The organism is Rothia sp. HMSC065G12 (genome assembly GCF_001811455.1).
Classification (GTDB): Bacteria; Actinomycetota; Actinomycetes; order Actinomycetales; family Micrococcaceae; genus Rothia; species Rothia dentocariosa.
On record NZ_KV804815.1, the window covers coordinates 342,709 to 400,379 of the forward strand.

General features: G+C 49.3%; 50 protein-coding genes and 1 tRNA gene (1 of these 51 running past the window's edge). 22 read left to right on the top strand and 29 right to left on the bottom strand.

The features are described from left to right. Window positions 1-137: 137 nt before the first annotated feature. A complete protein-coding gene (locus HMPREF2804_RS11320; protein WP_080972538.1) occupies window positions 138-371 on the bottom strand; it encodes an acetone carboxylase in 234 nt (77 codons plus the stop codon). Between the two features lie 50 nt (window positions 372-421). After that, complete coding sequence (locus tag HMPREF2804_RS06745; RefSeq protein WP_050749203.1) at window positions 422-913, bottom strand: DUF3099 domain-containing protein; 492 nt, start codon at window positions 911-913, stop codon at window positions 422-424. A gap of 208 nt (window positions 914-1,121) precedes the next feature. On the opposite strand from HMPREF2804_RS06745, the gene HMPREF2804_RS06750 reads away from it, so the two are divergent. The 6 genes from HMPREF2804_RS06750 to HMPREF2804_RS06775 all read left to right on the top strand — a co-directional run bounded on the left by HMPREF2804_RS06750 (window position 1,122) and on the right by HMPREF2804_RS06775 (window position 6,176). Continuing rightward, entirely contained in the window at window positions 1,122-1,838 is a 717-nt protein-coding gene (locus tag HMPREF2804_RS06750; RefSeq protein WP_070627800.1) for a beta-ketoacyl-ACP reductase, read from the top strand. A 66-nt stretch (window positions 1,839-1,904) separates the two neighbouring features. After that, window positions 1,905-2,648: an SDR family oxidoreductase gene (locus HMPREF2804_RS06755; protein WP_070627802.1), complete on the top strand. Its 744-nt coding sequence runs from the start codon at window positions 1,905-1,907 to the stop codon at window positions 2,646-2,648. 86 nt (window positions 2,649-2,734) lie between these two features. Beyond that, complete coding sequence (locus tag HMPREF2804_RS06760) at window positions 2,735-3,520, top strand: ABC transporter ATP-binding protein (RefSeq protein WP_070450200.1); 786 nt, start codon at window positions 2,735-2,737, stop codon at window positions 3,518-3,520. Between the two features lie 64 nt (window positions 3,521-3,584). Beyond that, window positions 3,585-4,457, top strand: coding sequence for a TrmH family RNA methyltransferase (locus HMPREF2804_RS06765; RefSeq protein WP_083297374.1), 873 nt, complete (start codon window positions 3,585-3,587; stop codon window positions 4,455-4,457). A 166-nt stretch (window positions 4,458-4,623) separates the two neighbouring features. Beyond that, on the top strand, window positions 4,624-4,881 hold the full coding sequence (locus HMPREF2804_RS06770; protein ID WP_004004643.1) for a type B 50S ribosomal protein L31: 258 nt from the start codon (window positions 4,624-4,626) through the stop codon (window positions 4,879-4,881). Window positions 4,882-5,042: 161 nt separating this feature from the next. Then, on the top strand, window positions 5,043-6,176 hold the full coding sequence (locus tag HMPREF2804_RS06775; protein ID WP_004004644.1) for an LCP family protein: 1,134 nt from the start codon (window positions 5,043-5,045) through the stop codon (window positions 6,174-6,176). Window positions 6,177-6,277: 101 nt separating this feature from the next. Here HMPREF2804_RS06775 and HMPREF2804_RS06780 read toward each other — a convergent pair whose 3' ends face one another. Both HMPREF2804_RS06780 and pepN read right to left on the bottom strand, forming a co-directional pair. Continuing rightward, entirely contained in the window at window positions 6,278-7,507 is a 1,230-nt protein-coding gene (locus HMPREF2804_RS06780; protein ID WP_070450205.1) for an HIRAN domain-containing protein, read from the bottom strand. 218 nt (window positions 7,508-7,725) lie between these two features. Further along, on the bottom strand, window positions 7,726-10,398 hold the full coding sequence (pepN, locus tag HMPREF2804_RS06785) for an aminopeptidase N (RefSeq protein WP_070450208.1): 2,673 nt from the start codon (window positions 10,396-10,398) through the stop codon (window positions 7,726-7,728). Window positions 10,399-10,601: 203 nt separating this feature from the next. Between pepN and HMPREF2804_RS06790 the strand changes: the two genes are divergently transcribed. After that, a tRNA-Leu gene (locus tag HMPREF2804_RS06790) sits at window positions 10,602-10,687 on the top strand. 135 nt (window positions 10,688-10,822) lie between these two features. Here HMPREF2804_RS06790 and HMPREF2804_RS06795 read toward each other — a convergent pair. Further along, window positions 10,823-11,905 carry a 2,3-butanediol dehydrogenase gene (locus HMPREF2804_RS06795; protein ID WP_070450211.1) on the bottom strand — a complete coding sequence of 361 codons (1,083 nt, stop codon included), beginning with the start codon at window positions 11,903-11,905 and terminating at the stop codon, window positions 10,823-10,825. Window positions 11,906-12,494: 589 nt separating this feature from the next. On the opposite strand from HMPREF2804_RS06795, the gene HMPREF2804_RS06800 reads away from it, so the two are divergent. From HMPREF2804_RS06800 to HMPREF2804_RS06820, 5 genes are all read left to right on the top strand, one after another. Then, window positions 12,495-13,454, top strand: a complete 960-nt coding sequence (locus HMPREF2804_RS06800; RefSeq protein WP_070450213.1) for an L-lactate dehydrogenase — start codon at window positions 12,495-12,497, stop codon at window positions 13,452-13,454. 121 nt (window positions 13,455-13,575) lie between these two features. Next, a complete protein-coding gene (locus tag HMPREF2804_RS06805; RefSeq protein WP_070450216.1) occupies window positions 13,576-13,851 on the top strand; it encodes a hypothetical protein in 276 nt (91 codons plus the stop codon). 84 nt (window positions 13,852-13,935) lie between these two features. Further along, on the top strand, window positions 13,936-14,703 hold the full coding sequence (recO, locus tag HMPREF2804_RS06810) for a DNA repair protein RecO (protein ID WP_070450219.1): 768 nt from the start codon (window positions 13,936-13,938) through the stop codon (window positions 14,701-14,703). A 61-nt stretch (window positions 14,704-14,764) separates the two neighbouring features. Next, a complete protein-coding gene (locus HMPREF2804_RS06815) occupies window positions 14,765-15,547 on the top strand; it encodes an isoprenyl transferase (protein ID WP_048752181.1) in 783 nt (260 codons plus the stop codon). A gap of 23 nt (window positions 15,548-15,570) precedes the next feature. Next, window positions 15,571-16,662 carry a quinone-dependent dihydroorotate dehydrogenase gene (locus HMPREF2804_RS06820; protein ID WP_070450221.1) on the top strand — a complete coding sequence of 364 codons (1,092 nt, stop codon included), beginning with the start codon at window positions 15,571-15,573 and terminating at the stop codon, window positions 16,660-16,662. Between the two features lie 66 nt (window positions 16,663-16,728). On the opposite strand, the gene HMPREF2804_RS06825 is transcribed toward HMPREF2804_RS06820, so the two are convergent. Beyond that, the gene (locus tag HMPREF2804_RS06825; RefSeq protein WP_004004653.1) at window positions 16,729-17,352 is read right to left on the bottom strand and encodes a DUF3043 domain-containing protein; all 624 of its coding nucleotides are present in this window, start codon (window positions 17,350-17,352) and stop codon (window positions 16,729-16,731) included. A 98-nt stretch (window positions 17,353-17,450) separates the two neighbouring features. Between HMPREF2804_RS06825 and HMPREF2804_RS06830 the strand changes: the two genes are divergently transcribed. The 5 genes from HMPREF2804_RS06830 to HMPREF2804_RS06850 all read left to right on the top strand — a co-directional run bounded on the left by HMPREF2804_RS06830 (window position 17,451) and on the right by HMPREF2804_RS06850 (window position 22,627). After that, window positions 17,451-18,857, top strand: a complete 1,407-nt coding sequence (locus HMPREF2804_RS06830) for a M20/M25/M40 family metallo-hydrolase (RefSeq protein ID WP_048752177.1) — start codon at window positions 17,451-17,453, stop codon at window positions 18,855-18,857. Between the two features lie 186 nt (window positions 18,858-19,043). Next, entirely contained in the window at window positions 19,044-19,397 is a 354-nt protein-coding gene (locus HMPREF2804_RS06835; protein WP_004004655.1) for a HesB/IscA family protein, read from the top strand. Window positions 19,398-19,615: 218 nt separating this feature from the next. Beyond that, on the top strand, window positions 19,616-20,503 hold the full coding sequence (gene coxB, locus HMPREF2804_RS06840; protein WP_004004656.1) for an aa3-type cytochrome oxidase subunit II: 888 nt from the start codon (window positions 19,616-19,618) through the stop codon (window positions 20,501-20,503). Between the two features lie 15 nt (window positions 20,504-20,518). Further along, the gene (gene ctaD, locus HMPREF2804_RS06845) at window positions 20,519-22,222 is read left to right on the top strand and encodes an aa3-type cytochrome oxidase subunit I (protein WP_048752175.1); all 1,704 of its coding nucleotides are present in this window, start codon (window positions 20,519-20,521) and stop codon (window positions 22,220-22,222) included. Window positions 22,223-22,225: 3 nt separating this feature from the next. Further along, on the top strand, window positions 22,226-22,627 hold the full coding sequence (locus tag HMPREF2804_RS06850; RefSeq protein ID WP_048752174.1) for a cytochrome c oxidase subunit 4: 402 nt from the start codon (window positions 22,226-22,228) through the stop codon (window positions 22,625-22,627). Window positions 22,628-23,316: 689 nt separating this feature from the next. On the opposite strand, the gene HMPREF2804_RS06855 is transcribed toward HMPREF2804_RS06850, so the two are convergent. The 4 genes from HMPREF2804_RS06855 to HMPREF2804_RS06870 all read right to left on the bottom strand — a co-directional run bounded on the left by HMPREF2804_RS06855 (window position 23,317) and on the right by HMPREF2804_RS06870 (window position 27,630). Then, window positions 23,317-24,981, bottom strand: a complete 1,665-nt coding sequence (locus HMPREF2804_RS06855; RefSeq protein WP_070450224.1) for a cytochrome bc1 complex cytochrome b subunit — start codon at window positions 24,979-24,981, stop codon at window positions 23,317-23,319. 3 nt (window positions 24,982-24,984) lie between these two features. Beyond that, window positions 24,985-26,091, bottom strand: a complete 1,107-nt coding sequence (locus HMPREF2804_RS06860; protein WP_004004660.1) for a cytochrome bc1 complex Rieske iron-sulfur subunit — start codon at window positions 26,089-26,091, stop codon at window positions 24,985-24,987. Window positions 26,092-26,134: 43 nt separating this feature from the next. After that, window positions 26,135-26,929, bottom strand: a complete 795-nt coding sequence (locus HMPREF2804_RS06865; RefSeq protein WP_070450227.1) for a cytochrome bc1 complex diheme cytochrome c subunit — start codon at window positions 26,927-26,929, stop codon at window positions 26,135-26,137. Window positions 26,930-26,991: 62 nt separating this feature from the next. Beyond that, the gene (locus HMPREF2804_RS06870; RefSeq protein ID WP_004004662.1) at window positions 26,992-27,630 is read right to left on the bottom strand and encodes an aa3-type cytochrome oxidase subunit III; all 639 of its coding nucleotides are present in this window, start codon (window positions 27,628-27,630) and stop codon (window positions 26,992-26,994) included. A 232-nt stretch (window positions 27,631-27,862) separates the two neighbouring features. Here HMPREF2804_RS06870 and trpD point away from each other — a divergent pair, with 232 nt between their 5' ends. The 4 genes from trpD to HMPREF2804_RS06890 all read left to right on the top strand — a co-directional run bounded on the left by trpD (window position 27,863) and on the right by HMPREF2804_RS06890 (window position 31,318). Continuing rightward, complete coding sequence (gene trpD, locus HMPREF2804_RS06875) at window positions 27,863-28,954, top strand: anthranilate phosphoribosyltransferase (protein ID WP_192831430.1); 1,092 nt, start codon at window positions 27,863-27,865, stop codon at window positions 28,952-28,954. Window positions 28,955-29,270: 316 nt separating this feature from the next. Further along, a complete protein-coding gene (locus tag HMPREF2804_RS06880) occupies window positions 29,271-29,756 on the top strand; it encodes an NfeD family protein (protein WP_070450231.1) in 486 nt (161 codons plus the stop codon). Between the two features lie 64 nt (window positions 29,757-29,820). Then, entirely contained in the window at window positions 29,821-30,813 is a 993-nt protein-coding gene (locus HMPREF2804_RS06885) for an SPFH domain-containing protein (RefSeq protein ID WP_013399065.1), read from the top strand. 166 nt (window positions 30,814-30,979) lie between these two features. Beyond that, window positions 30,980-31,318, top strand: a complete 339-nt coding sequence (locus HMPREF2804_RS06890) for an RNA polymerase-binding protein RbpA (RefSeq protein WP_004004666.1) — start codon at window positions 30,980-30,982, stop codon at window positions 31,316-31,318. Between the two features lie 75 nt (window positions 31,319-31,393). Here HMPREF2804_RS06890 and HMPREF2804_RS06895 read toward each other — a convergent pair whose 3' ends face one another. The 6 genes from HMPREF2804_RS06895 to HMPREF2804_RS06920 form a co-directional block, all read right to left on the bottom strand. Further along, window positions 31,394-32,980 carry an APC family permease gene (locus HMPREF2804_RS06895; RefSeq protein ID WP_070450234.1) on the bottom strand — a complete coding sequence of 529 codons (1,587 nt, stop codon included), beginning with the start codon at window positions 32,978-32,980 and terminating at the stop codon, window positions 31,394-31,396. Window positions 32,981-33,221: 241 nt separating this feature from the next. Continuing rightward, on the bottom strand, window positions 33,222-34,592 hold the full coding sequence (gene gabT, locus HMPREF2804_RS06900) for a 4-aminobutyrate--2-oxoglutarate transaminase (RefSeq protein ID WP_013399068.1): 1,371 nt from the start codon (window positions 34,590-34,592) through the stop codon (window positions 33,222-33,224). 140 nt (window positions 34,593-34,732) lie between these two features. After that, on the bottom strand, window positions 34,733-36,160 hold the full coding sequence (locus HMPREF2804_RS06905) for a gamma-aminobutyraldehyde dehydrogenase (RefSeq protein WP_070450238.1): 1,428 nt from the start codon (window positions 36,158-36,160) through the stop codon (window positions 34,733-34,735). 132 nt (window positions 36,161-36,292) lie between these two features. Then, window positions 36,293-37,765, bottom strand: a complete 1,473-nt coding sequence (locus HMPREF2804_RS06910; protein WP_048752165.1) for an NAD-dependent succinate-semialdehyde dehydrogenase — start codon at window positions 37,763-37,765, stop codon at window positions 36,293-36,295. 56 nt (window positions 37,766-37,821) lie between these two features. Continuing rightward, complete coding sequence (locus HMPREF2804_RS06915; RefSeq protein ID WP_239661850.1) at window positions 37,822-38,715, bottom strand: universal stress protein; 894 nt, start codon at window positions 38,713-38,715, stop codon at window positions 37,822-37,824. Window positions 38,716-38,810: 95 nt separating this feature from the next. After that, window positions 38,811-40,253: a flavin monoamine oxidase family protein gene (locus HMPREF2804_RS06920; protein ID WP_070450242.1), complete on the bottom strand. Its 1,443-nt coding sequence runs from the start codon at window positions 40,251-40,253 to the stop codon at window positions 38,811-38,813. Between the two features lie 296 nt (window positions 40,254-40,549). Here HMPREF2804_RS06920 and HMPREF2804_RS06925 point away from each other — a divergent pair, with 296 nt between their 5' ends. Continuing rightward, window positions 40,550-41,152 carry a TetR/AcrR family transcriptional regulator gene (locus tag HMPREF2804_RS06925; protein ID WP_239661851.1) on the top strand — a complete coding sequence of 201 codons (603 nt, stop codon included), beginning with the start codon at window positions 40,550-40,552 and terminating at the stop codon, window positions 41,150-41,152. 63 nt (window positions 41,153-41,215) lie between these two features. Here HMPREF2804_RS06925 and HMPREF2804_RS06930 read toward each other — a convergent pair whose 3' ends face one another. The 13 genes from HMPREF2804_RS06930 to HMPREF2804_RS06990 form a co-directional block, all read right to left on the bottom strand. Further along, window positions 41,216-41,950 carry a polyprenol monophosphomannose synthase gene (locus HMPREF2804_RS06930; protein WP_048752288.1) on the bottom strand — a complete coding sequence of 245 codons (735 nt, stop codon included), beginning with the start codon at window positions 41,948-41,950 and terminating at the stop codon, window positions 41,216-41,218. A 138-nt stretch (window positions 41,951-42,088) separates the two neighbouring features. Beyond that, entirely contained in the window at window positions 42,089-43,192 is a 1,104-nt protein-coding gene (locus tag HMPREF2804_RS06935; RefSeq protein ID WP_048754046.1) for a hypothetical protein, read from the bottom strand. A gap of 16 nt (window positions 43,193-43,208) precedes the next feature. Continuing rightward, entirely contained in the window at window positions 43,209-46,130 is a 2,922-nt protein-coding gene (locus HMPREF2804_RS06940; protein WP_070450247.1) for a DEAD/DEAH box helicase, read from the bottom strand. A gap of 61 nt (window positions 46,131-46,191) precedes the next feature. Then, window positions 46,192-47,076 carry a twin-arginine translocase subunit TatC gene (locus HMPREF2804_RS06945; RefSeq protein ID WP_070450251.1) on the bottom strand — a complete coding sequence of 295 codons (885 nt, stop codon included), beginning with the start codon at window positions 47,074-47,076 and terminating at the stop codon, window positions 46,192-46,194. Window positions 47,077-47,208: 132 nt separating this feature from the next. After that, complete coding sequence (gene tatA, locus HMPREF2804_RS06950; RefSeq protein ID WP_004004679.1) at window positions 47,209-47,445, bottom strand: Sec-independent protein translocase subunit TatA; 237 nt, start codon at window positions 47,443-47,445, stop codon at window positions 47,209-47,211. 423 nt (window positions 47,446-47,868) lie between these two features. Then, window positions 47,869-49,965: a WYL domain-containing transcriptional regulator gene (locus HMPREF2804_RS06955; RefSeq protein WP_070450255.1), complete on the bottom strand. Its 2,097-nt coding sequence runs from the start codon at window positions 49,963-49,965 to the stop codon at window positions 47,869-47,871. 98 nt (window positions 49,966-50,063) lie between these two features. Further along, a complete protein-coding gene (locus HMPREF2804_RS06960) occupies window positions 50,064-50,459 on the bottom strand; it encodes an FKBP-type peptidyl-prolyl cis-trans isomerase (RefSeq protein ID WP_070450258.1) in 396 nt (131 codons plus the stop codon). Between the two features lie 73 nt (window positions 50,460-50,532). Next, complete coding sequence (locus tag HMPREF2804_RS06965; RefSeq protein ID WP_239664648.1) at window positions 50,533-51,534, bottom strand: FKBP-type peptidyl-prolyl cis-trans isomerase; 1,002 nt, start codon at window positions 51,532-51,534, stop codon at window positions 50,533-50,535. Window positions 51,535-51,858: 324 nt separating this feature from the next. Next, entirely contained in the window at window positions 51,859-53,319 is a 1,461-nt protein-coding gene (pafA, locus tag HMPREF2804_RS06970) for a Pup--protein ligase (protein ID WP_070450261.1), read from the bottom strand. A gap of 48 nt (window positions 53,320-53,367) precedes the next feature. Next, window positions 53,368-53,568: a ubiquitin-like protein Pup gene (locus HMPREF2804_RS06975; RefSeq protein WP_004004684.1), complete on the bottom strand. Its 201-nt coding sequence runs from the start codon at window positions 53,566-53,568 to the stop codon at window positions 53,368-53,370. An 8-nt stretch (window positions 53,569-53,576) separates the two neighbouring features. Continuing rightward, window positions 53,577-55,295 (bottom strand): depupylase/deamidase Dop, encoded by a 1,719-nt coding sequence (dop, locus tag HMPREF2804_RS06980; RefSeq protein ID WP_070450264.1) that lies wholly within the window; start codon window positions 55,293-55,295, stop codon window positions 53,577-53,579. Window positions 55,296-55,316: 21 nt separating this feature from the next. Further along, window positions 55,317-56,975 (bottom strand): proteasome ATPase, encoded by a 1,659-nt coding sequence (gene arc, locus HMPREF2804_RS06985; protein WP_141744123.1) that lies wholly within the window; start codon window positions 56,973-56,975, stop codon window positions 55,317-55,319. A 273-nt stretch (window positions 56,976-57,248) separates the two neighbouring features. After that, window positions 57,249-57,671: the final stretch of a tRNA (adenine-N1)-methyltransferase gene (locus HMPREF2804_RS06990; protein ID WP_070450267.1), read on the bottom strand. It continues 633 nt past the right edge of the window; the window shows 423 of its 1,056 coding nt (coding positions 634-1,056); the start codon falls outside the window, past its right edge — the gene reads right to left on this strand; the stop codon is at window positions 57,249-57,251.

Genomic DNA, 57,671 nt, shown 5'->3' on the forward strand with positions numbered 1-57,671 from the left:
AGCCTATAAAAATAGATGTGTATATAGAGACGGTGGTGTACCTGTATTACTTATGGTAGGGGAGAACGCTCGGACAATACAGTGATATGGCGCTTACGTCCCTATCTCTAACTATGGCTGAAATAGAGTTTATGAAGCTAGGACTTTTGGGGAAACGGTAGGGTCTGTTTCCAAAGCTCCCTCTCCCGTAAATAATTCTCAAGCCAATGAACGTGCTCATGACAAGCCAACCAGATCTTGCGGCGCTCAGGAGTGTGGACCTTCGGGTTATTCCAGAGAATCTGGTATGTTGCCTCGTTGTGGCAGCCTTTACGTGAACAAATATCCAAGCTAGGGGAGGAGCTCCCCGCTAAAGAGCCCAGAAGATCCACTGACACCTCCATCTTTATATTGCGCGTAACGGTATTTATACCTGTTGAAACTATATTTCAGAAATATCTATGACATCAGTCCGATTATAAGGCGATGAAGAATCCGCATCTTGTGCGTAGCAATGAGAGTTCTCAGAGGCGTCGGACTCATTATCTGCAGTAGATGTATTCGACGCTGCTCCTGTTTCTAAAGCTCGCCGATGATGCTCAGGCAAATAGGCAGTAAATCCACTCGATTCCTGTTTTGACTCACCATTCGCAAGTACTACGGCCACCCAAGGCAACAGTACTGCACCTGCGACGCATATCCAGCGCAGGGTACCATCTGTAAATACAGCGCCTACAATACAAACTACACGAATCGCCATTTTGAGGATGTAGTCTCGAGCACGTTTATCTACACGCTCCGATAACGGAGCAGAAGCATTACTGATTTCGTATGTCACTAAAGAGTCTTCAAATCGTTCTGCGACATCAACTGTAGATAAGTAGTAACCATGGGCCGCGAGGTCTTCGGCTGTCCAGTGCTTTTCAGCAGTCATTGACACACCTCCCTCAGAATTACAGTAACGAACTCTCTATGATAGACGTTTTAGCTTCGATTCACATGGTGGTAATTACCTGTACTGATTAGTCTAAACCTTCTATTCCTTATGGTGTTAAGTGTTGCAAGAACAGATGCTCACCACATCATATAGATAACGGGCTAGAATAGGTATGACCAGTAACCCCAAATTTATAGGGAAAATAATGAGTGATAACACCCCCAAGACCGTTCTTGTTACCGGTGGTAATCGTGGTATCGGCTACAAGATCGCGCAGGAGTTTAAAGCATCAGGGCACAATGTTTGTGTGACCTACCGTAGCGGGGAAGCGCCCACAGAGTTCTTTGCCGTTAAAGCTGACGTCCGAGACGCAGACAGCATTAATGAAGCTTTTAAAACTATTGAAGCGGAATACGGTCCTGTAGAAATCCTTGTGGCGAATGCAGGTATTACTCGTGACATGCTGCTTATGCGCATGAAGGAAACGGATTTCATGGATGTTATCGATACCAACCTCACTGGCTCTTTTCGTGTAGCACAGCGTGCGATCAAAGGTATGATCAAACTCAAACGAGGCCGTATTATCCTCGTCTCCTCTGTTGTAGGGCTATATGGTTCTCCAGGACAGGTTAACTACTCATCGTCTAAAGCGGCTCTTGTTGGTATGGCTCGTTCCATCACCCGTGAGCTCGGAGGTCGAAATATTACGGCAAATGTTGTAGCACCGGGATTTATTAACACCGATATGACCGATAGCCTGCCTGAGGAAACCAAAGAGAATTACCTGAAAACTATCCCGGCAGGACGTTTTGCCGACCCTGCTGAGGTAGCACGGGTTATTCGCTGGTTAGCTTCGTCAGAGGCAGATTACATCTCAGGCGCCGTTATCCCTGTAGACGGCGGTCTAGGTATGGGACACTAGGTTTTTCCTATCACATGCTATAAACGTCCTACTTTCAGAAAGCACAGAACCAACAAAGGAAAATGTATGTCACAGCTCGCCGGTAAAACCGTTATTATCACAGGGTCTTCACGAGGTGTAGGTGCAGATACTGCCCAAATCCTAGCGGCTCAAGGGGCAAACATCATAGTTAACTATCGCTCCAAAGCCCCTCGAGCCAATAAGGTCGTCAAAGCTATCGAAGAAGCTGGCGGACACGCGACCGCCATACAAGCAGACGTAACTAAGTCTGAAGACCTCACAAACCTTGTGAATGTTGCTATCGAAACCTACGGCTCCTTGGATTATCTCATCTTGAATGCATCGGGCGGTATGGAAACTGGTATGGGTGAAGACTACGCAATGCGTCTCAACCGAGATGCACAGCTTAACCTTGCACGACTTGCAGCCGAAAAAATGCCCAACGGAGGACGCATCGTCTTCGTCACCAGTCACCAGGCACACTTTATCCGCGAAGTTGAAACCCTGGCAGAATACCAGTCGGTTGCAGAGTCCAAACGAGCAGGGGAAGATGCGCTCATCACCGAAATACCTGCGCTCACTGAGAAAGGAATTTCACTTGTCGTCGTATCAGCTGACATGATTGAAGGAACTGTGACTGCAACTTTGCTTAACCGCCTGCATCCTGGGGCTCTCGAATATCGTCGAGAGACAGCAGGTAGGCTCTACACTGTCAACGAGTTTGCCCATGAGGTAGCTGCCATGGTTACCGCAGATGTTCAGACTGGACACGTTGAGCTGGTCGGTGGAGCCCGCGGGTTCATCGATTAGAAGTACGTATAGAGCGAAGAAGCAGGACCCCAAAGGGTTTGCTCCTTCCCACATAGGTAGAGATCATATCGTAGAAGAGAATAACCATGAGCACTGTACTTAATCTTCAAAACGTGAGCGTCATGCGCGGCGGTCGCAATATTCTCGATAACGTTTCCTGGATTGTCAATGAAGGCGAACGTTGGGTTGTCTTGGGTCCAAATGGTGCCGGAAAATCAACACTTTTATCGGTCGCAGCGGCGCGTTTGCACCCTACCGTCGGACAAGTAGAGATCTTAGACGAGACTCTCGGCTCCGTGGATGTTTTTGAGCTTCGCCCGCGTATCGGGCTGTCATCGGGAGCAACCGCCACACAGATCCCTGACCGAGAGAAAGTTTCTGATGCTGTCATGACGGCCGCGTATGCTGTTTCAGGACGTTGGAAAGAGGAGTACGATGCTCTTGACGATGACCGTGCCCAAGAACTTCTTCAAGACTGGGGCGTAGATGCTTTGGCAGAGCGTCAATTCGGTTCACTTTCTGATGGTGAGCGCAAACGCACTCTTATTGCACGTGCTCTCATGACCGACCCCGAGCTCTTATTACTTGATGAGCCTGGAGCTGGTATGGATATCGCCGGACGTGAGGACTTAGTAGAGAGGCTTACAACACTTGCAGTTGATCCTTACGCACCAGCTACAGTACTTATCACACACCACCTTGAAGAGATTCCTGCAGGATTCACACACGCGCTCATGCTCCGCGATGGTCGTGTGGTAGCGTCTGGACCTATTGCTCAGACCATCACAGAAAATAATCTCGCATTAACATATGCGATGGATCTAGCTTTAACAGCCACTCCTACAGGGCGCTACAGCGCTTTTAAACGCTAAGCTTTATCTTTCTCCCACCATATACGTACATGGTGGGAGAAAGTTTATGACCAGTAGTGTCTTTATGAAGAAGAAACAATTATCACCCCAAGAACTGCAAGCACGGGCAGAACGAGTGTACGCAGTATCGTCTGTGGTGCCATTAGCTCAAGCGCCTGAACAAACACTTCGTTACTATACCCACCTGACTGATGTGAAATTACGCTCTGCTCTCGAACCCGACTGGGGCATTTATATTGCAGAGTCATCAAAAGTGGTCCGGCGTGCTTTACATGCAGGACACCGCCCCCTCTCATTCCTTATGAGCGAGAAATGGGCAGATGATCTTTCTGACGTACTGACGAAGTATAATAACATTCCTGCCTTTGTGGGATCGGAAGAAGAACTTGAACGAATAACTGGCTTTCATCTGCATCGCGGAGCTTTAGCAGCAATGGCGCGCCCTGCTCCTCAAACCGTAGAAGATATTATTTACGGGGCTCACCGCGTCGCAATCTTAGAAGATATTGTGGACCACACGAATGTTGGGGCTATATTTCGTTCCGCAGCGGCGCTAGGCGTAGACGCTGTGCTAGTTACTCCACGATGCGCTGACCCGCTGTATAGGCGCTCTATCCGCGTTTCTATGGGAACTGTATTTCAAGTACCTTGGGCCAGAATTACCCGCTGGCCAAAAGACCTGGAAATTCTACACGAGCACGGATTTGAAAGTGCCGCACTTGCACTAGATGAGGACTCTCTTACCTTGGGGCAACTTTCAGCACGCCAGGATAAGAAGTTAGCTTTAATCCTAGGAACAGAAGGACACGGACTCTCACCGCATACATTGGCGCAGACAAAACACACGGTTATGATTCCCATGACCCACGGCGTCGATTCTTTGAACGTGGCAGCTGCGTCAGCTGTTGCGTTTTGGGAAACGAGGCTGCGTTCGTAACAACAAGCCCTCTAAGAACCTAGCGTTACCTCTTTAAAGGTGGTATCCTTGGTGGTTGGCTGTGCATTTTAAGCCGGTCTATGGTGCGCTCTGCGTGCATCGTAAAACCTACTCCATCTATTTAGGGTTACTGGCAAAATCCAGTGACAGAAGAAGGTAATTAAGCATGAAGGCAGATATCCACCCGGAGTACCGTCCGGTACTATTCCGTGACCTTGCATCCGGTAAAGTTTTCTTGACTCGTTCCACGATGACTTCGGATAAAACCGAGAAGTGGGAAGACGGTAACGAATACCCCATCGTTGAGGTCGAGATCTCCTCTGAGTCGCATCCGTTCTACACCGGTAAGCAGCGTATCATGGACTCCGCAGGTCGCGTCGAACGCTTCAACGCACGTTTTGCAAACTTTGGTAAGAAAGCGTAAAACGTAGAATGCAATAAAGAACACACCCCGTAATATAGATTAAAAATCTGATACGGGGTGTGTTTTTATTTTCTACCGTTACAATGTGAAGGTAACTCACTTTGTAGCGGTATTCTTATGCGGGTTATGCCGTTATCACATCACTCGAAGGAAACAAACCCATGAGCGAAGCGCTCGCTGAAAAACCCCGTCGAAAGACTCTTAAACGGGTGCTAATTATTCTTGCTATCCTTATTCTTACTCTTATCATCGGAGTGGGGATTTACCTGTGGAGCATTGGGCATACCTGGGACTCCAAGACTCAAAAATTTGATTCCATTACGAATTCACAAGGAGATTTAGACTCTTTAAGAAAAAACCTGGGAGACCCGAATAATGATCCAAATATTGTGGGTCCCGATGGTAAAACGGCAGATTCTCTTGCTAATGACCTTGACAAGAATGGTAACGGAATTCTTGACTCCTTAGAGGGTGGTAAGACGCGTCAGGTCGTAAAAGGCGAAGGAACTAATATTCTTCTTCTTGGTAGCGATCAACGTTCAGGGCAAGAAGCTGCAACAGTTAGTGGGGCTCGGGCAGATACTATTATGCTGATGCACATTCCTAAAAATGGGGAAGGCGTTTATTTAGTTTCTATCATGCGTGATTCGTGGGTAAGTATCCCCGGGTATGGAAACGCGAAGGTGAATGCAGCTCTCAACTATGGAGGCATTAGCTTACAAATTGAGACCATTGAACAACTAATTGGTGTCAAGATTGACCATGTAGCAGAAATAGACTTTGATGGGTTTAAAGGGCTTACTAACGCTCTAGGTGGCGTTGATGTTCAAGTTCCTTTTGCTTTCCAAACAGGCGTTTGGAACTTTACACCGGGTACCATGCATATGGATGGCAGCACTGCTTTAGCGTTTGTGCGTGAGCGGTATTCCTTTGCATCGGGTGATTATCAGCGTGTACGTAATCAACGTGCATATTTACGTGGACTCTATACGACCATCCAAAAACAGGGGTTTTTGGGTAACATCACTAATTTTAAGAATATGGTGGATGCCTTTAGCGGCTACGTCAAGGTTGATAGTGGTTTAGGCTCTGGTGAGATTCTTCGGATTGCGGCACCTGTCATTAATGGTGGTTCGGCTGCTTTACATATGACGACACTTCCTAACGCAGGCCCTGGCTGGTCTTATGATGGTCAATCAATCATTATTATTAATCAGCCTGCTGTTGATTCGTTGACGGAGGCTTTGAAAGCTGATCGTATGCAGGATTTTATGAATACTTATGGGTCTGACTAGGTATGTCTATATACGGGTCTATAGATCCTGCAGATAAAATTTGGGGTAGTCAGCACGTCAGATACTGTGCTGACTACCCCAAATTTATCCGTATAACGCTATTAATGTTGCACGTGTGTTCTAGCTGGTATAGGAGTTACGGTAACAGTCTGGGATGCATGTTCTTCAGCAGCCAGTCTGAGTAACCGACGACCAAAATACAGAGCAACCGAGTAGAGAGCTCCGCCCATAATTGCTATGAGGACTCCAAGAAGAACACGCCAAATTGCAATTGCCAAGCCAACTATAAGAAGGGTTATACCTATAATTTTGACGAGGGTAAGCAAGCGCGTGTGTTCTTCAGGAAGATCATCGAAAGATACGGGTTTAGCTGCTTTCTCTGGGATAACTTCGTGTGCCGTGATCGCCTCGCTGACTCCGTTTTTTCCTGCAACAGAGGTGATAAATCCGCGAATCTTCTGAGGAAGAATATGCTTCCCTTGAGTGTTTTCCGCTTCAGCTGGGACAAAAGCATCAGGAACCTCATACTTCTTGGCCTCAGGTAGGAGCTCAGGTACATCGTTGGGTAAATCTTTGTACCACTGTTCTGGGATATTCTCTGACCGCACCGCCTGAATAGTTAATGAAAGCTCGAGCCTGTTACCACGTATCGTGCCCCAGACATTGGTGAGTTTGTCATGTTTCGCAGCATGTTCAATGACAGGAATAAACTGTTCTGATATTTGGGAGCTTAAACGTCCTACATGGGTATCCTCATGGAAAACTTCTACCGAACTGACCATGTGCCCATCTGGGTTTTTAACCTGTTGTACTTCAAGTCTTAAAATTACCCGTCCTTCACCTGTCGGCGGCAAAATACTGTGAAGATATTCAGCGTGTCCACTCTCGTCAAGCACCTTGATTGAAGGACCTTGAGGAAGAATAGCTGCTCGCGCTGAGGCATGGTTGAGAGGAAACAGCAAGGTCGGTGACGACAGAAAGAGTTTTCCTACACTTTTAATGTGCGGTCCGCTATCAGCTCGTAGAGCAATAGCATTGAGTTGCAGCTGTGCTGTAGGAGAGAAACCGGAAGCAACAACGCGGGTAATCGCGTTCCAATAGTTTGCAGAATCGTCACGACTTAAACGTCCCACTTTATGATCCCCAACGTATACAGCAATGCTGTTTGCCTCGTAGGGGTTATCAGGTTCTGGAACAAGGCGAGCCTTGCCTTGCCAGGACTGTTCACGGTTGACATGGAGCTCTTGAAAGACTTGTAGAGTCTCAGCCTCATAGTAGTTGTCGGTGACAATTGTGAGGGTTCCACGGTCGCCGAGAGCATAATCGACCAAAGCAAACTCCTTAGGTGGTGATGAATATGTTCTAATTCTCTCACGTTTTTGGGAATAACTAGTACCCTACACGTAAAGTAACTTTTGGGTGACGTTTAAGGAATTGATGAATGTGGTCAAAATCTTGCTTCACGTTAATGAAACCTATAGATAGGCTACAGCCCAGTACAGCGGCGTGAAGAAGAGATACTGTACCAGGCTGTAATGCCTAGAAAGTGCTAGTCGGATAAAGAACTATTGAATTGCTGACCGATCATATTCCGATGCGCATTATCTTGTGCCTCCAAAATGAGCCGACGTAGTGCGGAGGGGGCTGATGGATTCTTGCGTAACCATTCTTGGGCTAGAGCAACTGAAGGATTATCGCTAACCCCGGTTCCTTCAGCGGATCCGTAATTGTAGAGCGAACGAGGGTATAAACCGCGAACTATACGAGTGGCCATACCAATGGAACGGGTGTCCCACATTGATAGGAGCGAATCGAAGAAAGGCTTATAGTAAGGAGTTCGCAGCCCAACATCCCCTCGCAAGAAACCATTTGCTGTTGAGGTCAAGGCGTCGTTGGATAATGAAGAATCTTCCATGATGCGTTTATAAGCGGCTGCTTTGTGGTCGGCATCAGGAATAGCCGCTATCGCATATGCGTAGCCATTCTTTGAGATTGATGACGGATTATACTGTGCAGCTCGGTCTAAATCAGCAACAGTAACAAGGTTACGCCCCGCCAGGGTACCCAAAGCACTCCACCCAAGATTCTGATCGTAGGGGATACCAGTCGCATCGGCAATATCTCCCACAGTATCTTCAAAAGCCCCTCGGGCGATATCGCGGCAGAGATCTTCACCTTGAGTTGAGTAGGAAGAAATAGAGATAAGCCCCCGAAGCAATATGAGCTGCGTATCGGAGCCAGGTTTGGCGGCAGCGAGCGCTTTCGAGAAAGACTCATAGAGAGCATCATACAAAGGCTGTCGAGACTTGGGGGCACCAAAATTAGTAATAGCGTTTTGGCTGTTCGACACCATACTTCCCAAAAGAGATGCACTGCTCTCACGGGATACGTTCCGTACTACCGCGTCTACGAAAGTGGCAACGGGAAGTCTGGAATCGCGCACGCTTTCCCAGAGAGACCCCCAGATAAGACCGCGAGAAAGAGATGATTCAAGAGTGGATACTCCTGCAATTGCCGCTTGAAGACCATCCTCATCGGTGAGCATGATTTTTGCGTAGGTGTGGTCTTCTGCATTGAGCATAAGTAAGTCAGCTTCACCTACAGTCTTCTTATGCTCTTGGGGCAAAGAGACACGATACTCTGCGATAGGATCGGCAGGGTATTCAAGGGAGAGAGTGCCTGTTGAGACAAGTTTTCCTTCTTGAAGGATAAAAGTTTCAAGCTTTACCACATGCGGGCGACCGATACCGGCTGGCTGAGTGTCGGGTAGCTGCTGAGTGAGGTACAAATCCTGGAGCTTACCATCTTCGCGGTAGACACGTCGAGTACCGAGGGTAGATAGACCAGAAGTCTGTAACCACGCTTGAGACCAGGTCTGCATATCGCGACCTGAAACCTCATTAAGTACATCAAGGAAGTCTTGAAGTGAGGTGTTCCCCCAAGCAAAACGTTTGAAATAGACGCGTGCCGCTTCGATAAAGGTATCAAAGCCTACATAGGAAACAAGCTGCTTCAAGGTGGAGGCACCCTTGGCGTAAGTTATGCCATCGAAATTTTGGGCTGCAGCTTCCAAATGAGGTATATCCGCGACAATGGGATGCGTCGTAGGAAGCTGATCTTGCAGATATGCCCAAGATTTACGGTGATTCGCGAATGTTACCCAAGCATCGTTAAAACCATTAGCTTCGATAGCACCTAGAGCACCCATGAAATCAGCAAATGACTCTTTAAGCCAGAGATCATCCCACCATTTCATAGTGACAAGATCTCCAAACCACATATGTGCCATCTCATGGCAGATAGTGTTTGCGCGACCTTCAAGATCATCTTCGGTAGCACCAGAGACAAAAATGAAATCCTCAGTGAATGTTACGAGACCGGGGTTCTCCATCGCGCCGATGTTATATTCGGGGACGAACGCCTGTTCGTACTTCGGGTAAGGGTAGGGATAGTCAAAGAGATCCTGGAAGAAATCTAAGCCGTTCTTAGTGACTCGGAAGATATTATCGTAGTCAAAATGGGGTTTTAGAGAATGGCGGCAGTACGCCACTAAAGGAATATCGCCGCTGTTAGTAATACTCTGGGGTTTATAGGTATCGGTGACTGTGAAGTATTCACCTGCTAACACTGCGGTAATGTAGGTAGAAATTCGCTCGGTAGGAGCAAAAACGCGCTTAACGATATTTGAGTCAGTCGGGTCGGACACCTCAGATTCTAGAACCCCGTTCGAGCTGACAACCCAGTCTCGTGGGGCTGTGATTCGGAAATTAAAAACAGCTTTCAGATCGGGTTGCTCAAAGTTGGGGAATACACGACGGCAATCGGCGGGCTCATATTGGGTGTAAAGATATACACGCCCATCCGAAGGATCAATATAGCGGTGCAGACCTTCTCCCGACCGTGAATAGTATGAACGCCCGTGAACAGTAAGTTCGTTTTCCTCGGCAAGCTCGGGCAGCATGATGCGTGAGCCATCAACAACCTTGTTGAGGTCAAGCTGCGCGCCATTAAGCCTAACAGAATCGATAGAGTGGTGAATATAATCAATGAAAGTCTGGGCACCAGGCTTATGGGATTTAAACTTAACGGTTGTAACTGTAGGGTATGTCTCGAAATTTTCATCCTTGGCATGGGTCAAATCAAGGTGAACATGATATGAGTCTACGGTAATGAGCGCTGACCGTTCTGCAGCTTCTTCGCGTGAGAGGTTCTCGTTATTCATAGTTTCTATTCTAAACTCTCACATGCAGTACTTCATGGACGTGACCCGAACACTGTACTGTATGTTACTAGAAAGGAACATGGGGAGTACTAAATGTTTAAAAGTGACGGATAACACGTTATATAGATTTGCCTGCTTGTACTTGCCAACCGTATAGTATTACTTGTTGCTTTGAGCAGGCAAAGCCCTCTCAAAGGTAACCTGCGCGGGTGGCGGAATAGGCAGACGCGCTAGCTTGAGGTGCTAGTCCTCGTATTAGAGGGTGGGGGTTCAAGTCCCCCCTCGCGCACATTATAAAGGGTCTCTGATAAACATCAGAGGCCCTTTTCTATTTCACTTTTCCGCAAATAATTGAGCGCCCTATACTCTGACAGACAGAATATAAGGCGCTCGCGACTTGCCTGTAAGGCTACAAGAAAGTTACCTAGGGCAAAAGCTGCGGATCGGTAGTGACGAGGATCTTTACGGCAGTCTCGTTGTGGTTAATCAACGTATCAAATCCCTTGTCAATGAGGTCTTCAAGAGGAATCCTGCCAGTAATGAACGGCTTGAGGTTAATCTTGCCTGACTCTACAAGCTTGATAGTTTCCGGGTGGCTGTTCACGTATGCAATGGTTCCTCGAATATCAAGCTCCTTAAGCACGACCTTCTGAACATCCAACGATGCTGGTTTACCCCAAATTGATACGATCACGGCTTTACCGGTAGGCTTGAGTGCATCCAGAATGAGGTCTAGTGCAGGCTGTACAGAGGTGCATTCAAAGGCTACGTCTACACCCTTATCATCGGTCAGCTTATGAATTTCTGCTAGGACGTCAACCTCAGCAGGGGAGAAGGCATAGTCTGCAACTCCAGAATCCAATGCTTTCTGACGGCGTAGCGAGGACAGCTCAGAGATAATGACCTTCGCCCCCTTAGCTTTAAGCACGGCGGAGGTAAGCAGGCCAATGGGACCAGCACCAGTCACTAGCGCAAAGTCACCGTCTTTGATTTCTCCGGCGCGCTCAACTGCATGATAACCGACGCTCAAAGGCTCAATCAGTGCAGCTTCATCTAACGGAAGGTCTTTAGAGATCTTGTGAACCCAACGGCGTTTTACAGATACCTTCTCTGATAGTCCGCCTCCACGGCCAGCAAGACCAATAAAGTTCATGTTCTTAGAAAGATGATAGGTCTTCGAATTTGGGCCGACATCTACAGAGTCTGCAATAATGTATGGCTCAACCACAACATGATCTCCGACTTCAAGATCGGAAATGCCTTCGCCTAAAGCTTCTACGATGCCTGAGAATTCGTGACCAAGGGTTACAGGAGAATCTTCTCCTGAGATTGGATGCGGATGCCCATGTTTAGGGCAGAAAATAGGTCCATCAAGATACTCGTGCAAATCAGTGCCACAGATACCACACCATGCTACTTTGACCAACACTTCACCGGGTTGTACTTCGGGGGTGGGTATGTCCTCAATGCGAATGTCATTACGGTCGTAAAAACGAGCTGCCTTCATGGGATAGACTCCTTTACCTTTGAGGCTCTATATGATGCGCCTAATGCTGAATACTCTGTTGTTATCACGCAAACCGACCTGTTACAGCACTAGGTTAGTTAAGCGCAGGCTCGATAGCCTACATCTATAACACTACTCTTCCATGCCAATGTTTACTAGGAAACATAGAAAAAATACTTTATATGACATAAACGCGTAGTTTCAGCCCAAATATCGTATAAACCCACCAAAATTACCAAACTTGTAGCCCACTACCAGACAATGTACGAAAACTACTCTTCGCAATAGTATTCTAGCTGTGAGTTCCTCTAGATATGTTTGGGCTTGGGAGGTTCCTTGCCCCCCCCCCAGAAATAAGGGTTAAATTATGTGATATTAACCAAAAAGTCGTAAAGCCCTTATATGGCTTCTTGGGAGAAAAATATGGTCTTCTAGTAAAAACTCACATAAAAAATCGTGAAAAGAGCAACTAAACCAACATAAACCCCAAAGAACAAGGCATAATAGATAATGGGAACTTCAGAAGACACTCCGTGCTTCTGCCCACATATCAGACAAATCAACAACCCCAAGACAGGGCGGCGACCCAATGAACAACGTAAAATCTACCACTAAACTCGGCATCATCGGCGCAGGCGGTGTCGGATCTGCAACCGCATACGCAGCAACCCTACGTGGCTCTGCAAATGAAATCGTCCTTTACGACATTGACGGCAAACGAGCACACGCTGAAGCCCTCGATATCGCCCACGGTTCTATGTTCGCCCATGAAGCGCAGCTCACCGGCGGAGACGACCTCGAAATCCTGCGTGACTGCGACATGATCATCATTACCGCAGGTGCCCGCCAAGAGCCCGGGCAGCCCCGCCTCGAACTCGCAGGAGCAAACGTACGCATCCTCGAAAAATTACTGCCAAACCTCATGGAAATGTCACCCAACGCAATTTACATGCTGGTTACCAACCCCTGCGACGTACTCACTGTTGTCGCCCAGAAGATCACCGGGCTACCCTCACACCGAGTACTATCCTCCGGTACCGTACTCGATTCTTCTCGACTGCGCTGGCTCGTCGCCAGCAAAGCCGGAGTCTCCATCAAGAGCGTTCACGCAAATATCATTGGCGAACACGGGGACTCGGAGTTCCCTGTCTGGTCGGCAGCTAACATCGGCATGGTACCCCTCATTGACTGGGAATACAACGGCACCAAAGTATTTACTGAAGAAGTACGTGCAGAACTAGCGCACGAAGCCATGCGTGCAGCATACAAAGTCATTGAAGGTAAAGGATCCACCAACTACGCCATCGGTGTTTCCTCGGCACGAATTGCAGAAGGCTTCCTCCGAGATCAGAACGCCGTACTGCCAATCTCCACCATTGCAGCAGGCGAACTCTACGGCTTCAAAGACGTAGCACTGTCCCTACCCTCCGTCGTAAACTACGAAGGCGTACAGCGAGTCCTCAGCGTTCCCATGAACGACGAAGAACACAATAAGCTACGCGCCTCCGCAGAAGCAATCCGCGCATCCCTGGAAACCCTAGGATTCTAAAGAACATTCCTAAAACACCCTTCTAAACGCGTGCCCAAACACACTGGGTACGCGTTTGTCATACCTTCACAATATGACACTCTCCAACCACAATAGCCATAAAAGATAGTAGACTAGACACATGAGCACTGACCCCCGCACCGAACTCACTCGTCTACTCGACGCCCTCGAAACACACCTTGACGCCGTCACCCACCGCACCCGCGAACACGACCCCGTAATCGACGAAGCCTATGTCGAAATTGCAAACGCTTTTGAAGCCTACGAAAATGCCCTCTTCGAAGTACATAACGAAGTAACACCTCTTAGCGTCTACGGAGATGACGACGAAAACTTCGACGAATTCCTCACCGACACCGACGACGAAGACGACGATATCGAATACGAAAAAAACTAACCACACAACCAAACCCTCAGGCCCCGCATCCTAGCCACCCGCCAGAATGCGGGGTTTCTCTTCACACACCACAAACATAAAACCATGAGCACCCCAAAACACCTCCGAGACCACGCCCTCGTCCTCCGCGCCCAAAACCTAGGCGAAGCAGACCGCATCATTATCATGCTCACCCAAAACAACGGAGTCATCCACGCCGTTGCCAAATCAATCCGCAAACCAAACTCAAAATTCGGTGCTCGGCTAGAACCCTACATGCACACCGACCTGTCCTTCACCCGAGGCAAAACAAACCTCCACACCATATCCCAAGCCGCAACCATACATGCCTATACAGCGACCCTCATGGGTAACTACAACGCCTACACTGCCGCAAACACCATCGCTGAGGTCGCAGAAACACTTAACACCAACAGTACCCCCCACGACACCAACCCACACTACCACCTCACTCACGGAGCAATCGCCACACTAGCTCATAACAAACACACACCACAGCGCATCCTCACAAGCTATATCTTACGTGCCATGAAACTCGCAGGCTGGCTCATCTTCACTGCCACCTGCACACACTGCAATCAACCCATCACCACTGGGTACCACCCAGCAGGCACACGTGGCATAACAGGAACCCTCTGCAAAACTTGCGCCCACCAAAATGACACCCCCACAACACCCATAACACCCACCGAATACAACTACATACAAGCTCTCTATAAAGGGAACTGGGACACTATAGATAAAGTCTCACCTCTCACTGCACGCAAAATACTCAACCTCACCCTACACACCACCCAAAACTACCTCGAAACCCCCCTCAAGACCCTCACCTACCTCGAACTAGAAACCTAAAAAACACCATCAAACACGGTAAAATACTGTATTAACACACCATCAACCCGGAAAGAATCCCATGCCACAAAAACCACCGGCACACCCCTCCGGAACAACTCCACCACCCATACCCAAAAAATTCATTCCTCAACACGTTGCTGTTGTCATGGACGGCAACGGACGCTGGGCCAATGAACGCGGACTCCCACGCAATGAAGGACACCGAGCAGGCGAAGCAGCCCTCCTCGATATCGTTGCAGGAGCCATAGAAATGGGCATACCCTATATCAGTGCCTATGCCTTCTCCACAGAAAACTGGAAACGCTCACCCAGCGAAGTATCCTTCATCATGCGGTTCTCCACCGAAGTCCTTAACCGACAACTCGAAACCCTCAAATCCTGGGGAGTACGCATCCGCTGGGCAGGGCGCCGCCCCAAACTCTGGAAAAACGTTATCTCACAACTCGAACAATGCGAACGCGAAACCATCAATAACACCACCTGCACCCTCACTATGTGCGTTAACTATGGAGGACGCGCAGAAATCGCAGACGCAGCCGCAACCATTGCACAAGACGTACAAGCAGGCATCCTCAAACCCTCATCTATCACAGAAAAAACCTTCCAAAAATACCTCGATGAACCAGACCTACCAGACGTCGACCTCTTCCTCCGATCATCAGGCGAACAACGAATATCCAACTTCCTCCTCTGGCAAAGCGCCTACGCCGAATTCGTCTTCATGAACGTACTCTGGCCAGATGTAGACCGCCTAACCCTCTACGAAGCCGTCGAAGAATACGCCAGCCGCGACCGCCGATACGGAGGCGCCACCGACAAAATTCCTAACCCCAAAAACTAACACCACACCACAAGGAGCAAATAATGCGACTATACCCAACCTTCTTCAAAATCTTCTTCGCAGGCATGGATCCCGAAAAAGCACACCACATTGGTTTCTGGGGAATACAAACCCTCAAAAACCTAGGTATTACTCGCATCCTCAAAAGCTACCTTCAACCCAATCCCGGCCTCCGCACCACAGCCATGGGACTCACCTTCCCTTCACCCTTCGGACTAGCCGCAGGCTTCGACAAAGGTGGGAAAGGTATCGCAGCCCTTGCAGGACTAGGATTCGGACACATCGAAATCGGCACCATCACCGGACAGGCACAACCTGGTAACCCACAACCACGTTTATTCCGCCTCATCGAAGATAAAGCAGTCATTAATCGTATGGGATTCAACAACGACGGTGCCGCAGCCGCAGGACCCCGAGTCGCATCAGCACGTGCCGATCTAGAAACCGAATACCGTCCCGAGAAACGCCCCATCATCGGCGTCAACATAGGAAAAACAAAGATTGTAGAACTAGAAAACGCCATAGAAGACTACCTAATATCAACACGTACCCTAGCCCCACAAGCAGACTACCTCGTCGTCAACGTAAGCTCCCCCAACACCCCAGGACTACGTACACTGCAATCCATCGCAACACTCCGCCCACTCCTACAAGCCGTACGAGAAGAAGCAAACCGAGTCTCACCCCACCGCCACGTGCCTCTCACCGTTAAAATCGCTCCAGACCTTGTAGACGAAGACATAACAGCTGTCGCTCGCCTAGCCCAAGAACTAAAGCTTGACGGGATCATCGCAACCAACACCACAATCGCACGCGAAGGCTTAGGACTTCACACCACCAAAGAAAAAATTAACGCTATAGGCGCAGGAGGACTCTCAGGAGAACCACTTAAAACCCGATCACTCGAAGTCCTACACCTCCTCAAGAAAGAAATAGGCAACAAACTAGCCCTCATCTCTGTTGGAGGAGTAACCAACGCCCAAGACGTACAAGAACGACTAGACGCAGGCGCAGACCTTGTCCAAGGATATACCGCCTTCCTCTACGAAGGCCCCTTATGGGCCGCCCACATCAACCGAGGACTCTACAAAATCCGTCGCTCGCACCAAAAATAAACCTCACAAAAAGGGTGAGAAACCAAACACGGTTTCCCACCCCAGAAATCATTAAAGACACAGTATTTACTTTGGATACTCCCCATACTTAACAAGAGGATAAGGTCGCCGCATCCGACGAATCATCATCACACGGTTGAACGCATACATACCACTACCACGCTGTACCTCGCCAAACTTAGCAATAACCATCTGTTTAAGCTTGCGCCACATTAACCAGTAATCAATAACCCACAACAGCATCAGAGCATACATGCCATACATAGTCCCGTAGTAGACAGGAGCAGCAGCTACGCCAAAACCGCTCACGACCCACGACGCAACAAGAAAAACAATGAGCAAAATAAGCATTATATCGCCCAAATTCCGGCGAGCATCAATATAGTCGCGAATGTACCGCCGCTGAGGCCCCTTATCCACTATCGGTAGATACTTCTCATCGCCAGTACGCATAGCCTCCCGCTGCCGTGCCCTAAGCTCAGCAGCAGCCTCACGATCAGCAGTCTTCGCCGCGCCACGATCAGCACCGACTATAGGCCTCCTTCGCGCCGCAACTTGCTCTTTACGAGACGGTGTAGGACGCCCTTTCTTCGGCGTGAACTTAGAGTTCTCAGGAACCTCATGCTGTTTCTCTTCTTCAGGCTCGACAGCAGCCTCCTGCGGAGCCTTACCTTTTTTACGACCAAACACCCTACTAGAATAACCAAAAATAATTTCCTACGCCGAATACCAAGACCAAAAAATAAAAAAGTATGCGCCACCCCTGTATAAAGCGTATTGTTAGACGCATGGCCAATTTTCCTCATAAATTCCCAGAACATGATGCGCTCACAGAGGCGCTTGAAGCCCATTTTGATGAATATCTTACTGAGCTGAAGGATCTAGTCTCTATCCCATCCATCGCGTGGGAAGCTTTTGATCTAGCCCAGGTCCAACGAAGCGCTGAAGCTGTGTACGAGCTTGCGAAACGGTCAGGTTTTCAAGAGGTAAAAATCCTTTCTGCGTCGTACCACGATGAAACGGGGGAGACACATCAAGGTATGCCAGCGGTAATTGCCACTAAACCAGCTGTTTCAGGGTATCCCACAATCCTGTTATACGCTCACCATGATGTACAGCCTCCTGGCGATAACACGCAGTGGGAAACTGACCCGTTTACCGCAGTTCAGAAAGGCGCTCGCCTCTATGGCCGCGGTGCTGCAGACGATAAAGCAGGGGTTATCACCCATATGGCTGCTTTCCGTTTAGTATCGGAAGTATTAGGCCATGATTTCAACGTTGGCGTAAAGATCTTTATCGAAGGGGAAGAAGAAGTAGGGTCACCCTCTTTCCGCGAATTCTTAGCTGCCTACCAGAGGGACCTAACCGCTGATTATATTGTGGTAGCAGATTCTGCCAACTGGCGAGCTGGAGTTCCGGCATTAACTACCTCATTACGTGGCGTAGCTAGCGGGGATATTGAAGTTCGAACTGGTAATCACGCAGTACACTCTGGTATCTTTGGAGGCCCTTTTCTAGACGCACATACGGTATTAGCCCGTCTGCTGGGTACTTTTCATGATGACGAAGGTGCAGTTGTTGTAGAAGGCCTGTACCGTGGTGAAGACCCTAAGGTCGAATATCCTGAACATGAATTCCGCGCAGATGCTGGAATCTTAGACCAGATGCCTCTAGCAGGATATGGATCAATTACATCTCGGCTCTGGCAGCAACCTGCACTTTCCGTTATAGGTATGGATATTCCGTCAATTGCCCATTCTTCAAATACCCTTGCTGTTACTTCGCGAGCTCGTATTAGTGTCCGGCTGGCTCCTGGTGATTCTCCCGAAAATGCGCACAAAGTTCTGGCAGACCATATAAAGAAGCATGCACCTTATAACGCGCAAGTTAGCTATACTCCTGTCGACTCAGGGTTACCCTTTGCCACAGATGTTGAGCAGGATGGAGCTCAAATCACCTTGTCAGCAATGGCTCAAGCTTGGGGTATATCTCCTGTGCAGACAGGCATAGGAGGCTCAATACCTTTTATAGCGGATTTGAAGGAGAACTTCCCCGACGCCCAGATTCTAGTAACTGGTGTTGAAGACCCAGACACCCGGGCACATAGCGCCAACGAATCGCTGTATGTACCTGATTTTAAACGAGGAATTTTAGCGGAGGCACTGATATTGAGTGCTCTCAGCAGGAGTAAGTAGATTAGGAAAGGAAAGCAACTCAAGGAATATACCTCACACACTAAGTACAGAATTCTACAAAGTTGGTATTCTGGACGTAAGAGACCTTGATGCCCTTAGTGAACTTGTGAGTCCGCTGTTGTCGTGAAGAAGTAGGACAGCGTAATCTGACTTTACGAAGGGGGATATTGTCAGGAAAGGATAAACATGACTGAGACTGTAACTGAGCTACCAACACACGGGGTTAACCTTACTGAAGTTGCTCAGAATAAGGTACGTACTTTGCTCGAACAAGAAGGACGTACCGATTTGCGCCTCCGGATTGCTGTACAGCCCGGTGGCTGTTCCGGGCTAATCTATCAGCTCTACTTCGATGAGCGAGTACTTGATGGTGACGCAGTGCGTGATTATGACGGTGTGCAGGTTATCGTAGATAAAATGAGTGCCCCTTATCTAGATGGCTCAACGATTGATTTTGAAGACACGATTGAGAAACAAGGATTCTCAATTGATAATCCGAACGCGGCAGGATCATGTGCCTGTGGCGACTCTTTCCATTAGGAGCATTGATATAACAGAACCCCTAAAAAACCAACTTTAGGGGTTCTGTTACGTTAAAATTCAGTAATTTTCCAGGAAACTTACAATTTCAGTGACAGAGTGTCACCGTAAGAGCAGAATTCGCGGTAAGCTCTAAGGGATAAGTTTTTTATAATTGCCTCAGGTTTACCTGTAGACCTGAGCACTAGCACACACTGCAAGAACAGGAAGGGCCGTCTGTGAGTTCGCAATATCGAACCGGCAGTCGTCGTAAGCGTGCAAGTCTTGTTGGCCTCGGGACTACAGCGACGCTGCTGATGACTGGTTGTTCAATGGATAAGGCAGCTGTAGGCTGGTTACCTACAAAAGCTGGGCATCCGGCTACTGATAATGCCGAGAACCTCATGCATCTCTGGGTAGGCACTTGGAGTGCAGCTCTTGTTGTCGGTCTTATTACTTGGGGCTTGATGCTATGGTGCATCATTGCCTACCGTAGGCGTAAGAACGAAAGTGGCTATCCTCGTCAGCTCAGCTATCACCTGCCTCTGGAAATTTTTTATACTTTCGTTCCAGTCGTCTTGATCGTCAGTATGTTTACGTTTTCAGACCGAGTCGAGCGTCAAGTAACTGGTCCTAAAACTGGTGCCGATCGACAGGTCACTGTTGAAGTGTATGGCAAACAATGGGCCTGGGATTTCAACTACACAGATGAAAACGTGCATGTAACTGGTGTACAAGCTCACCTTGATGGTTCACCAGGTAAAGAAGCAGAACTTCCAACGCTTTATCTGCCCGTTAACTCAAATGTTGACGTAGTCCTCAAATCGCGTGATGTGATCCATTCGTTCTGGGTTCCGGCTTTCCTAGAGAAACGGGATACGATCCCTGGTATGACGAACCATATTCATATCACTACCAAAGAAATTGGTGATTATAAGGGTAAATGCGCTGAACTTTGCGGTGAGTACCACTCTGAGATGTTGTTTAATGTCAAGGTGGTCTCACAGGAAGACTACGACAACTACATCAATTCCCTTAAGCAAAATCCCGAGAATCAGGGTATCGCTGGGGACGAATACAACCGTAATCCCAACCAGAACGCGACTCCGCGTCCCGCTAACCAATAAAGGGGTGAAATAGACGTGACTACCCTCGAATATTCAACTGAGAGTGCAACGGCTGTTGCGCCGCGCGTGGTTCCTAAGTCCAAGGGACGCATCTTTGTCAATTGGATTACTTCCACGGACCACAAGACCATTGGGTACATGTACCTGATCTCTGCCTTCATCTTCTTCTGCATGGGCGGAACTATGGCTCTGCTGATGCGTATTGAGCTTTTTGAGCCCGGTATGCAGATCCTACAGACGAAGGAGCAATTTAACCAGCTCTTTACGATGCACGGTACCCTTATGCTTCTCATGTTCGGCACCCCTTTGTTCACCGGTTTGGCGAACGTGCTTATCCCGCTCCAAATTGGTGCTCCCGATGTGGCATTCCCTCGCTTAAACGCATTGGCTTTTTGGTTCTTCCTTTTTGGGTCGCTAGTAGCGATTGCAGGTTTTATTACCCCACAAGGTGCAGCCTCTTTCGGCTGGTTTGCATACGTCCCACTAAATAGCACTACTTACAGCCCGTCTGTCGGTGGTGATTTATGGGTCTTTGGTCTTGCGTTGCAGGGGTTCGGCACAATTATGGGTGCGGTTAACTTCATTACTACAATTGTGGCAATGCGCGCCCCTGGCATGACTATGTGGCGTATGTCTGTGTTTACGTGGACAACTCTGATTACTTCAATCTTGATTATTATGATCTTCCCGCCTCTGGCATCCGCTTTGTTTGCTCTAGGTATGGATCGCCGATTCGGAGGACATATTTTTGATCCAGAAAATGGGGGAGCGGTGCTCTGGCAGCACTTGTTCTGGTTCTTCGGGCACCCTGAGGTGTATGTGCTTGCGCTACCTTTCTTTGGTGTGACTTCGGAGATTATCCCTGTATTCTCACGTAAACCCATTTTTGGTTACAAAGGTCTTGTTACAGCGACCATTGCTATTGCGGGCCTGTCTGTAACTGTGTGGGCGCACCATATGTACGTAACTGGAGCGATTATGCTTCCGTTCTTCTCGTTCATGACCATGATGATTGGTGTTCCAACCGGCGTGAAGTTTTTCAACTGGATTGGGACTATGTGGCAGGGGTCCATTACGTTTGAAACTCCATTATTGTGGATCTATGGATTCTTAGTAACCTTCCTCTTTGGAGGTCTGACGGGTATTATCCTGGCTACTCCGCCTCTAGACTTCCATATCTCGGATACTTACTTCGTGGTTGCACACTTCCACTACGTGATTTTTGGAACCATTGTTTTTGGTATGTTTGGTGCATTCTACTTCTGGTGGCCAAAATTCACTGGCAAGATGCTCAACGAACGGATCGGTAAGATTCACTTCTGGCTGGTATTCTTCGGGTTCCACGCGACCTTCTTGATTCAGCACTGGGTTGGCGTTGATGGTATGCCTCGTCGATACGCTGACTATCTGCCCGAAGACGGTTTCACCTGGATGAACCAGTTCTCAACTGTTGGATCCATGATTCTTGCCGTTTCAATGATTCCCTGGTTCTGGAATGTTTACATTACTGCTCGGTATGCTCCGAAAGTCGAGGTAGACGATCCCTGGGGATTCGGCGGATCTCTCGAATGGGCGACTTCTTGTCCTCCGCCCCGCCACAACTTTACTGCATTGCCTCGTATCCGTTCCGAACGCCCGGCTCTAGACCTACATCATCCCGAGCTTTCAACGAATCATGATGTTGCCGCTGCAGCTCTTGCAGCACAGAAGGGAGAGTAAACCGTGAAAGTTCTCGGGAAGGTCTTCCTGTACCTTGGTATATTCTTTACTCCTGTTGGAATTATTTATGGGTTTATGACCAATTTTGATGAGTGGGCCGGGTTTCCCGCGCTCCTCGTGACGGCGCTCATGTGCTTCTTCTTGGCTTTCTTCCTCATGTTTACTGAAAAGAAGCTAGGAAGCCAACCCATGGATAACTACACGGGTGAAATCGCTGAGAGTGCTGGTGAGTATGGGTTCTACTCACCATGGTCTTGGTGGCCGTTCATGATCGGTTTAACGTGCATGATTGTTGTTCTTGGGGCAGCGATTGCTTGGTGGGTACTAATTCTTGCGTTGCCTATCGTAGCAGTCGCCGTTATCGGGTGGGTATATGAATACAACCGCGGTGATCACGCACACTAATCATATACAGTAAAAGGTGGGGTTACATCATCTATACGGATGATGTAACCCCACCTTTTCTATATTCCAGAGATTCTCGAATAAAGTTCTATCTGCCCCAGATATGTACTAAAAAGGGAGGTAAGAAAAAGCTAGTTGGATTAATTGTCTGTATTGGCAGTTTATCTGAGGATCATCGAAGCAGCGAGGTGCCTATCGCACGATAATAGTTTTTGCAGAGGCAGTTTCGCTCGCTTATCAGTACGCTCGGCTCGAAAGAAAAGACGGCAATTTTATGCTCGCAGAAGTGCTCTCTCTGCAAGAATTCTAGAGTCTCAACCTCAAACCTAGGTTATTGCTACTTTTATCTGTTAATCCGCTAGGCTCCTTCCTGCCTCTAAGACCAGCGGCATGATAGTTTGTGTAAATTTCAGGGACGGGGTGCGCTTAGCACATATGAAGTTATTCCATTATGGCATCAGGTATATAGCGATCGCTGATAAGTAAGCAAAGATTCTTAGTTTCAGGAATAGGGCATGCTGCTTATGAGAATTTTTCATGAGAAAGTCTGGACTCCTGGCCTTAGAAGATGGATATGATATTGGGTCAACAGCAACATTGCTGGAAGAGATACATGCGGTACAAACGTTGAGGGTTGGTCCCACAGTTTTGTGGCACCAACCCTCAAGTAAACTTATGAAGTTGTAACTTTAGCCCTTAATCTCGGGGCTATCAAAGGAAGCTCCCTCAACCCTTTGAGCTTCATTATGTTCATGATGAGCTTCTTCTAGCTCAGTAGGAGTTACAGGAAGAACACGATCAGTAAAGAACAACTTCGATAAGGTGCCTCGTGCTTTCTCAAGCATTGTAACCTTCCCCTTAGCATTGGGGCGTGCAGGTATTACATCTGGTGAATCGAAACTAACTAGCTTGTACCGACGATACTCGTCAAGAGGCCTGTGCACCTCAATAAACTCACCATGGGGGAGTTGCACCACTTGACCAGTTTCGATGCCATGAAGCACTAGCTCACGATCTTTACGCTGCAAGGAGAGGCAAATCCTTCGGGTAATCTCGAAACCAAGGATGGGTCCAAGGAAGAAGAGCGCACGCAATACATAAGCTACATCATTTAGCGAGACGTGGAAATGTGTTGCGATCAAATCAGAAGATGCCGCGATCATCAAAACTGAGTAGTAGATGATACCGGCAACACCGGCGCCTGTACGGAATGGAGCGTTACGCGGGCGATCAAGAATATTATGAACCCGATTATCTTTGGTGACCCAACGTTCGATCCAAGGCCACGTGAATAAGAATCCCATCAAGACGCCTGCGAGTGCAAAAGGCAGTAGGACATTCAGAACCCATGTTCCACCGATTTGCCATTCCCATGACCATGGCCAAACACCAGGCCATAGACGTAATGCACCGTCACCAAAGCCTACGTACCAGTCAGGCTGAGTACCTGCTTGAACTGGAGATGGATCGTAGGGACCATAGTTCCATATTGCGTTAATAGTGAAGGTGGAAGCTAAGAAAGCGATGATACCGAAAACTATGAAGAAGAAACCGCCTGCTTTTGCAGCATAAACCGGACCTACAGGAAAACCAACAACGTTATTGTTGGTACGACCTGGCCCTGGATATTGGGTGTGTTTATGCAGGACAACCATGAACATATGTAGTCCAACGCACAACAACAGAACTGCCGGAATGATCATAATATGCAGGCTGTATAGGCGGCTAATAATGTGTTCACCTGGGAACTCGCCTCCGAAGAAGAAAAGCGAGAGGTATGTACCTACAAGCGGAACTGCGACCATAATGCCATCGACAATTCGCAAACCGTTACCAGAGAGCACATCATCGGGGAGGGAATACCCAGTAAAGCCCGCCATAATACCCGTGACAAAGAGGACGCAACCTACAACCCAATTCAGCTCACGTGGACGACGGAAAGCCCCTGTAAAGAAGACACGAAGCATGTGGATACAGATGGCCAACATAAACATGAGAGCCGCCCAGTGGTGAATCTGACGGATCAACAGGCCTCCGCGAATATCAAAAGAGATATCTAAAGTAGACGCAAACGCAACAGACATTTCTGTACCCTTCATGGGTACATATGAACCGTCATAGGTAACTGCAGCGGTTGATGGGTTAAACCAGAATGTTAAAAAAGTTCCTGAAATAAGGAGCACTACAAAGCTGTATAGAGCCACCTCACCGAACATAAAGGACCAGTGATCTGGAAAGATTTTTCGGCCAAATTCTTTAACAACCCCAGACATGCCAACACGCGTATCAACAAAATTCGCGATACGCCCAGCGTTGCTTTTAGGTTTGTACTCGTAGCCAGTTGTTGTAGACATTACTTATTTCGCCTCCTTCTCACGCTCTGCACGCATTTCTTCGACGTGCTGACCGCGTTCCCAATACGCGGGACCAACTGGCTCATGGAAGTCACTCTGAGCCACAAGATAACCATTATCATCGACTGTAATCGGCAACTGTGGGAGTGCGTGACCTGCAGGGCCGAATACAACCTTGCATTCATCTGCCGCATCAAAAGTAGACTGATGGCACGGGCACAGCAGATGGTGCGTTCGCTGCTCGTACAGCGCGATGGGACATCCAACGTGTGTACAGACCTTCGAATAAGCGACTATACCGTCAACGTGCCAGTTTTTGCGTTCTTCCGAAATCTTCATCTCATTGGGGTCAAGACGCATCAACAAGACAACTGCTTTAGCTTTTTCCTCTAGATAGCCATTTTCATGGCTGAGGGACGTGATGGTCTCCGGCAGAACGTGATAAGCGGATCCGATCGTAACGTCAGAAGCTTTAATCGGAGTCCCAGAAGGGTCGCGTACAAGACGGACACCCTGATCCCACATTGTGTGTTTAAGAACGGCAGGATCATTCGGCCCCAGATCGCGCAGGAACGTAATAAAAGTTAACGGAGCCAGAATAACTGAGCCAATGAGAGTATTGCGCAGGAGAGGACGGCGTTTAATACCTGACTCATCAATAATAGTTTCGATGATTTCTTCTGCCTCGGCGCGATCCTCTTCAGGACGCAAATCGTGCCGCTCCTCAACGAGTTCATGGTCAGGCATAAGCGTACGTGCCCAATGAACAACTCCAATACCAATGCCGAACATAGCGAATGCTATACCTAAACCAAGCAAGAGGTTCTGCAGCTGCAGTTTACTGGTAGGCTCCGTATTGTTTACATCAAAGAAGTTACCTTCAACTGATATACCGAAATACGCGACCCAGAATAACAAAGAGCCGAGCATTGATAGTACAAAGAGTAGAATAACTTGGCGCTCAGCACCTTTAGCACGCTTCGAATCCACATCTGTCAGACGTGGACGATGTGGGGGCAGCCCAGGATTCTGAAACTGCTCCTTTGAATCCTCTGAAGAGGTAACTACGGTAACGCTCTGAGCGTCTTGACCGTCACGATGGTTTCCCATGTGTTGCCTCAAATCTTTTCCGATACGAATAGTATGTGCGTATTTATGCTGAGCGAGAGGTCAGCCAAATAACAAAGATAAGCACGATCCCTAGACCGACGCTCCAAATCAACAGACCTTCAGCGACAGGACCTAGAGAGCCTAGCTTAAGACCACCAGGGGAAACATTTTTTTCCTGTGCTTTCAAATAGGTGATAACATCACGCTTCTCTTGCGGGGTAAGGTTTGCGTCGTTGAAAACAGGCATATTTTGAGGTCCAGTTTCCATGGCTTCATAGATATGTTGTTCGCTAACACCCATGAGAGAAGGAGCAAACTTCCCTCGGGTAAGAGCACCACCCGCACCAGCCGCGTTATGACACATTGCGCAGTTGGCTAGGAAGACACGGGCGCCATTTGCGGCATCGCCTTTGGTGGTATCTAGATTCTCTGCTTCAGGTATTGCAGGACCGGCGCCCAACGAAGCAACATATGCAGAGAGCTGCTTCGTCTGTTCCTCGTTGAACTGACCAGGTTTGACTTGAGCCTGTGTACCTTGCATCTGCATAGGCATGCGGCCGGTACCAACCTGAAAATCAACTGCGGCTGCACCAACACCGATGAGCGAAGGACCATCAGCGGTGCCTTCAGCGTTCATTCCATGGCAGGTTGCACAGTTGGCTTGGAAGAGTTTTTGACCAGCGTTTACATCATCTTGAGTGTATGCATGGCTTGACTCGGCCTTGGCCTGATTGGTGGCAGTGGCAACTGTGTAGAGACCACCAGTAAGGATGAGAGCCAACGCAAGCAACACAATAGCTGCAAGCGGGTGACGCCGCTTCTGTGAAAGTGCCTTCACGTCTTTTGTTCCTTGTGTGTGCTAGTAAAAATGGATACGGACGGGGCGAGAGTGTTGGACTGTTATTTGACGAAGTACACTACGGCAAATAGAGCGAGCCACACGACATCTACAAAGTGCCAGTAGTACGAGACAACGATTGCACTAGTTGCTTCGTAATGACCAAATCGCTTAGCGACAAATGCGCGACCAATGATCAGGAGGAAAGCTACTAGACCAGCTGTCACGTGTAACGCATGGAACCCTGTTGTGATGTAGAAAGCGGATCCGTAAGCGCTAGATGCAATGGTTACGCCTTCTGAAACCAAGGTTGCGTACTCATAAGCCTGACCGCAGACGAAGATTGCGCCCATGATGAAAGTCAACACAAACCATTCAGCCATGCCCCATGCCTTAATATTCAGCAAAGAACCGGAGCGGCGTGGTTTGAGCTGTTCTGCGGCAAATACGCCCATCTGGCATGTCACAGAACTCAGCACAAGAACGATTGTGTTGATAAAAGCGAAGGGAACGTTAAGGATATGTACATTATCAGCCCAAATGTCAGGACGTGATGCCTTAAGGGTGAAGTACATAGCAAAAAGCCCGGCAAAGAACATCAGCTCTGATGCCAACCACACGACGGTACCAATGGCGACCGTGTTGGGTCGGTTAAGAGCCGGATGTGCCGGCCTGCTGGGGTTATTGGTTACAGTTGTCACATAGACATTATGTCGCTAAAACTTGCGAAGAGCGAATACATAACCTCTTAAATCTTGCGGTGTGTTGGGAAAATCCTTAGAGTTCCCTGTAAACTAGCGGTTTTCACGAGATTTGTGCGACACGCTCTATGTGTAATGTTTTGGTAAGTTCGTGGGGGAGAGAAGCCTCAAAGCTGTGGCACCCTATGCGCTGGCAGCAGATGAATCCTGCAGGAAGGTTAAAATCGGGAGTATGGATATAACTGCACATGAGTCATTAACCTGGAAATACATTTTGAATCAGCTCATCTCTGGGCAGGATCTCGGTTCTCGTCATGTGGACTGGGCTATGGATGAAATTATGACTGGTTCAACGCCTGAACCTATACTTGCTTCCTTCCTGACATCGCTCCACATGAAGGGGGAGACCTCTGAAGAGTTAGGCGCCCTTGCGCGAGGAATGCTTGCAAAAGCTGAAACTATTGATCTTGACGTACACGCGGTTGATATTGTAGGCACTGGCGGAGATCAGCAGAATACCGTCAATATATCCACCATGGCAGCCTTGGTTATTGCTGGTACAGGTGCGACAGTTGTTAAACATGGTAACCGGGCGTCAACCTCTAAATCAGGGTCGGCAGATGTCTTGGAGGCGCTAGGTATTCAGCTAGATATGCCGATTAAGTCTGTTGCCGCGTGCGCTCGGCAAGTAGGAATCACCTTTCTATTTGCAATGACTTTTCATCCCTCTATGCGGTTCGTAGGGCCAACTCGAAAAATATTAGGTATACCAACGGCTTTTAACTACCTAGGACCCATGACAAACCCTGCGCGAGTGTCATCATCTGCAATTGGGGTAGCTAATCCGCAGATGGTAGAAAAGATGGCTTGGGTTTTCGCGAATCGAGGCGACCATGCCCTTGTATTCCGGGGGGATGATGGGCTTGATGAATTGACAATTGCTACAACTTCCCAGATCTGGGAAGCAAGTGGGGGTACTCTTCAGAAATATGTCTTTAATCCCGAAGGCTATGGGATTGAGCGTTCTTCATTAGATAACCTGCGAGGGGGAGATGCTGAGTATAACGCCAGTGTGTTTCGCGCAGTATTAGCTGGGGAGGGCGAGTCGGCAAAAGACTCGTTGCATGCAATTCGTAATGCAGTTCTTATTAATGCGGCGGCCGGTCTGATAGCTTACCGAAAAAACGACGGCAGGAGCTTTGAGGAACGGTACACAGAAGCTTTGGCGGATGCGCGCCAATCTATTGATACTGGGGCAGCAGCTCAAGTTTTGAACGCTTGGGTAGAGTTTAGCCACCTGGTGGTAGAAACCCCGAGTCCGTAAAGCGCCTATTCATGTAAATAGAAGATTTTGGTGTATCTGTAGCTTTACTGGACATTGAGGAGAAAGAAGCTGCTGGGGTGAAACCGTCTTTACGAGGGCGCACTGGCAGCTAATCCGGTTCAATTGCACGGAAGGTTGAGTGGCTGGGGTGTGGTTTTCTGACTCTACTTTACATAATGTATATTATCGGCTATTTGTAGTGTTGTGAGTTTGTGTGAGTAAACTCTTTGATTGGTGATGCACCTCATGGAATAATGTTTGTATAGCTTGGGCGCTCTATACGTTGGATCATTGTGCCTACGATGAGGAGGAAAATATGGATTGGCTCTTTAACAGCCCATGGACATTTTGGCTGATACTAGCTTTGCTCTTTGCGATAATTGAGATGCTGTCTCTAGATCTCTTTTTCTTGATGCTTTCCCTATCTGCCCTCATCACATCGGCTATTTCACCATTGATCGAACATTTTTTCGCTCGAGGAATAGTTTTCGCGGTTTTGTGTATCCTTTTTGTGCTTATTCTACGTCCGCCTCTTCTGAAACGCCTCAACCGCTCTGCCGGAAATACTGTTACAAATGCCAAAGCTCTTCGGGGTAAAACTGTTCTTGTGACAGAGGATGTCACTGCTGAGTCTGGTTTAGTGCGTCTTGAAGGCGAAATTTGGACAGCACGCACTTCAGGAGCTCCTATCCCTTCCGGCTCCTACGCCCAGGTCGAAACTATTAACGGTGCTACAGCGTTTGTGTACCCGCATGTATCAACTTTGCCAGAAGGATCAGCTGTTACCCCTGAAGCTGAATAAAATGTTCCATCTACGCCCCTAAATTTTGTTATTAATCACCGAAAAGAAAGTAGGTAATGAAGATATGGTCCCAGTTATTCTTCTTGTGATTCTCTTCATTTTTGTTCTTATCTTGTTGGCTAAAACCATCCGGGTGATTCCTCAAGGTCGAGCAGGAATCGTTGAGCGTCTTGGTAAGTTCCGAACCGTGCTAGAACCCGGTTTGCATATGGTGGTACCGATTATTGACCGCGTGCTGCCTCTAATTGATGTCCGTGAGCAGGTTGTCTCGTTCCCTTCGCAGTCCGTGATTACCGAAGATAACCTTGTGGTTGGGATCGATACCGTTGTTTACTTTCAGGTAACAAGCCCCAAGGACGCAACCTATGAAATTACGAACTATATTCGTGCTGTTGACGAGCTCACCAGTGCGACCCTCCGTAACGTAGTCGGTGGTCTAAACCTTGAGCAGACCTTGACCTCTCGCGATCAAATCAACGCGGAATTGCGTGGAGTTCTTGATGCTACAACCGGCCGTTGGGGACTACGAGTATCTCGTGTCGATATTAAAGAAATTCAGCCTCCACACTCTATCCAGGACTCAATGGAGAAGCAGATGCGTGCAGAGCGTGATCGTCGTGCTGCCATTCTGACGGCCGAAGGTCAGAAGCAGTCAGATATTCTGACGGCTGAAGGTGAATCTAGGGCTGCTATCCTTCGCGCGGAAGCTGAAAAACAGGCTCAGATTCTTCGAGCTGAAGGTGACGCTCAATCTGCAATCCTTCGAGCTGACGGTGAAGCTGAAGCTGTTCATAAGGTATTCGAAGCCATCCATCAATCTAACCCGAGCCAACAGCTACTCACCTATCAGTATCTGCAAACCTTGCCCAAACTTGCTGACGGCCAAGCTAATAAACTCTGGTTTATCCCCACAGAACTTGGCGATGCTCTACGAGGTCTTGGTAACGCATTCGGCAATTTGCCGGTATCGGACATAAACGATGGATCGACAAAAGCAGCGTATACAAAGCCTGATACTTTTGAGAACCCATCTCAAGGATATGGCTTCAATAGTTAAGATAGTTTAGCTTGACTTCGCGAATAGCTGTCTCTAATAGTTGGGCGGCGGAGAATATTCTCGATATAATGGATGTTTTAGACGTTCGAGGGAATAGCTCTCCCCCGCCCAACGTTATGCAGCCGCTGAGTATCTGCGGAAACCCTTTCTGGAGTCTGGAGGAATTGTGAGCGATCGTAGCCTGCGTGGTATGCGTCTTGGAACTCAATCTATGGAAACCGAGTCCAATGTACAGCCTGCACCCCGTCAACGTGTAGAGTACCGAACCACTGATGGTGACCGCGTATTTGTGACCTTTGCTGCTGAAGCTGAAATTCCACAGGTCTGGGTTGCTAAAACTGGCAAAGAAGCATATCTTGTCAACGGCGAGAGTGACGCCCAGAATGACGATGATAAGCCAGCTCGTACACACTGGGACATGCTAATGGAACGACGTAGCGTTGAAGAGTTAGAGAAGACTCTAGAAGATCGGTTGGAATACTACCGTTCTCATTATGCACTGTAGGATACATTCATAATGCATAAGGGAGAGGAACCCTTTTAGAGGCTCCTCTCCCTTTCTTGTGCACATGAGAAATAACTAGTCAATCATATGCTCTACCTCCATCGGGACCTCGCCTTTGAAGAAGGCAGGACGGAGGCAACGTTGATACACCATAACGCAAATTCCTAAGAGAAGAATCGCGACACTTAAGCAGAAAACTAGCCCGACTCCCCCAATTTCAGACCCCGAGCCATGATGGGGATCCATGGAATCATAGGTCGTCTGGATGAAGAAAACAAGAAGCATAATGCCTCCCAAAAGGGGAAACAAAAACTTGTTCACAAATGATTTAAAGCCTGATGAGAAGACCACCTTCCGAAAATACCATACACAGGCAAATGCCGTCACGCCGTAGTATAAACAGACCATCAAACTCAAAGCGGAGATAGTATCCCAAAGCACAGAGGTTGAAATAAAACGCATAAGAACGTAGAACAAGGTAGCAATCAGACAGGAAGCGATGGTCGCATAACTAGGTGATTGGTACTTTGGGCTAATACTCGCAAACTTAGGCCCGAGTGCCTTGTAATATCCCATGGCTAGCAATGTTCGAGCTGGTGAAACTGCCGTGGATTGTAAAGAAGCTAAGGCCGAAATAAGAACTGCGAAAGACATAATAATTCCGAGAGAACCTAGTACAGGCCCCGAAAGAACAGCAAAAATATTCTCCTGGTTATCAGAGTTTCCTAGACCCAGACCTTCTGAGGACGTACCCGCAAATGCCAAAGTGCCCACAGAGATTAACAGGTACAGTAGAACTACTGTGAGGATAGTGCCAACAGCTGCATGACCGCTAGTTGTATGCTCGCCTTCTGTTTCTTCATTCATGGTGAGGACAGCGTCCCAACCCCAATATATGAAGAAGACAAGAGATATGCCGGAAGAGAAAGCTGAGAATGACTCGATTCCGAAGGGGTTAAACCATTCAAGAGTCGGAGCAAGGTTAGCAAACCCAGTATTTGTGACCGCTTTATAGAGGGCGACACCCGCAAAAATAGCGAGTACGACAAGCTGGAAAATAATGAAAACAGTTTGGATTTTCTGAGTCGCATCCAGCCCGCGGTATGTGATGTAACACCCGAAACCCATCAAGGTTAAGAATGTGCCGATATTGATAAAGGTATTACTTGAAAGAGTCGCTAGATCTGGGTTAGAAAAAACCTGAGACAAAGCCAGGTAAAAGAAATCTACAGCTATACCTGCGAGGTTTGAGAGAACCAAGATGGTAGCTGCTAATAATGCCCAGCCTCCGAGCCAACCAACCCACGGACCAAATGCTTTGGTTGTCCAGGTGAATGTTGTTCCCGCATCCGGCATAGCAGCGTTAAGCTCTCGGTAGCCAATAGCTACCAATAGCATAGGGATAAACCCAACGAGAAAGATCGCGGGCATGTGCTCCCCCGCTACAGCTCCTACAGGACCCAGGGCCCCCGATAATGAGTATGCGGGTGCTACCACAGAGATACCAATAATAATGGAGCCAAAAAGAGATACAGATCCGGAAGATAATCCCTTTTTGTTAGCGGCGCTTGTATCAATAGCACCGTGGGGGTTATTTGATGCAGAATCTTTGGCTAGACTCTGACCTTTATGTAACTTGTGGGGTTGATTATTCTGAGACAAGGTGCTCTCCCTCTATCGGAGTGTCGTCGCCAGACGGTGTGTGCTTATAGCGACCTGCTCAATATGCGATTTAGTCTAATTGATCCAGAACAGTAGTAAAATCACCTGAATTTTTGTCTACAAGGTGTGCGCATAATAGCTATAGGTAAATAACTGGCGCATGTGTGGAGTAGGATTAGCTGTGACAAGAGCCCCGATCGTTATATGAGATATGACCGGGGCCCTGTAAGCCTCCAAAAAATTATGAAACGCTTCGAATACCTTCGATAAGAATATTCATTGACTGTTTTAGGAGCTCGTCACTGATAGTAAGCGGAGGAAGCAGACGAATAATGTTGCCGTAAGTACCACAAGTAAGAATAAGTACTCCTCGTTGCTGACAGTAAGCAGCAATATCCTTGGCCGCCGTGGGATGCGGGGCTTTAGAAATAGAGTCTGCTACGAACTCCAGTGCGAGCATAGCACCACGTCCGCGGAAATCCCCTACAATGTCTAGCTCATCAACAAGCGGGGCTAACGCTGCTGTCACCAGTTTCTCAATATGCAGAGCTCGTGCGTTCAAATCAAGATCCTGCATAGTTTCAATAGCCGCAAGAGCAGCCGCACAAGATACAGGATTACCACCGTATGTTCCGCCTAATCCTCCTGGCTGAACTTTATCAAAAAGCTCTGCCCGACCAGTGACGGCTGAAAGCGGCATACCACCAGCAATGCCCTTAGCAGTGGTGACCAAATCGGGTTCAATGCCCTCGTACTCACTCGCAAACCATTTGCCAGTGCGGCAGAAACCAGTTTGTACTTCATCAGCGATAAAGACGATACCTTTTTCGCGTGCCCATGCAACCAGCGTTGGTAAGAAACCATCGGCGGGAACAATGAACCCTCCTTCACCCTGGATAGGCTCGATGAGAATTGCGGCTACGTATTCTGAACCAATTTGCTTCTCGATCATGTTGATGGTGCGTTGAGCTGCCTCTTTACCATCCATGCTCTGATCGTCCCGGTAAGGGTAGCTCATAGGAGCACGATAGATTTCAGGAGCAAAAGGACCAAAGCCTTTCTTATATGGTGCTACTTTTGCAGTCAACGCCATTGTTAAATTGGTCCGCCCATGGTAGGCATGATCAAAAACAACTACGGCATTGCGACCGGTAGCTGCACGAGCAATTTTTACAGCATTTTCGACTGCCTCCGCACCAGAGTTGAAAAGTACTGAGCGTTTCTCAAAGCGTCCGGGTATTAGCTCGTTTAGTTTTTCAGAAACTGCGATATACCCCTCATAAGGAGTAACCATAAAACAGGTGTGGGTGAAGTGTGTGACCGATTCTTGAACTGCTTGTACCACCTTGGGAGCTGATGCACCAACAGTTGTGACTGCGATACCCGCTCCCAAATCAGCCAACGAGTTACCATCAACATCAATAATGACGCCACCGTCTGCATCAGCCGCGTAAACTGGGAGCCCCGAAGCGACAGATGCAGGAACAGCTTGTGAGCGACGATGTGCAAGAGCACGTGATGAGGGGCCGGGAAACTCTCCAGTAAGTTTTATCTCTTGAGGAAGACGATACATCTCTACCATGAGACTACCTTTCAAAGGAAAACGTAGCATAAGCTACATGGATAATATGTGAATTGTGAAGAGACGGTACAGCACCTAGACAACAGAGCTGTACCGCTCCACAAGCTCTTCTCTAACGTGTGATGACGCAGGAGCTCTTTTTGCCGAATTGAGCTTGGAGAAGCTGTTCTTTATGCGCTCAAATCACTCATGACGTGTTTAACACGTGTGTATTCTTCAACGGAATACAGGGAAAGATCCTTACCGTAACCCGAGTATTTGAATCCGCCATGAGGCATTTCAGCAGTCAGAAGTACGTGTGTATTAATCCAAACTGCTCCGAAATCAAGATCGCGAGAAACTCGCATAGCAGTACCATGATTTGACGTCCAAACTGATGACGCCAACGCATAATTTACATCGTTAGCAAGCTCAACGGCTTCTGCCTCTGTAGTAAATTTTTGGAGCGTAAGAACTGGTCCGAAGGTCTCTTCCTGGACAACGGCATCGTCTTGATTGACTCCGCTCAGCACCGTAGGTTCCACAAAAAAGCCACGGGTGCCGCACTGTTTGCCACCGGTTTCAACTGTGACATGTTCAGGGAGGCTGTTGAGCTTATTCATGACGGTCTTAAAGTGGTTGATGTTGTTCAACGGACCGTAGAAGTTCTTTGAATCGTCTTCGTGCCCAGTAGCTGTGTCTTTTGCGGCAGCTACCAGCAGATCTCGGAACTTGTCGTAAACGCTGTCTTGAACGAGTACGCGAGTGACTGCTGTACAATCCTGACCAGCATTGAAATAACCGAAATCTGCGAGCATGCGCGCGGTACGAGGCAAATCCGCATCTGCAAAAACAACTGCTGGTGCTTTACCGCCAAGTTCCAAATGAGAACGTTTCAGACCAGCTGCAGCGCCGGTGGCAACCGCCTGACCTGCGCGTACTGATCCGGTAATAGAAACCATGGCAGGAGCCGGGTGCCCTACCATAGCTTCACCAGTTTTACCGGTTCCCAGCACAACGTTGACAACACCTGCGGGGTATATTTCCCCTATAAGCCTTGCCAACTCGAGGGTGGATTCTGGTGTGGTGTCAGATGGCTTGAGAACTACAGTATTCCCGGCAGCGAGCGCGGGCCCCAGCTTCCATAATGCCATCATGAGGGGATAGTTCCAGGGGGTTACTTGGGCGACGACGCCGATGGGTTCGCGCCGTACGTATGAGGTATGTCCTTCCATGTATTCGGTTGCTGCTTTTCCTTCTAGGGTGCGTGCTGCCCCTGCGAAGAAGCGTAGCTGGTTGGCGCCGACGAGGACTTCTTCGTCACGGATGAGTTCTCGGGGCTGACCGGTGTTGCGGTGTTGGGATTCAACGAGTACGTCGACGTTTTCTTCGAGCGCGTCTGCGAGTTTGAGGAGAAGTAGCTGGCGATCTGAAGGGGTCGTATGCTTCCACGTTTTGAATGCGTCTTGAGCCGCATGCATGGCGGTGTTGACGTCGTCGTCAGTGGATATTGGTGCTTGTGCTATGACTTCGCCGGTTACGGGGTATACGATGTCGAGTACCTCATCAGAGGTGGAATCGACGAACTTGCCGTTGATGAAATTCTTCAAGCGCTTCATAACGTTCTCCTTTGGGGTTGGACTTATGTAGGTTTGTAAGTTTGTGTGTGCTCGTTTTTCCTTGTGGGAAGGTAAAACGAACCCTTCGAGAAATTGTTGTGTTGTGCGTATCTTGGATGGTTTTTGGGTGGTTTAGCTGGCGTATGGGTCTTTGATGCCGATGTATTGTGTGTAGGTGTATTCGGCGATGCCTTCGGCGGCTCCTTCCCGTCCTAGTCCGGAGTGTTTAACGCCTCCGAATGGGGCTGCAGCGTTTGACATGATGCCGATGTTGAGGCCTGTCATGCCGACTTCTAGGCGGTCTAGTGTTCGCAGGGCACGGGATGTATCTGTTGTGTAGACGTAGGATGCTAGCCCGTATTCTGTGTTGTTGGCAAGTTGGATTGCTTCTTCTTCGGTAGAAAAGGTGATGATGGGTGCTACAGGGCCAAAGATTTCTTCTTGGATGACGCGTGCATCGTGAGGAACGTTGATGAGGACTGTGGGTTGGTAGAAGTATCCGGGACCGTTTTGGGGATAACCGCCGACCAGAGCTTGGGCACCTCGGTCGAGAGCATCTTGTACAAGTTCGTGGATGGAATCTACTGCTTTCTGTTCTATGAGGGGGCCACAGGTGGTGTCTGGGTTTAGACCGTTGCCGGTTTTGAGATTTGCGATTTTTGTCGCTAGTTTGGTGGAAAATTCTTCGGCACGAGATTCGTGGACTAGGAATCGGTTTGCGGCGGTACATGCTTCGCCCATGTTGCGCATTTTTGCTCCCATGGCGCCTTCAACGGCTTCGTCGATATTTGCGTCTTCGAAGACGATGAAGGGGGCGTTTCCACCAAGCTCCATGGAGGTGCGTAGAACATTTTGCGCGGCTGATTTTAGAAGGGCTTTGCCAACGGGGGTGGAGCCGGTGAATGAGAGTTTGCGCAGGCGTGAGTCTGCAAGGAGAGGATCTGAGACGGCTGATGCAGTTGCTGATGCAACTACGTTGAGTACTCCTGCTGGTAGCCCTGCATCGAGCATGGTTTGTGCGAAGTATTGCGCGGTTAGGGGTGTGAGCCGTGCAGGTTTGAGGATCATTGTACATCCTGCTGCTATTGCAGCTCCGGCTTTGCGTGTTGCCATGGCTAGTGGGAAGTTCCATGGGGTGATGAGTAGGCATGGTCCTACAGGCTTATGCTTTACCAGTATTTGGTTTTTACCTTCGGGCGTGGGCTGGTAGCGTCCGTAGTCGCGTACTGTTTCTTCGGAGAACCATCGTAAAAATTCGGCTCCGTAGACTACTTCTCCTCGTGATTCTGCGAGGGGTTTTCCCATTTCGAGGGTCATGAGGGTGGCGAATTCTTCGGAGCGATCGGTGATGAGGTCGTATGCCTGTCGTAGTATTTCTGCACGTTCACGCGGCGGCGTGTGTGCCCATTGGTCTTGAACCTGGCATGCTGCGTCTAGGGCCGCTATTGCGTCTTCAGGTGTTGCTGATGCTAAGGTCGTGAGCTTTTCTTCGGTCGCTGGGTTTAGGACATCGAATGTCTCCCCTGCGAATCCTTCACGCCATGTGTCTCCGATGAGTAGCCCAGTGGGTATTTTGTTGATAAGTTCTTGAAGATGTTGTTCCATTGTTTTCCTTTTCTTGGGATGATCGTACGGCGGTGTATATCACGTGAGGAGCCGGGCTATTGTTTGATGATGGGGATTGAGCCTGTCCATGGCTGCTGCTGGGAGCCTTTGCGTCCAGGGTGGTAGTCGCGTGGTACTACGACGAGGGGAATAGGAAGTTTGGTCATGATTTTTGCGGTTGTTGAGCTTAGGAAGAGTTCCCCGCGTTGGGCTAGTTTGGAGGATCCGGCCATTAGCACGGAGTCTTCGTTCCAGTGCACAGAATCGACCGCTTCTACTATGGTAGTTCCTGCGCCTACGGCGATGCTTAGCTGTTGCGGGTTTATTGGTTTGACTGCGGATTGGTCTACGAGGTCTTGGATGATGCTGCGATAGGTTGTATCGTCTAGGTCTTTTCCTTCTTCGTAGAGTGAGACTAGACGTACTGGTATGCCTGTTCGGTTTTGGGTTGCTATGGCTTCTTCGACAAGGTTTATGGAGTCGATGTCTGGGGATACGGCGCAGTCGAACTGTTTGATCGTGTGTGAAGCGCTGTATTTACGTGGTGCTAGAGCGACGGGAATGCGTGAACGGTGTAGAAGAGCGTTCCCAACTGCGCCTAGTGAGTGCCAAAGCCAATTTCCGGTGTTACCGCCGCCCACTATGATGAGTCCGGCGTCTATGGCGTCAGCTAGTTCTAGTAGGCCACTGACTGCTGATTCGGCGCGGCGTAGGTGGAAGCGGGCGATTACTTGGGCGGGCACGTAATGTTGTGCTTCTTCAAGCCATTGAACGGCTTGCTTTTGGAGTAAGTCTTCAAAGTTGGATCGTGGCGCTGCGAGGCGAGGGTTTTGCGGTTTAATGACATATACTACATCTAGCTCTGCGCCCAGGGAGCGAGCTAGTACGACTCCCAGTTGGAGAGCTGAACGGCCCCGTGCATCGGGCGAATATCCTACGACGTATTTCATGTTTCCCATCCGTATTTTGGGGAGCTTTACTGGGTGTGTCATTCTTTGGTTCACCCAGTAAAGCTGCCCGTATGTGCGTTACGATGCGAATGAACTTATTTGAGTTTTGCAGCTAGCAGTTTTGCTGTTTTTTCTCCCATGCGTATAGCACCATCGACATGCTGGTAGCCTTCGGCAGCAATGTCTGAGCAAGACCAGTAGATTGGTCCTACTGGGGTTTCTTGGTCTGCGCCGTAGCGATGCAGTCCCCCAAGATCATAGCTGGCTGCGTATGCACCACGAGTCCATTCTTCGGCACCCCAATCTGATTCGTAGTACACCACGGGATTTTTTGTTTCTTCTCCGAGCATTTGCGCCATGGAGTCTAGGATGCGTTCTTTGCGTTCCTCGGCGCTGATGGTGAACATTTCATCCGCTGCTTCATCGGAGACGAACCCTACTAGAGTGCCGCGAGCTTCTTCTTCCCCAGTTGCTGGGTCGTAGTTAGTGTTGTCGTAAATCTCTTGTACCAGGTTGTTCGCGGCAAAACAGGTTCCTGAGAGACCCTTGTCCCGCCAGAACGGCGTGGGGTAAACAGCATGCACCTTGATAACCAAACCAAGGGACTGGTGCTGATGCATTTGATGCTGTCGGCGATCTAGCGGCGGCACAAAATGGATACGTGAATATAGGTTCGGAGGAACCGCAACAACAGCGTACTTTGCTCGAACAATGATGTTTTTTTCAGGTGAGGCCTCTCCATCTTCGGAGAAGGCTTCAGCTTCAGCAAGTACGGGATACTCTCCGTCTTCTTGCCAACGTAGAACGCGGACTGGGTGTTCAAGAATTATATTCTCTTGTCCCACTTTTTCTGCGAGGGCTAAGGAGACGGACTGCATGCCACCCAGAACACGTTTGTCGAGAATAAAATCTTCATCGACAAGGTTAGAGAACGATCCTGCAGATGCAGCCATAAGTACTGCCTGTAAAGCTGAAAATGCGTGAGCCGGTTTAGTGAGCATACCACCAGCAATGAAGAGCCCAATATTGTTGCATGCTTCTTCGTCGTTGGATTGTTCGCGGAGCCAATGGTGAAAGCTAATTGTATCGAGTTCGCGTGCCTTGGTGTGCGCCCAAGGTTTCTCGGCCCCGATCTCTGCTGCAAGCTCATCTAAAATTCCGATGAGCCGTTCCATTTCTCGTTGAGTGTGCTCGTTGGCAGGAAACATGTCTCCGTTGTACCGGTGCATGGTACCGTCAGGATCACGATAGAGATTCTCACCTTCACGGTAACGAGAGAAGGTCTTAAGTCCGAGCTCTTCAACGAGTTCGGTGAGAACAGTCTGATCGGGGGAAATCCATTGTCCACCGATTTCAAGGAATGCGCCGTCAATATGGTTGTTCCACGTGCGCCCGCCTACACGTTCACGTGCTTCAAGGACTGCAACGGTATGTCCTGCTTGCTGCAGTCGGTATGCTGCAGTGAGTCCGGAAGGACCTGCGCCGATAATTACGACGTCGCGGGTCATTTCATTCGTAGTTTCGTTCTTGGTCGTCATGGTTAAAACCTTTCGCTCAAAGAATCACAAAACGAATTGTGTTCGTTTTAGTGTATCCCAGAACACAGAAATTACAAATCTAGGGGCATTTATGAAGCGTAAAATTTCTGGTGGCATGTTTTATAACTGCTCACAGACGGGACGGCAGTACACGCCGAAGGCAAAGAAATAGTAAAGGATTTATCGTGATCTCTTCCCCCATGCGACGCGCTGGACGTCCCTCTTCGACAGTGTTAAGCGCATCCAAAATTGTGCGGTCAGCACGTAGACTTTTGGCCGATCAAGGAAATTTCACTATGAGCGCACTTGCTCAGAAGCTAGGCGTCGCCCCCTCTTCCTTATACAATCACTTTCAGTCTCGTGACGAAGTGCTGGGAGCTATAAGCGATGCGGTCATCAATGACATTACGCTTGAGCCCCTGACACGAGCGACTAAAATTCTTAACGAGCAGCACCTATCCCCCACTGAAAAGCTAGAACTCTGGACTGAATCTTTGAGTCTGTGGGGGAAGTCTTATCGAGACGCGTTCAGTGAGAGCACCGATTTGGTAACAGCGCTCGCATTGACCCCGATCGATCGGGCCCCTCAAACGTTACATATGTATGACGTCCTCATTCAGACGTTAAGAGCTTTTGGGTGTCCAGAATATAAAACTTTAAATGTTATTGAATCTTTAGAGGCATTCCTGCTGGGATCCGCAGTAGACGCCCACGCGCCCGAATCTATCTTTAACCCTGCGGCTTCAGCAGATGAGTATCCGTATTTACAAGACGCATATATAGCGATGCAGCGTAGCTCGCAGACTCCAGCAGAGAACGCATTTAGCTTAGGACTCGAAGCGATTCTTCATGGTCTGGCGCGTACAGCTATACAGGAATACAACACGAATACAGAGTGACATTATACAAAAGTGCCCGAACTATCAAAGGGTAGTTCGGGCACTTATTCTTGTGAAGTTTAGTTATTTGCCTAGCTTCTGTTTGAGCTTATTGATGCGGTTGGAAACGCCCCAAGTCGTCACTTTACGCATAGAATCAAAAATTATATTTCCGGTCATCTTTGATGCTCCGACCTCACGCTCAACAAAGGTAATAGGAACCTCAACAATTTTGAGCCCTGCTTGCTCAGAACGCCAAGCGAGGTCTACCTGAAAGACATAGCCCTTAGATTCAATGCCTTCAAGATTCAAACGTTGTAGTGCTTCACGCCTATATGCGCGGAAACCTGCTGTGATGTCTTTGATCGCAGTCCCTAGAACAACCCGCGTATAAATATTTGCTCCGCGAGAAAGAATTTGGCGTTGAATGGGCCAGTTTTCTGTTTTTCCGCCGGGTACATAACGGGAGCCAATAGCTAAATCTGCCCCAGCTTCAACAGCATGTACTAGCGATGGCAACTGCTCGGGCTGGTGAGAACAATCAGCGTCCATCTCAATAAGGACTTCATATCCCTCATTTAGACCCCAATCAAACCCAGCAAGATAAGCTCCACCAAGACCGTCCTTCACAGTACGGTGAAGAACGTGAATCTGTGAATCTTGCTCAGCCATAGTATCCGCAATCTGACCTGTACCGTCAGGGCTATTGTCGTCAACAACTAGAATATCGACGTCGGGTGCTGCCTTACGAAGACGTTCAACAACAACGGGTAAGTTTTCCTTCTCGTTATACGTCGGAATAACGGTCAGTACACGCATAATAATTCCCTTGTTTTCCTTTGTTAGAGTGAAGGTAGGGTCTAGGTTTACTAGTATAACCGGCGAAATACGGCGTAAGGGCGTATTCTGCAGATGCACGGTATATTTTCAGGTAACTTTTACGAGCTAGGAAACGTATTATTCCCCTCCCCTAGTGTACATGCGATCTAATACGGGCAATGGCACATCTGAAGCAAGAACCGGTAAAAGTGGAATACGAGCACGGGGATCAGTACTCCACGAGGCTATGCGAGAATCCGGGGCTTGGACCATAAGCTCAGTGACGTTCCAGAGCGCTATATTCGCTGGTGTATCAGGGAGTATTTGGCCCGCAAAGGGGTTCTCGTCGTGGGCTAGCCGGTAGACTCCTCGCGTAAGTGCTGCGAAACCACTGCGTGCTGAAATACCATCTGCCGGTTTTATAAGGGCTGAGATGAGCTCCCATCCAAGAGGCGCTTCAACAAGAGATGAGTCTGACCCTAGCGCGAACGCGGTACCAGCTGCATTCGCCCGGTGGGCTAACTTTGCAGTCTCAGTATCAAAGGTTGCTTGGATACCTAAGTTGATCCGTGCATCTGCGAGATCCTGAAGACGTTGATCATCAATGACTCCATGAACCATATCAAGCCGGATGTTAAGCCAAGGATGCTGTTCTCTAACGGCTAGCGCATAGCTAAAGGCATTAGTGAAACTATCTTGGGTGTTGATAGAGAGCACAAGACCGCGTTCTGCTGCTTCGGAGGCCAAAGTAGGTAGGTGGTCTAGATTTGTGGCGTGAAATCCAGTGAGTGCTATAGATGATTTATTGAGCAGGTCTTGGGCTGTGGTGACGAGCTCAGCGTACGATGCGGAGGTCGCTTGTGGCTCTGGGATTATGAAGAATCGTACGTCTGGGGCTGTTGCGTGTGTTGTATAAAACGTGTCGAGTGATGCGCGTAGGGTCGGGATGTCTCGTATTGTTCCTGCGAGTGTGTGGGTATGGTATCCCTGGGTATGTGTTCTGAGGAAGTACTCGTAGAGTGTTTTTTCGCTGTGGTTGTTTATGGGGGCGAAGGCACGTGCGAAGGTGGGCGTGATGAGTTTGCCGTTTAGATCGATAGCTCGCATGCGTTCGTCCGTGATGGAGCGAGCTCCCGCATCTGAGCCTATCCAGGTTACGGTACCGTTTTCGGTGAGGAGCGCTGTGGCGTAGGGGTCGGCGGGGCTGTAGATGCTCCCGTTGGTATAGATATAGATGCTCATGTTCTTTCCAGCGGTTTTAGGAGTCTAGTGCGATGACTCCGCGGCGGATGAGGGCTATGGCTTTTTCGCAGCTTGCTCGTAGGTTTGGGCTTATGGTGGGTATATGGGTGATCTGGTCGAGGGCATCGATGACTTGTTTTGCCCAGCGTACGAAGTCGCCGGCGGCGAGGTCGGTATCTTCGAGTACTTTTGCGAGGTGCATACCGCGAGCCCAGCGGTAGATAGGGGTGACGAGGCCTAGGTCGCAGGGTGGGGTTTGATCTAGTTCGTGACGTTCTTCGTGAACGTTGAGACGGTCTAGTTCGCGGTTGATGGTCGCGATAGACACTTGTAATGAAGGGTGCGGGTAGCGTGGGAGAATTTCGATGGTTTCCTTTTTGCCCTGGTATGTGAGCGCGGCTATGGTTGCTGCTATAGCCGCAGGATCCAGATCAGTGAGGAAGCCTTTTTCGAGACAAATAGAGGTGAGGAGGTCTTTTTCTCCGTAGAGTTTGCGCAGGGCTTCCCCCTTCGTCGTTAGCTTGAGCCCGTTATGGGAGTCAGCAGTAACGTAGCCGTATTCAGTGAGGAGCTTTGCGATGCGGTTGAATACCTGAGCAATAGTGTTGGTGCGTCGGGTAATTTGGCGGCGTAGTCCTTCTGTTTCTGCGTTGAGTTTGCGCCATCGTTCTGCCCAGCGTGCATGGGTTTCCCGGTCAGAGCACCCGTGGCAGGGGTGGTTACGTAGTTGGGTGCGTAGTGTGTCGAGTTTTTCTTGGGCATCGTTATGACGTGTGGCGATGGGGGTATTACCGAGTTTGCGGGGTGGTCGTTCATCGATGAGCGCTTGACGCATCCGTGAGGTGGTGTCGCGGCGTTCTTTGGGTGTTTTAAGGGTTATTTTCTTGGGGATCTTAATGTAGGAGACGGGTTCAATGAGCCCCGTGAAATCACGTGCGCTTGCGGTGCGCTGCTGATTGTCTTCGGTAAGGATACCAATGCGTGGGTCTGCATTGGATTCGGCACGGGTGATGACGATAGCGTAGCCGCGGGAGCGTCCGTAAGGTATGTGAATGATGTCTCCGGACATAAGTTCTTGGATGCTTTGGTGAGCTTGGGCGCGTGCATGTTGTTGGTTGGCTTTGCGGGTTTTTTTCTCTAGATCTTTGATGTTTTGCCGCAGGCGCATGTATTCTGTGAAGTCTCCAAGGTGGCACTGCATGGAGTCTCGGTATCCTTCGAGCGCGTTTTCGTTTTTACGTACTCGTGCAGCTGTTCCTACAACTGATTTATCTGCTTGGAATTGGGCAAAGGATGATTCGAGGATTTTGCGGGTTCGTTCGGCGCCATAGGCTGCGATGAGGTTCGCAGCCATGTTGTAGGTGGGGCGGAATGATGAGTTAAGGGGGTATGTGCGAGTGGATGCGAGGGTGGCAACCTGTTCTGGTACAAGACCTGGACGCCAGAGGACTACGGCGTGTCCTTCAAGATCGATTCCGCGGCGCCCTGCCCGCCCGGTAAGTTGGGTGTATTCTCCGGGGGTGATATCGACGTGGGTTTCACCGTTGAACTTGGTGAGTTTTTCGAGGATGACGGTGCGGGCTGGCATGTTGATGCCGAGCGCGAGGGTTTCGGTGGCAAAGACTAGTTTGATGAGCCCCTGTGCAAAAAGTGTCTCAACAACTTCTTTGAAGAGCGGTAGCAGACCTGCATGGTGGGCTGCCACCCCGCGGATGAGTCCGTCTCGCCATTCGTAATATCCAAGGGCATGAAGGTCTCGGTTATCAAGGTGTGCAGTGGTTTCTGCAATATAGGCACGGATGGTTTGCTGCTGTTCCTCGGTGGTGAGGACGATATTCGCGTTGACGCATTGGGTAACGGCGTCATCACATGCTGCCCGTGAAAAGATGAAGCATATGGCAGGCAATAGCCCTTGCTTGTCTAGGATACGGGCCATTTCAGGGCGAGATATGCGGTGCGGACGCAGAACGTCGGTGTCTTGGGTGAAGGTTTTATGACGGGATCGTTCGAGTGCATGTGTGTGTTTGTCATGCCGGTTGCTGCCGCGTCGGAAGCGCTCGCGTTTGGGTGCATTGTGCCGAGGGGTGTGCCGGCGAAAGCCTGGCCGCAGTTGTTTGAGGAGCGGGTTAATGCGTAGCCCCGCGGGAGCGTTTTGGGGTGATTTTGTGTGGTTTTTACGACGTTTTGTAGGTGAAGCCTCTTTCTGAGAAGTTTCATCGGGTACGAAGAGGTCGATGACACGGTTTCCTACCATGAGGTGCTGCCAGAGCGGGACGGGGCGGTGCTCAGAGAGGATAACATCAGTATCACCCCGTACGGTATCTAGCCATGCTCCGAATTCTTCGACGTTGGATACAGTCGCAGAGAGTGAGATGACAGTGACATGTTCGGGAAGGTGAATAATAGCTTCTTCCCAGACTGCTCCACGGAACCGGTCGGCGAGATAGTGTACTTCGTCCATGATGACGTATCCCAGACCGATGAGGGTCGTAGATTCGGCGTAGAGCATGTTGCGAAGGACTTCGGTAGTCATGACGACGATGGGGGCTTCGGTATTGATGCTGGTGTCACCAGTGAGCAGACCCACGCTTTCTTCACCATATTCACGCACAAAGTCATGGTATTTCTGGTTGCTGAGTGCTTTGATAGGGGTTGTGTAGAACGCTTTTGTTCCAGTTTGGAGGGCAAGGTAGATGCCGAATTCTCCGACAACTGTTTTACCAGAACCAGTAGGCGCAGCGACAAGGACTGAATGTTCAGCTTCGACGGATTGGCATGCCTGACGTTGGAAACTGTCAAGAGGAAACCCGAGATTCTTTTCGAACTTACTAAGCGCTGTTTTTGCGTGAGCGTTACGTTCTTGCGCGGCCTGATACTGCGCAAAGTAGCTCGGGCGGTCGTTCGAGCCGTGAGTGGTTTCTTGGGGGTTTTCAGCCATAATTCTAGTGTACCTGCGCCTAAAAATCCTCCGTCTTGAGTAGACGGAGGATTCTGGAGTTTTACTTTTGGGAGGGTTCCTCTTCAAGCTGTCCTAGCTTTTCAAGGTCTTCAGCGCTGGTGGCCGTATTGAGCTCGGTCTCTGTAAGACCCTTTGCTAGTTTAGCTTCGCAGCGGTCGCGCCGTTTATCGTTGAGCAAGCATATTGCTATGGCGAGGAAGAAGAAAGTTAGGAGCGGAATCATCAGGTAGAACATCATCATAATATCCGTCCCGGGAGCTGTCATGGCTGCGATGAGCGCTACTAGAACCACGATCCACCGCCAAGATTTGAGGATAGTTTTACCCCGGATAACCCCCAGCATGTTCAACCCCACGAGGATGACGGGGATAATAAATGCTAGCGAGAAGAAGAAAATAAACTTAACGATGAAGGAAATATAGGTTGGAGCGTCAATGACGTTCGAGCCGCCGGGCGGGGTGAACATTGTGAGTGCACGAACAACGCCGGGCAGACTATACCAAGAGATGAAGACACCGCAGGCAAAAGCAAAGATTGAGCCGCTGAGGAAACCAAAGAGGTATTTTTTCTCTTTGGTATGCAGCGCCGGAAGTAAGAAGCGCAGTCCTTGATAGAGCCAAACGGGTGCAGCAAGTCCAAGACCGATGTACGTACCCACGCGAATGAGCTGGTCAAAGGGTGAAGAAATTGAGCCGTAGTTTAAGGTTGCAAAGCGGTTATCTGCTGCGTTGATTTGCTTGAGAGGCTCAGAGATTGCATCAATAAAGGGCTGGTACAAGAAAATAACGGAAAGTACGGCGGCGATAGCAGTTGCAATAGCCGCTTTAATGAAGCGGTCACGAAACTCACGCAGATGTTCCTTCAGCTCCATACGGGCTTCAGGATTTAGTTTGCGGTTGCGTACATCCTGATCCGGTTTTGCCATCGTTTTCCTCGTTTTATTCTAAGCTCCGCCTCATACCTGTTATTCAAAAATTATCGATATGGGTAGATAAACTACTGGACAACCCGTGCCACCAGAGAGGCGGTTGCACGGGTTGTGTTGTTGTACTGAAAATTAGTTTTCAGACTTTTCGGACTTAGCTTTGTTGTCGACAACCTCAGCGGTGACAACATCGTCCTTATCGTCTTCCTTCTTACTATCGCTCTTCATACCCTCGACTTCGGACTTGAAGATACGCATCGACTGACCAAGACTACGTGCCATACCTGGGAGCTTGGGAGCACCAAAGAGCAGAACGATGAGGAGGATGACTACGATAATAGTTGCCGGGTGACTGAACAACTGACCCATAAGGTATGAACCTTTCTGTGCTTAGAGCAGGTCTCCGATATTTTGAGGTTGGCCGAGTCGATCTCGTCGGGAGACCCGTCGCTTGATTCGCTCAGACCTGCGTGTCTGTTTTCCATGTTCGTATTCATTGTACGCCGTGGTTACTGGGGTAAAAATCCCTAGGCTTTGCTCGGCAGGCAATTTTCGGCGGGTATTCGCTTGCGCTTCATCGAAACGAGTTTCGATGGATTCCATCCATGTTGCTACAAGATCGAGTAACATGAAGCCCCGTGTGAGTGCACGATATACGAACCACGCTAAAAACGCTAGAGAACCTATCGTTAAGGTGCCCCATAGTAATACCCAAAACCACCACGGCATAGGAATTATTATACAAGGTTGTTATTCTACTTATAGATGTCTGGGCGTGTCTTTCGCAGATATCTATGCTAGAAGCGACATCAGACGATCTTTAAGTAGAGACCGTACAGGTTCTGGCTCAAGAATCTCTAGAGCACCTCCATACGCTACAACGAAATGCAATATTTGCTCAAGACCTGCCTCGCTTTCACCAGGATAGTAGTGCAGCTCATGGTAAATCAAGGGCGTTTCAGGTTTAGAAGGCTGGGATCGTGAAACGTGAGTACTCCGCCGTTTCAAAGCACGGATAGTACTCTCTCGCCGCTCTGTTCTGAGACTTTCAACGTGGATTTTGACTCGAACATAAGGGTGTTCTGTATTTGTCTGTTGCTGCCGAGACCAAAGATGCGGGGTGTTGGGAATCTTAGCGGCGACGGCCTGATGGCTTTTACCGCCAAGCCGCGCATTTCTAATGCGGTCAAAAGCAAAATTTCGCCAGGCATTAGAATCGGCAGCTTCACGCCACAGCCCATGCAGATAAAAACGATTATTTTCAAAGATCAGTGAGCAAGTATCAACGGTGCGCTGCACCCCTGCATAGTCAAAAATAAGGGTTCGTTTCTGAGAGACTGCCCGATGTATTAAAGGAATAAGATGGTGTTCAGGAGCGAAAATTAGGCTTCCGCGCAAGCGCTCAGCATCCTTTGGGTAGCTCACCAACAGCAGCTCACGAATTTTGGAAACGCGTGCATCGTCTGGGTAGAGAACCTCAGCAGCTGACATCGAAAAGAAGAGCATGGCACGCTCTAAAGCTGACAGAGGAACGCCCTGATAAATCAGATCGTCACATGAATAGGTTAGCTCGGCGTATAGTTCACGACCCTGACGAGGCGGAAAGACTATAGGGACTGCAAGATCCAACTCTGCAGCTCCATAGTCCTCGCATACGTCGGTAAAATCACTGACAAGGTTGCTTTTAGACTTGCCGTTATCCACTTGTAGAAGTGAAGTCGCTGGTTTAAAAGGAACGCCCCCTTCGAACCAAGCCGCATCGTCTTGGCTTAGACGATGTAGTACCAAGAGCATGTCAATAAAACGGTCTGTATCATCATCGCGTTCACGGCGAGAATTTTTACGCCATGCTTCGGGCAAAACAGCCTTGTGATGATGGGTAGAAAGCAAACGTTCCACCAGGTTGTGCTGAGCTCGGTATGCATCCCGGGCCCGTTGAAGGTCTTTGCCCGAAAAATCTGCGGACGATTTTGGGACCAGTATTTTCAATCCGCGTGCGGTGGCTTTCACCGCAGTTTCTCGAACACCATATGAGTCAAGAAGCAGCTGCTCATGTGAATCTAAAGACAAGGCGGGCACGGTACGGGCATAGCCCTGAAGGTTTTCAGAAAGCATAGTTTGAAAATCAAATGTTTCACCAGGCCGAACAAAACTTTCTTGCTGCTGTTGACTACCGTTGATGCGCATACTCTGAATGCGCTCAAAACGGTGAATATACGCACGATTCGGTTCTTCCTCCGGAGCCTCAGAACCCTCGCGAGAGGGATAGTGCGCCGCAAAATACCAATTGCCGTAACGATACCCTATCCCCCACACGGACAGATTCTCGCTATGGCGAGTATTGAAGTCCCCATAGTCCATATCAATGGTTTTATGCTCGCTAAAGGCACTAAAAATCTCTTCTAGATGGGAATCATCACTTAGACGTATACGCTGGAGCGGTTCCTCTAGTTCCTCTAAACGTATAGAAGCTGAGAGCGTGGGAACGCTAAGAACGATCTTACGCATCATACGATGTGCAGAGCTCTCAAGCTCGGTACCTTCCCAGGCACGGCACAGGCTCATGAGAAATTGTGCGTCCTCTAACGTAAGTTCCCAATCAAGAAGCGGATTAGGGGCCGGAGTATACACATAGTAGCTTTTGCCGTCACGTTCAACATGCTTAAACGTGATACCAGCATCACGCAAACAGTCCTTTGCACGCTCAAACTTTTTAGCGATGGTCTCAGCTTTTCGTTTATTCCCCGAGCCAAAGATGGTGTATTCGTCTAAACCGTATACTTCTAAAAACTCTGCGCGAGAAATACCGCGCCGCGAGCTATTGCATAGCCGATGATAAATCCTAATCAACGATGAACTAGACGAAACATCTCGCGCTTTTGTTGCCATACATCCATCATACGGGGATATATAAAACCTTAAACAACTCAGGGGCTGCTGTATTCATACCCGTAAATTACGACAGCAGCCCCAAAGTTTAAGATTTTCTAGCTAACGTCTACCAAATCCACTACAAAGATCAGGGATTCACCAGGTTTAATGACCGATCCTGCGCCGCGGTCACCGTAGGCCATGCTTGCAGGAATTTCGAGGCGACGCCGACCGCCAACCTTCATGCCTAACAGTCCTTCATCCCAACCGCGGATAACCTGCCCCACGCCAACCTGGAACGGAAGCGGCTCGCCGCGGTTCCAGGAAGCATCGAATTCCTCACCAGTGGAAAAAGCAACACCTACATAGTGCGCCAAGACACGAGAACCGGGAACAGCCTCAGCCCCCTTACCTTCGATAAGATCTTGGATAACAAGTTCGGTCGGGGCATCGCCCTCGGGAAAATCAATTTCCGGCTTTTCTCGATCAAGCTTACGCTGGCCAAAAGACATAATATGTTTCCTTTTCTCTCAAGTGCCCTACCGAAGACGGGTACAGCGCTTATCGGCAGAGCTCGAATAGAATTTACTGTTTGGTGGGATCAGCCGTAGGCGCCAAGCTAGAGGGGATAGCTGTGGGGGAAGCTGAAGAAGACTCCTTGGTCTGCTGAGAAGGCTGCGCTGAAGCGTGGGCTGGGCTCATGGGAACAGTCGCTAAGATATCGACAACAAATACTAGGGTTCCCTTGGGTCCACCATTCTGTCCCTCTTCCCCATAAGCAAGTTCAGCAGGAACAACAAGCTCAACTCGAGAACCTACTTTCTTACCCTTTAAGCCCTGTTTCCAACCCTTAATAACTCCGTTAAGCTGGAAATTTGCGACCTGTTTATCGTAGTTCCCATCAAAGACCTTACCATCAGACCACTGAGCGCCAATATAACGCACATACACTGCATCGTTCTCATTGACTTCGGCACCGGTACCAGTAATCAAATCTTGAGCAACAAGCTCATGCGGAGCCTCTCCCCTATCATCTGCGAACTTCAGCTCTGCCTTACCCGTAGTCTCATTCAGAGAGAAGGCAGGAAGCTTCGGATTGGGAGTTTGCTCAGTACCCTGAGCATATTTAGGAAGATCCTTTTCTGTGGGAAGCTTCCGAGCTACGGTATAAACCTCAAGATTGGTTGGTGCACCAGCTTCGACAGTTGGTCGTACTGAGGAAGCAGACTGCTGTTGCTGCTGCTCGTGGGACACGTTCGTACTATATACAAAAGAACCACCAACCTTCATCTTCTTCATAACTTCGTAAATAGTGGGTTGTATCGTTTTTAATCGACCAACTTGAATGGGTATAGATTGCTCATTTTCGTTATAAGAACTGCCTACCAACGAACCATTTTCACCATTAAAAATTGAAGCATTGACGAGAACAGTATCGCTATCCTGAAGGGAGTCACCTGTACCTTCATCCAGTACCCTGGCAACTTCCCGATCTGTAGAAAAAGGTGTAGAAAAAGATACAGCGGGAACCTGAGTTCCGCCCTTAAGATCTACCTGTACTTTGTCAAGTGCTTCTGAGCTACTCACAGTGTTTTCACTAGTAGAAGCGGACGGCGAAGATTCGTTTTGACCCGAGTCACCAGCGCCGCAAGCGCTTAGCAACATCGAAAGAGTGAGTACTGAAGCAGCCAAGGCTTTTTTCGACACAAAGGTTCCTTCCCTAGGTTTTCTTTATTTCGGAGTTGAACGTTTAAGATACGCCGAAATTATGTGATGCTCTATAACTCAATATTAAACGGGCGAAAACCCGACAAATACAACGGTGTAGAGCAAATCAATAAGAACATAAAACATACGTAAAGTATCAAACCCTAGAATAAAAAGCTAGTTGTAGAACCATATTGTGGAACATTACACCAAAGGCGGAACGGACTGAGGCGGGTTCTTATGGCGAAGCATCTCAAGAACCTTTGTGAGTTCGGAGCTCTCCGTCTGAAAAGGATCTTTAAATACTAGGGTGTGCTGTGGGTATGCGTTGAGTTTAAGGTGTACCCAATCTACGGTAGACTGTTCCCCCGCATCTTTAGCCGCCTCTACAAACTGTGAACGTAGTCGTGCGCGGGTTGCCGGAGGCTCCTGCATCGCGCGCTGTGCGGCATCAGGCGGGAGGATAGTTGTGATGGCTCCACGCCGGACTAGAGCATGGTAAACCCCGCGGTGGGGGTCAATATCATGGTAAGCAAGATCAAGCTGTTGGATGCGAGCGCTTGCATAGTCTGTCGGAGTTCCAGCCGCGTTGCTACGGGCGATGTATGCGTCTAGGAGTTTCTTTTTGATAGCCCAGTCGATTTCGGTGTCAATACTGCTGTAGTCACCAGTTTCGATGGCGTCGAGGGTGCGCTGCCAGAGGTCTAGTGCGTAATCGACGCGATGGTGGTGGGCCCCGTATTGCGTGATGTATTGGCGGGCGGCGTCGAGGTAGTGCTTTTGAACGCTTAGAGCTGTGTAGCGTTGTCCGTCTGTGGTTTCAAAAGCTGCGGTTCCGGTGAGGTCGTGGCTGATGGTGCGTAGAGCTTGCGGAACCGATGCGAGTTCTAAGCTGGTAACAGGAAATCGGTCTTCGAGCATGCGTAGCACAAGGTCGGTGCTGATTATTTTGAGCAGTACCGTGGGTTCCGCCATATTGGAGTCGCCGTTGATGACATGCATACGGCGGTATCGTGAGGCATCGGCGTGGGGTTCATCGCGGGTGTTAATGAGGGGTCGGGTGCGGGAGGTTGAGGTGCTTGCTGCTTCCCAGATATGGTCTGCTCGCTGTGAGAACGAGTATGAAGGTATGCCTGTAGTGGCTTGTGGATCTGTTGAACCTTGTAGGGGCCCTCCGTTGGGGTGGGTTTTCCCTGCGCCTACAAGGATTTGGCGGGTGACGAGGAATGGTACGAGTTGTTTAACGAGGGTAGGAAATTCGAGTTTGCGGCTAATGAGGTAGTTTTCGTGGCTGCCGTATGAATTGCCGGCGGAGTCTACATTGTTTTTGAAAAGGTAGATCGTGCCGTTGAGAGGACGATCGTGGTGTGTGCTCAATTGCTCTTGGGCTTGTTGCGCTAGTTGAGCGAAGAGGAGCTCGCCCGCGCGTTCTTGGGCGAGGAGTTCGTCGATGGTGGCGCATTCGGCGGTGGCATATTCAGGGTGTGAACCTACATCGAGGTAGAGCCGTCCACCGTTGGGCAGGAAAACGTTAGTAGAGCGCCATTCATCAAGGACGGGCTTGAAGAGCGCTGCAGCTGTTTCTTCGACGCTGAGCCGTCCTAGCCCCTGGGGTACGTAGCTAAGTCCGAATTCGCTTTCTATGCCAAATATGCGTTGTTCCATGGTGTGTTTCTAGTAAGGGGACGAAAGTGCTTTGAGCAAGTCTTTGAGTTACTGACCGCCCTTTTGGACGAATCCGGTGACGAATTCTTCGGCGTTTTCGGCGAGCAGCCCGTCGATTTCGTCGAGGATATCGTCGACTTCGCTTATGTCATGTACAACGGTCGTGTCTTGTTGGGTGAGGGATTCCTCCTGTTCAGTGAGTTCTTCGTGGTACTGGAGCTCTGAAGCGTGGATGCGTTCACGTGACATGTTTTCTCCTAAAGGTCTTTATGGGGTGTCGTGTTCTGTTGGAGGAGTTGAAGCAGTTCGTCGGAGTGGGTAACTCGTGGTAAGAGCGGGTCTACTTCAGATTGAGTGTAGCGTGTGGGCTCAGGCATGACGAGTCGGGTAAGTTCGTGGGAGTAACGCCCTCGGCAAGATACGGTATCCCAGTTGATACCAATGATTTCATCGGGCCATCGGCTCATCAGGGTTCCTCGGAGATAAGCACGGGTGTCTGATGGTGGGGTGTGGGCGGCGTCTTCAATGTCTTGAGGTGTGAAGAGGGTGCACATCCGACCACGCGCTACGAGGCGGTGGTAAAGACCCCGTGTAGGATCTATATCTGCATAGTGTATGTCAAGGGCTTTGAGCTTTGCATCGGTATAGGGAACACCTTTGGCCACATAGCTGCTGACGAGCGCATATTTAGCGACCCAGTCGAGACGATCTGCAAGTGCGAGAGGATTTGTTTCTAGAGCATCGAGTGTTTCTTCCCAGAGGGCGAGTATTTGTTGGGTGTCGTTATCGACTCCGGTGGGGTTCTCTTGTTCGTGGCTTTTACAGGCGTTGAGGTATGCGCGTTGAATTTCTAGAGCTGTGGCGAATTTGGTGGTGCTGTCAGAATCTTCTGTGAGCGGGAGCTGAGCACTGAGTGATAGGTCGTGGCTGGTGGTGTGTAACGCTGTTACTGGGTCGGCGAGGTGTAGGTTTGGGGCGCGTCCGGATTCTATGAGGTTTAGTACTAGAGTGGCTGTGCCGAATTTAAGGAGGTTTGAATAGTGGGAAAGGTTGGCGTCTGCAGGGATGACGTGCAGACGACGGTAGCGCTCGGAGTTGGCGTGGGGTTCATCGCGGGTGTTAACGATGGGCCGTCGAATAGTTGTTTCGAGCCCGACAGGGCGTTCAAAGAAGTCGGCTCGTGAGCTGATTTGGAATCCTGGAATTTCGCCGTTAACACCTATGCCTACGCGGCCTGCCCCGGTATAGATGATGCGTGTTGCAAAGAAGGTTAGGAGTGTGCTGGCAACGTCTTCGAAAGGGATATCGCGGCTGATGAGGTAGTTTTCGTGTGCACCGTAGGATTGTCCCTTGGAATCGGTGTTGTTTTTGTAGAGTTTGATGGTTGGTAGGTTATCATCGGTGTGGTGCGCTACTTCGGTGATGGAATCGTAGGCTATTTTGTCGCCCGCAGCATCGTAAAGTACTGCTTGGAGCGGGGTGAGTACTTCGGGGGATGAGTATTCGGGATGGGCGTGGTCGACGTAGAGTCGGGCGCCGTTGGCGAGCATGGCGTTCATGGTGACTCGGTCCCAGTCGAGGCGTTCCGGGTAGCCTCCTCGTCCGTGGATGAGCTCTTGGGATCCGTCAATTCCTGCTTCTCGTAGGGCTTCAAGCGCTATATCTTCGCTTGTGAGTTCTCGACGGGTGTGTGTGAGTTGTGAGGAGTGTGCCTCTTGTTCTTTGACGGTGTGTCCGAAGGCGTCAGTGAGCGGGGACTCGGATTCTGTAGACCAGTACGTGCGCTGTGCTTTTTGCGCGTTATCCTCAATGGTCCGGCGTAGAGATTCTGTGCGCTTCGCTTCCAGTTTTTCGTACGTATTGACCACGATAGCGGAGAGTATCGTGGGGTTTGTGTCAGGGGCATCCGGGGATATGACACCGTATTCGGTTTCTGCTCCCATGATGCGGTGAATACCGTAGACGGGCTGGAACATGAGGTTACTTTCTTGGAACGATTAAGGTGTAGTGGCGGTATGTGGCGGCGTGATGGAAAGAATCCTGCCTCGTATTCCGCGTACGGTGAGTGCATCTTCAACATCAGGTAGGGGCGGCAGCTCAACTTGATCTTCAAATTCTGCGCGTACCGCTTCGAGAAGGTGTCTTGTGGTAATACCTTCTGGTTGGGGTTCATGGGCAATACCGGTGGGAGGTGAGCTTGTGTAGCTGAGGTGTTCCTTGATGGCATACTTTTTAGCGCGATCCACAATGTTGCGGATAACGGCGCCAGAGACAAAGTCACCGCGATATAGGGTCTCTTCGTGCAGGCGGGGATTATCTGCTGTGTTAATACCCTGGTCCAAAGTTGCTGCTACATAGGCGTTAGCGGAAGTACGAGCATAAAGCTGCGCGACGGCAGCAGAGATCATGGCTGCTAGCGTCGCCTCTGCCGAACCGTGCTTGGCGACTTCGTGGGGATCTAGAGGCAGATCGTCCGTGAGATATAGCCCGAAAATCTCGGTAGCTCCAGAGGCATCTGGACGGTTAATACGGATTTTCAGGTCGAGGCGCCCTGGGCGCATAACTGCAGCGTCAATGAGGTCTTCACGGTTTGTGGCGCCGATGACGATAACGTTCTGTAAGGATTCAACGCCGTCGATTTCAGCAAGAAGCTGTGGAACGATGGTGGTTTCTATATCTGAAGAACGCCCCGTGCCACGGGTACGGAATAGTGACTCCATTTCGTCGAAGAACACAACGACTGGGTGACCAGCTTGGGCTTTTTCCCGCGCCGCCACGAAAATATCACGGATCTGCCGTTCGGTCTCTCCCACGAATTTATCGAGGAGCTCTGGGCCTTTGATATTAAGGAAATAACCGCGAGTATTTGTACCTGGGTTTAACGCGGCAGCACGCGCCGCCAGTGAGTTTGCCACAGCTTTGGCGATCATGGTCTTACCGTTTCCGGGCGGTCCGTAGAGCAATATACCTTTGGGCGGTGCCAAATGGTAACGCTCGAAAATCTCTGGGTGCAGATAAGGCAGCTCAACGGCATCGCGGATCTGCTCAATTTGCGCTCCGAGGCCACCAATATCTTCGTAAGAAATATCCGGAATCTCTTCGAGAACGAGTTCTTGAGAGCGGCTTGCCGGAACTATCCCGGTAACCATCCGGATGCGGCTATCTAGGGTAACTGCATCGCCTGTGCGCAGAGTGCCGGCATCAAGCTCCCCTGAGACACGGGCAACTTGCTGAGCACCAGAAGCAGTATCGATGAGCACTTTCTGGGGATTCAGAACCTCACGAATCGTCACAACGTCCCCATAGGATTCATATCCAAGGGATAGAACAGCTTCAGACTGTTCATTGAGGAGCACCGTCATACCCGGTGCCAAGTTTTTACGGTCCAAAAGTGGGGAGAGAGGAACGCGCATAAGACGTCCCCCAACCTGAACGTCAAGGTAATCTTCAACTTCAGCGGGGGTTTTATCGTCAACAGCCTGCGCATAGGTCATACGCTGTCCCGTACTGACCGCAAGAATAATTCCTGAATTCAACGGGGGCATGATCTCTTGCGCTAGTGAAGCCCGTAGCCGCTCAATCTCATATTTGAAGTGAGTAAGTGCCTCAACCAATTTACGATTTTTCTCAGAAGCGGCTCGTAACTGCCGGTTCATATTAGTGCGAGTCGACTCAGCAGCACTTACACGCCTCAGTAAAGCCTCATACTCTTGGGGGCTTACAGCGCGAGAAGAAGGAATCGGATTCTGGCTCTGAGCTGCAGAATAATGCGGCGCGGGGCTTGGCTGACGAGCCGACGACTTGGGATCTGAAGACGATTCCCGAGACGGATTTATATGTTCAGGCGTCAAATCCTTTTCCTCTCATCAGCAAACTTGTCATGGACGGTGTTTTTGCCCACCGCTGCGGGCCAGAAATATTGGTCAAGCCTACTCGGGTTTATCTAAACCATTGGGTATAGAAGTTTCTTCCTGAGATTCAGCTACAGCCACCCGATGGGCATGCACTGCATGCTCCGCAAGATTTTTAGCGTCCCGTAGGGCACGGCGCACCTTCTTATCAGTAACCTCTCGCTCCCCCACATTCATCGGAATCCAGGCATTCATATCATCATCGGTGAAGTCGTTTTTAGAAGCCCGACGCTTCGGAGAAAGACGAACTGCACCATCTGCAAGGCGCCGGGCTACGATCAGAAAAGCTGTATGCGCAACCATCCGGTGATCTGGACGAACCGCTAACCCCTCAACATGCCAGCCGCGTACCATAGTTTCATCGCACTCAGGCTCTGTAAAACGACCATCCGCACGCAGCCCTTCCACCAGCCGAGACATTTGGGTTACCGTTGCCACATA

Coding starts and splice junctions, on each gene's coding strand:
- HMPREF2804_RS06745 (WP_050749203.1), bottom strand. CDS start 913: ATGACTGCTGAAAAGCACTGGACAGCCGAAGACCTCGCGGCCCATGGT.
- HMPREF2804_RS06750 (WP_070627800.1), top strand. CDS start 1,122: ATGAGTGATAACACCCCCAAGACCGTTCTTGTTACCGGTGGTAATCGT.
- HMPREF2804_RS06755 (WP_070627802.1), top strand. CDS start 1,905: ATGTCACAGCTCGCCGGTAAAACCGTTATTATCACAGGGTCTTCACGA.
- HMPREF2804_RS06760 (WP_070450200.1), top strand. CDS start 2,735: ATGAGCACTGTACTTAATCTTCAAAACGTGAGCGTCATGCGCGGCGGT.
- HMPREF2804_RS06765 (WP_083297374.1), top strand. CDS start 3,585: ATGAAGAAGAAACAATTATCACCCCAAGAACTGCAAGCACGGGCAGAA.
- HMPREF2804_RS06770 (WP_004004643.1), top strand. CDS start 4,624: ATGAAGGCAGATATCCACCCGGAGTACCGTCCGGTACTATTCCGTGAC.
- HMPREF2804_RS06775 (WP_004004644.1), top strand. CDS start 5,043: ATGAGCGAAGCGCTCGCTGAAAAACCCCGTCGAAAGACTCTTAAACGG.
- pepN (WP_070450208.1), bottom strand. CDS start 10,398: ATGAATAACGAGAACCTCTCACGCGAAGAAGCTGCAGAACGGTCAGCG.
- HMPREF2804_RS06795 (WP_070450211.1), bottom strand. CDS start 11,905: ATGAAGGCAGCTCGTTTTTACGACCGTAATGACATTCGCATTGAGGAC.
- HMPREF2804_RS06800 (WP_070450213.1), top strand. CDS start 12,495: ATGAACAACGTAAAATCTACCACTAAACTCGGCATCATCGGCGCAGGC.
- HMPREF2804_RS06805 (WP_070450216.1), top strand. CDS start 13,576: ATGAGCACTGACCCCCGCACCGAACTCACTCGTCTACTCGACGCCCTC.
- recO (WP_070450219.1), top strand. CDS start 13,936: ATGAGCACCCCAAAACACCTCCGAGACCACGCCCTCGTCCTCCGCGCC.
- HMPREF2804_RS06815 (WP_048752181.1), top strand. CDS start 14,765: ATGCCACAAAAACCACCGGCACACCCCTCCGGAACAACTCCACCACCC.
- HMPREF2804_RS06820 (WP_070450221.1), top strand. CDS start 15,571: ATGCGACTATACCCAACCTTCTTCAAAATCTTCTTCGCAGGCATGGAT.
- HMPREF2804_RS06830 (WP_048752177.1), top strand. CDS start 17,451: ATGGCCAATTTTCCTCATAAATTCCCAGAACATGATGCGCTCACAGAG.
- HMPREF2804_RS06835 (WP_004004655.1), top strand. CDS start 19,044: ATGACTGAGACTGTAACTGAGCTACCAACACACGGGGTTAACCTTACT.
- HMPREF2804_RS06855 (WP_070450224.1), bottom strand. CDS start 24,981: ATGTCTACAACAACTGGCTACGAGTACAAACCTAAAAGCAACGCTGGG.
- HMPREF2804_RS06860 (WP_004004660.1), bottom strand. CDS start 26,091: ATGGGAAACCATCGTGACGGTCAAGACGCTCAGAGCGTTACCGTAGTT.
- trpD (WP_192831430.1), top strand. CDS start 27,863: ATGGATATAACTGCACATGAGTCATTAACCTGGAAATACATTTTGAAT.
- HMPREF2804_RS06880 (WP_070450231.1), top strand. CDS start 29,271: ATGGATTGGCTCTTTAACAGCCCATGGACATTTTGGCTGATACTAGCT.
- HMPREF2804_RS06885 (WP_013399065.1), top strand. CDS start 29,821: ATGGTCCCAGTTATTCTTCTTGTGATTCTCTTCATTTTTGTTCTTATC.
- gabT (WP_013399068.1), bottom strand. CDS start 34,592: ATGCTACGTTTTCCTTTGAAAGGTAGTCTCATGGTAGAGATGTATCGT.
- HMPREF2804_RS06905 (WP_070450238.1), bottom strand. CDS start 36,160: ATGAAGCGCTTGAAGAATTTCATCAACGGCAAGTTCGTCGATTCCACC.
- HMPREF2804_RS06910 (WP_048752165.1), bottom strand. CDS start 37,765: ATGGAACAACATCTTCAAGAACTTATCAACAAAATACCCACTGGGCTA.
- HMPREF2804_RS06915 (WP_239661850.1), bottom strand. CDS start 38,715: ATGAAATACGTCGTAGGATATTCGCCCGATGCACGGGGCCGTTCAGCT.
- HMPREF2804_RS06920 (WP_070450242.1), bottom strand. CDS start 40,253: ATGACGACCAAGAACGAAACTACGAATGAAATGACCCGCGACGTCGTA.
- HMPREF2804_RS06925 (WP_239661851.1), top strand. CDS start 40,550: ATGAGCGCACTTGCTCAGAAGCTAGGCGTCGCCCCCTCTTCCTTATAC.
- HMPREF2804_RS06930 (WP_048752288.1), bottom strand. CDS start 41,950: ATGCGTGTACTGACCGTTATTCCGACGTATAACGAGAAGGAAAACTTA.
- HMPREF2804_RS06935 (WP_048754046.1), bottom strand. CDS start 43,192: ATGAGCATCTATATCTATACCAACGGGAGCATCTACAGCCCCGCCGAC.
- HMPREF2804_RS06940 (WP_070450247.1), bottom strand. CDS start 46,130: ATGGCTGAAAACCCCCAAGAAACCACTCACGGCTCGAACGACCGCCCG.
- HMPREF2804_RS06945 (WP_070450251.1), bottom strand. CDS start 47,076: ATGGCAAAACCGGATCAGGATGTACGCAACCGCAAACTAAATCCTGAA.
- tatA (WP_004004679.1), bottom strand. CDS start 47,445: ATGGGTCAGTTGTTCAGTCACCCGGCAACTATTATCGTAGTCATCCTC.
- HMPREF2804_RS06955 (WP_070450255.1), bottom strand. CDS start 49,965: ATGGCAACAAAAGCGCGAGATGTTTCGTCTAGTTCATCGTTGATTAGG.
- HMPREF2804_RS06960 (WP_070450258.1), bottom strand. CDS start 50,459: ATGTCTTTTGGCCAGCGTAAGCTTGATCGAGAAAAGCCGGAAATTGAT.
- pafA (WP_070450261.1), bottom strand. CDS start 53,319: ATGGAACAACGCATATTTGGCATAGAAAGCGAATTCGGACTTAGCTAC.
- HMPREF2804_RS06975 (WP_004004684.1), bottom strand. CDS start 53,568: ATGTCACGTGAACGCATCCACGCTTCAGAGCTCCAGTACCACGAAGAA.
- dop (WP_070450264.1), bottom strand. CDS start 55,295: ATGTTCCAGCCCGTCTACGGTATTCACCGCATCATGGGAGCAGAAACC.
- arc (WP_141744123.1), bottom strand. CDS start 56,975: ATGAACCGGCAGTTACGAGCCGCTTCTGAGAAAAATCGTAAATTGGTT.